48 protein-coding genes (2 of these 48 cut by a window edge) are annotated in these 57,671 nt (G+C 55.3%); 15 read left to right on the top strand and 33 right to left on the bottom strand.

Annotated features, from left to right (window positions below; all coding sequences use genetic code 11):
- From ABIE48_RS32845 to ABIE48_RS32820, 6 genes are all read right to left on the bottom strand, one after another.
- On the bottom strand, positions 1 to 670 hold the 5' portion of the coding sequence (locus tag ABIE48_RS32845) for a stalk domain-containing protein (RefSeq protein WP_192716780.1). It extends 89 nt beyond the left edge of the window; the window shows 670 of its 759 coding nt (coding positions 1–670); it begins with the start codon at positions 668 to 670; the stop codon falls past the left edge of the window.
- Between the two features lie 304 nt (positions 671 to 974).
- The gene (locus tag ABIE48_RS32840) at positions 975 to 4,103 is read right to left on the bottom strand and encodes an efflux RND transporter permease subunit (RefSeq protein WP_354520453.1); all 3,129 of its coding nucleotides are present in this window, start codon (positions 4,101 to 4,103) and stop codon (positions 975 to 977) included.
- A gap of 118 nt (positions 4,104 to 4,221) precedes the next feature.
- Positions 4,222 to 6,966, bottom strand: coding sequence for a bifunctional YncE family protein/alkaline phosphatase family protein (locus ABIE48_RS32835; protein WP_192716782.1), 2,745 nt, complete (start codon positions 6,964 to 6,966; stop codon positions 4,222 to 4,224).
- Positions 6,967 to 7,234: 268 nt separating this feature from the next.
- A complete protein-coding gene (locus ABIE48_RS32830; RefSeq protein ID WP_192716783.1) occupies positions 7,235 to 7,459 on the bottom strand; it encodes a cold-shock protein in 225 nt (74 codons plus the stop codon).
- Positions 7,460 to 7,560: 101 nt separating this feature from the next.
- On the bottom strand, positions 7,561 to 8,322 hold the full coding sequence (locus tag ABIE48_RS32825; RefSeq protein WP_483312702.1) for a glycosyltransferase: 762 nt from the start codon (positions 8,320 to 8,322) through the stop codon (positions 7,561 to 7,563).
- Positions 8,323 to 8,342: 20 nt separating this feature from the next.
- Positions 8,343 to 8,930: a TetR/AcrR family transcriptional regulator gene (locus tag ABIE48_RS32820; protein ID WP_192716785.1), complete on the bottom strand. Its 588-nt coding sequence runs from the start codon at positions 8,928 to 8,930 to the stop codon at positions 8,343 to 8,345.
- Between the two features lie 263 nt (positions 8,931 to 9,193).
- Between ABIE48_RS32820 and ABIE48_RS32815 the strand changes: the two genes are divergently transcribed.
- The gene (locus tag ABIE48_RS32815) at positions 9,194 to 10,039 is read left to right on the top strand and encodes a lipoate--protein ligase family protein (RefSeq protein WP_192716786.1); all 846 of its coding nucleotides are present in this window, start codon (positions 9,194 to 9,196) and stop codon (positions 10,037 to 10,039) included.
- 36 nt (positions 10,040 to 10,075) lie between these two features.
- On the opposite strand, the gene ABIE48_RS32810 is transcribed toward ABIE48_RS32815, so the two are convergent.
- The gene (locus ABIE48_RS32810) at positions 10,076 to 10,783 is read right to left on the bottom strand and encodes a Na-translocating system protein MpsC family protein (protein WP_192716787.1); all 708 of its coding nucleotides are present in this window, start codon (positions 10,781 to 10,783) and stop codon (positions 10,076 to 10,078) included.
- 371 nt (positions 10,784 to 11,154) lie between these two features.
- Here ABIE48_RS32810 and ABIE48_RS32805 point away from each other — a divergent pair, with 371 nt between their 5' ends.
- The 3 genes from ABIE48_RS32805 to ABIE48_RS32795 all read left to right on the top strand — a co-directional run bounded on the left by ABIE48_RS32805 (position 11,155) and on the right by ABIE48_RS32795 (position 13,793).
- A complete protein-coding gene (locus tag ABIE48_RS32805) occupies positions 11,155 to 11,682 on the top strand; it encodes a cupin domain-containing protein (RefSeq protein WP_192716788.1) in 528 nt (175 codons plus the stop codon).
- Positions 11,683 to 11,833: 151 nt separating this feature from the next.
- Entirely contained in the window at positions 11,834 to 12,520 is a 687-nt protein-coding gene (locus ABIE48_RS32800; RefSeq protein WP_192716789.1) for a response regulator transcription factor, read from the top strand.
- Positions 12,513 to 13,793: a sensor histidine kinase gene (locus tag ABIE48_RS32795; RefSeq protein WP_192716790.1), complete on the top strand. Its 1,281-nt coding sequence runs from the start codon at positions 12,513 to 12,515 to the stop codon at positions 13,791 to 13,793. Before ABIE48_RS32800 ends, ABIE48_RS32795 begins: the two co-directional genes overlap by 8 nt.
- Before the next feature lie 950 nt (positions 13,794 to 14,743).
- On the opposite strand, the gene mprF is transcribed toward ABIE48_RS32795, so the two are convergent.
- Positions 14,744 to 17,374, bottom strand: a complete 2,631-nt coding sequence (gene mprF, locus ABIE48_RS32790; protein WP_483312675.1) for a bifunctional lysylphosphatidylglycerol flippase/synthetase MprF — start codon at positions 17,372 to 17,374, stop codon at positions 14,744 to 14,746.
- Between the two features lie 296 nt (positions 17,375 to 17,670).
- Positions 17,671 to 19,830, bottom strand: a complete 2,160-nt coding sequence (locus ABIE48_RS32785) for a catalase (RefSeq protein WP_192716792.1) — start codon at positions 19,828 to 19,830, stop codon at positions 17,671 to 17,673.
- A 207-nt stretch (positions 19,831 to 20,037) separates the two neighbouring features.
- Between ABIE48_RS32785 and ABIE48_RS32780 the strand changes: the two genes are divergently transcribed.
- The gene (locus ABIE48_RS32780) at positions 20,038 to 20,349 is read left to right on the top strand and encodes an ArsR/SmtB family transcription factor (RefSeq protein ID WP_105445588.1); all 312 of its coding nucleotides are present in this window, start codon (positions 20,038 to 20,040) and stop codon (positions 20,347 to 20,349) included.
- A 125-nt stretch (positions 20,350 to 20,474) separates the two neighbouring features.
- Positions 20,475 to 21,599 (top strand): NADH:flavin oxidoreductase, encoded by a 1,125-nt coding sequence (locus tag ABIE48_RS32775; RefSeq protein WP_192716793.1) that lies wholly within the window; start codon positions 20,475 to 20,477, stop codon positions 21,597 to 21,599.
- A gap of 154 nt (positions 21,600 to 21,753) precedes the next feature.
- On the opposite strand, the gene ABIE48_RS32770 is transcribed toward ABIE48_RS32775, so the two are convergent.
- The 5 genes from ABIE48_RS32770 to thrC all read right to left on the bottom strand — a co-directional run bounded on the left by ABIE48_RS32770 (position 21,754) and on the right by thrC (position 30,240).
- Complete coding sequence (locus tag ABIE48_RS32770) at positions 21,754 to 24,876, bottom strand: MMPL family transporter (protein WP_192716794.1); 3,123 nt, start codon at positions 24,874 to 24,876, stop codon at positions 21,754 to 21,756.
- A gap of 77 nt (positions 24,877 to 24,953) precedes the next feature.
- Positions 24,954 to 25,571, bottom strand: coding sequence for a TetR/AcrR family transcriptional regulator (locus ABIE48_RS32765; RefSeq protein ID WP_145027841.1), 618 nt, complete (start codon positions 25,569 to 25,571; stop codon positions 24,954 to 24,956).
- Between the two features lie 262 nt (positions 25,572 to 25,833).
- Entirely contained in the window at positions 25,834 to 26,823 is a 990-nt protein-coding gene (bioB, locus tag ABIE48_RS32760; RefSeq protein ID WP_354520446.1) for a biotin synthase BioB, read from the bottom strand.
- A 451-nt stretch (positions 26,824 to 27,274) separates the two neighbouring features.
- Positions 27,275 to 28,786 carry an FAD-dependent oxidoreductase gene (locus tag ABIE48_RS32755; RefSeq protein WP_354520444.1) on the bottom strand — a complete coding sequence of 504 codons (1,512 nt, stop codon included), beginning with the start codon at positions 28,784 to 28,786 and terminating at the stop codon, positions 27,275 to 27,277.
- 221 nt (positions 28,787 to 29,007) lie between these two features.
- Positions 29,008 to 30,240 carry a threonine synthase gene (thrC, locus tag ABIE48_RS32750; protein WP_192716795.1) on the bottom strand — a complete coding sequence of 411 codons (1,233 nt, stop codon included), beginning with the start codon at positions 30,238 to 30,240 and terminating at the stop codon, positions 29,008 to 29,010.
- Between the two features lie 394 nt (positions 30,241 to 30,634).
- Between thrC and ABIE48_RS32745 the strand changes: the two genes are divergently transcribed.
- Positions 30,635 to 31,516: a LysR family transcriptional regulator gene (locus tag ABIE48_RS32745; RefSeq protein ID WP_145027837.1), complete on the top strand. Its 882-nt coding sequence runs from the start codon at positions 30,635 to 30,637 to the stop codon at positions 31,514 to 31,516.
- Between the two features lie 208 nt (positions 31,517 to 31,724).
- Here ABIE48_RS32745 and ABIE48_RS32740 read toward each other — a convergent pair whose 3' ends face one another.
- From ABIE48_RS32740 to ABIE48_RS32725, 4 genes are all read right to left on the bottom strand, one after another.
- Entirely contained in the window at positions 31,725 to 33,698 is a 1,974-nt protein-coding gene (locus tag ABIE48_RS32740; RefSeq protein ID WP_354520762.1) for an FUSC family protein, read from the bottom strand.
- Between the two features lie 95 nt (positions 33,699 to 33,793).
- A complete protein-coding gene (locus tag ABIE48_RS32735) occupies positions 33,794 to 34,291 on the bottom strand; it encodes a MarR family winged helix-turn-helix transcriptional regulator (RefSeq protein ID WP_145027833.1) in 498 nt (165 codons plus the stop codon).
- A 210-nt stretch (positions 34,292 to 34,501) separates the two neighbouring features.
- On the bottom strand, positions 34,502 to 35,401 hold the full coding sequence (locus ABIE48_RS32730) for an ROK family protein (protein WP_192716797.1): 900 nt from the start codon (positions 35,399 to 35,401) through the stop codon (positions 34,502 to 34,504).
- Positions 35,402 to 35,523: 122 nt separating this feature from the next.
- Positions 35,524 to 35,694 (bottom strand): hypothetical protein, encoded by a 171-nt coding sequence (locus ABIE48_RS32725; RefSeq protein ID WP_163882017.1) that lies wholly within the window; start codon positions 35,692 to 35,694, stop codon positions 35,524 to 35,526.
- A gap of 142 nt (positions 35,695 to 35,836) precedes the next feature.
- Here ABIE48_RS32725 and ABIE48_RS32720 point away from each other — a divergent pair, with 142 nt between their 5' ends.
- The 3 genes from ABIE48_RS32720 to ABIE48_RS32710 are packed head-to-tail and all read left to right on the top strand — an operon-like array spanning position 35,837 to position 39,548.
- Positions 35,837 to 37,321, top strand: a complete 1,485-nt coding sequence (locus ABIE48_RS32720; RefSeq protein WP_145027829.1) for a spore germination protein — start codon at positions 35,837 to 35,839, stop codon at positions 37,319 to 37,321.
- Between the two features lie 15 nt (positions 37,322 to 37,336).
- The gene (locus ABIE48_RS32715) at positions 37,337 to 38,434 is read left to right on the top strand and encodes a GerAB/ArcD/ProY family transporter (RefSeq protein ID WP_145027828.1); all 1,098 of its coding nucleotides are present in this window, start codon (positions 37,337 to 37,339) and stop codon (positions 38,432 to 38,434) included.
- Positions 38,424 to 39,548 carry a Ger(x)C family spore germination protein gene (locus tag ABIE48_RS32710; protein ID WP_145027826.1) on the top strand — a complete coding sequence of 375 codons (1,125 nt, stop codon included), beginning with the start codon at positions 38,424 to 38,426 and terminating at the stop codon, positions 39,546 to 39,548. Before ABIE48_RS32715 ends, ABIE48_RS32710 begins: the two co-directional genes overlap by 11 nt.
- Before the next feature lie 163 nt (positions 39,549 to 39,711).
- On the opposite strand, the gene ABIE48_RS32705 is transcribed toward ABIE48_RS32710, so the two are convergent.
- Complete coding sequence (locus ABIE48_RS32705; RefSeq protein WP_397342408.1) at positions 39,712 to 40,029, bottom strand: hypothetical protein; 318 nt, start codon at positions 40,027 to 40,029, stop codon at positions 39,712 to 39,714.
- Between the two features lie 186 nt (positions 40,030 to 40,215).
- Between ABIE48_RS32705 and yedE the strand changes: the two genes are divergently transcribed.
- A complete protein-coding gene (gene yedE, locus ABIE48_RS32700) occupies positions 40,216 to 41,424 on the top strand; it encodes a selenium metabolism membrane protein YedE/FdhT (protein WP_145027824.1) in 1,209 nt (402 codons plus the stop codon).
- Positions 41,414 to 41,641: a sulfurtransferase-like selenium metabolism protein YedF gene (gene yedF / locus ABIE48_RS32695; RefSeq protein ID WP_076172096.1), complete on the top strand. Its 228-nt coding sequence runs from the start codon at positions 41,414 to 41,416 to the stop codon at positions 41,639 to 41,641. The genes yedE and yedF overlap by 11 nt, the downstream gene beginning before the upstream one ends.
- A 210-nt stretch (positions 41,642 to 41,851) precedes the next feature.
- On the opposite strand, the gene ABIE48_RS32690 is transcribed toward yedF, so the two are convergent.
- The 8 genes from ABIE48_RS32690 to ABIE48_RS32655 form a co-directional block, all read right to left on the bottom strand.
- Positions 41,852 to 42,871, bottom strand: coding sequence for an NADP-dependent oxidoreductase (locus ABIE48_RS32690; RefSeq protein WP_260869499.1), 1,020 nt, complete (start codon positions 42,869 to 42,871; stop codon positions 41,852 to 41,854).
- 133 nt (positions 42,872 to 43,004) lie between these two features.
- On the bottom strand, positions 43,005 to 43,298 hold the full coding sequence (locus ABIE48_RS32685) for an ArsR/SmtB family transcription factor (RefSeq protein WP_145027822.1): 294 nt from the start codon (positions 43,296 to 43,298) through the stop codon (positions 43,005 to 43,007).
- A 57-nt stretch (positions 43,299 to 43,355) separates the two neighbouring features.
- Complete coding sequence (locus ABIE48_RS32680; RefSeq protein ID WP_192716798.1) at positions 43,356 to 44,282, bottom strand: M15 family metallopeptidase; 927 nt, start codon at positions 44,280 to 44,282, stop codon at positions 43,356 to 43,358.
- Between the two features lie 74 nt (positions 44,283 to 44,356).
- Complete coding sequence (locus ABIE48_RS32675; protein ID WP_192716799.1) at positions 44,357 to 45,430, bottom strand: acyltransferase; 1,074 nt, start codon at positions 45,428 to 45,430, stop codon at positions 44,357 to 44,359.
- A 149-nt stretch (positions 45,431 to 45,579) separates the two neighbouring features.
- Positions 45,580 to 46,437, bottom strand: a complete 858-nt coding sequence (sigJ, locus tag ABIE48_RS32670) for an RNA polymerase sigma factor SigJ (protein WP_192716800.1) — start codon at positions 46,435 to 46,437, stop codon at positions 45,580 to 45,582.
- 34 nt (positions 46,438 to 46,471) lie between these two features.
- Entirely contained in the window at positions 46,472 to 47,653 is a 1,182-nt protein-coding gene (locus ABIE48_RS32665) for an NAD(P)/FAD-dependent oxidoreductase (protein ID WP_192716801.1), read from the bottom strand.
- A gap of 156 nt (positions 47,654 to 47,809) precedes the next feature.
- Positions 47,810 to 49,069 (bottom strand): MFS transporter, encoded by a 1,260-nt coding sequence (locus ABIE48_RS32660; RefSeq protein ID WP_192716802.1) that lies wholly within the window; start codon positions 49,067 to 49,069, stop codon positions 47,810 to 47,812.
- Positions 49,066 to 49,917 (bottom strand): MerR family transcriptional regulator, encoded by an 852-nt coding sequence (locus tag ABIE48_RS32655; RefSeq protein WP_192716803.1) that lies wholly within the window; start codon positions 49,915 to 49,917, stop codon positions 49,066 to 49,068. The genes ABIE48_RS32660 and ABIE48_RS32655 overlap by 4 nt, the downstream gene beginning before the upstream one ends.
- Positions 49,918 to 50,132: 215 nt before the next feature.
- Here ABIE48_RS32655 and ABIE48_RS32650 point away from each other — a divergent pair, with 215 nt between their 5' ends.
- Entirely contained in the window at positions 50,133 to 51,134 is a 1,002-nt protein-coding gene (locus tag ABIE48_RS32650) for a phosphotransferase (RefSeq protein WP_192716804.1), read from the top strand.
- A gap of 16 nt (positions 51,135 to 51,150) precedes the next feature.
- Entirely contained in the window at positions 51,151 to 52,059 is a 909-nt protein-coding gene (locus ABIE48_RS32645) for a phosphotransferase (protein WP_354520437.1), read from the top strand.
- 81 nt (positions 52,060 to 52,140) lie between these two features.
- Here the strand turns inward: ABIE48_RS32645 and ABIE48_RS32640 are convergent, their stop codons facing one another.
- Together ABIE48_RS32640 and ABIE48_RS32635 are read right to left on the bottom strand one after the other, a co-directional pair.
- A complete protein-coding gene (locus ABIE48_RS32640) occupies positions 52,141 to 52,461 on the bottom strand; it encodes an MGMT family protein (RefSeq protein ID WP_192716806.1) in 321 nt (106 codons plus the stop codon).
- Positions 52,458 to 53,369, bottom strand: coding sequence for a LysR family transcriptional regulator (locus ABIE48_RS32635; RefSeq protein ID WP_192716807.1), 912 nt, complete (start codon positions 53,367 to 53,369; stop codon positions 52,458 to 52,460). Before ABIE48_RS32635 ends, ABIE48_RS32640 begins: the two co-directional genes overlap by 4 nt.
- 166 nt (positions 53,370 to 53,535) lie before the next feature.
- Between ABIE48_RS32635 and ABIE48_RS32630 the strand changes: the two genes are divergently transcribed.
- Positions 53,536 to 54,585 (top strand): 2,3-butanediol dehydrogenase, encoded by a 1,050-nt coding sequence (locus tag ABIE48_RS32630; protein WP_192716808.1) that lies wholly within the window; start codon positions 53,536 to 53,538, stop codon positions 54,583 to 54,585.
- A 101-nt stretch (positions 54,586 to 54,686) separates the two neighbouring features.
- Here ABIE48_RS32630 and ABIE48_RS32625 read toward each other — a convergent pair whose 3' ends face one another.
- From ABIE48_RS32625 to ABIE48_RS32610, 4 genes are all read right to left on the bottom strand, one after another.
- The gene (locus ABIE48_RS32625) at positions 54,687 to 55,547 is read right to left on the bottom strand and encodes an effector binding domain-containing protein (protein ID WP_192716809.1); all 861 of its coding nucleotides are present in this window, start codon (positions 55,545 to 55,547) and stop codon (positions 54,687 to 54,689) included.
- 278 nt (positions 55,548 to 55,825) lie between these two features.
- Positions 55,826 to 56,194, bottom strand: a complete 369-nt coding sequence (locus tag ABIE48_RS32620; protein WP_084203961.1) for a YuzC family spore coat inner layer protein — start codon at positions 56,192 to 56,194, stop codon at positions 55,826 to 55,828.
- A gap of 70 nt (positions 56,195 to 56,264) precedes the next feature.
- Entirely contained in the window at positions 56,265 to 57,560 is a 1,296-nt protein-coding gene (locus ABIE48_RS32615; protein ID WP_192716810.1) for a glycosyltransferase family 2 protein, read from the bottom strand.
- Positions 57,553 to 57,671: the 3' portion of a hypothetical protein gene (locus ABIE48_RS32610; protein ID WP_192716811.1), read on the bottom strand. 25 nt of this gene lie beyond the right edge of the window; the window shows 119 of its 144 coding nt (coding positions 26–144); its start codon lies beyond the right edge, outside the window — the gene reads right to left on this strand; it ends in the stop codon at positions 57,553 to 57,555. Before ABIE48_RS32610 ends, ABIE48_RS32615 begins: the two co-directional genes overlap by 8 nt.

Here is a 57,671-nt window from a genome sequence, read left to right as displayed (position 1 = left end):
ACTTCCCTGGAGGAAGGGTGCTCCATCTGGCGTCCTTCAGCATCTGGGCGGGCAATTCCTCATTCGGGTGGGCCTTCTGATAGATCGTAAAATTGTAGCTTGCAATATCAATGGATGAGTCCAGCTGATCCAGGAACACATCACAGGGTGAATATGTAATAGGGGTCAGGATCATAGGGATGTCGGCGCCCCCTCCCTCCCCCGCCTCATCGCGAATCTCAAAGTAGAACGGCTTAAAGCCTTGATTAACAACTGCCTCCTTGTCCCCCAGGTACTCCAGCTGCGCCCAGACCGGAATCGGCTTGCCGTAGGGAACCTCCGTTTCGGCTGCATAAATGGACAGCTTGAAATCCCCCAACGTCTTCGTGGCATGAGCCTTCGACTTCCCGTTCACCGGAACAGGCGTATCCACATGCACCGTGTTGAACTCCTTGTCGTAAGAAACTTTGGCTCCCATCACCGTGGAAACGTCGCGCAGGGGGACGTAAGTCGAGTCCCGGTAGGAGAACATCGGACCGGTTCCGCCTTTCGCCTCTTCCCCATTAAAAACCAGCCTCGGCTGAACCGGCTTGACCTGAAGCGAGTCGGAGGAATAGGCGGCGATGGATAAGCTCCATGCAGCGGCGGCCAGACCGGTTACCGCAGCCGCCCGTATCCATAATTTGCTCATGCTGCTGCACCCTCTTTTCCATGAATCTGTATGCCTCTCGGACTTATTGGACATTTCGAATGGTTAGCCTTATCATACCATGATCATGGAATTTTTTTGAAAAATTAGAATGCAGCACACAACCTTATCCCCTCTTGACTGCCCTGGAGATAGTAAGAAGGTCCTCGAGAGATTTCCAGGAGATTTCTCAGAAAATCCTCTACTTGTAATCAGAGGTTCTCGGAAGTTCTGAGAGGTACACGAGGTTTCACGAGGTTTCACGAGGTTTCACGAGGTTCTCACGAGTTGCTTAAAAGGATCTCACTCACGACGTTCTCAGCAGCCTCTTCGCCCCACTGTCTGCCGCCTCAGATCGGTAGCGTCGAACAAGCACCCAGTCATACAGAAGCGGGATCAGCAGCAGGCTGATCAGGGTGGAGCTGATCATGCCGCAAACGACAACGATGCCGAGCATTTTCGAGATGACCGTGTCGCTGCCGTTCGAAAAGCACAAGGGCAGCAGCGTCAATACGGTGGTCACCGCCGTCATCAATACGGGGCGTACCCTGGAGGAAGTTCCAAGAAGAATCGCTTCCCTCGGAGCCATCCCTGCGGATAGATGGCGCTCGACCCGGTCCACCAGCACGATGCCATTGGTTGCGGCAATACCGGTAATCATCAGCAGGCCGACAAGCGTGGCCAGATCCCACTCTCCCCCGGTCAGGACCATTCCAACAATGGAGCCGATAAAGGCGAAGGGAATACCGGCCAGCACGCAGAGAGGAGCCCTCCAACCCCGGAAAACCATGCTGAGAATCAAGAGGATCAGCACAACGGAAACCGATAAAGCGATCGCCATTTCTCCGATCATTTGTCCGACCTGAGCGGTGATGCCGTTCATCGAGTAATGAACGCCGGCGGGAAGCGCAAGCTCACTCAGACGTTTCTTGACCTGTCCGGCGACCTGCTCGATATTCCTGGACGTAATATTCGCGGTCACTACAGCAAAAGGCACCCCATCCCGCTCCCGAACGACCTGCGTCCCGGCAGCCCTCGTCAAGGTTGCCAGCTGTTCCAGCGGTACAGGCTTCCCGTCTTTGCCCTGGAACGTTTCGCGTCCAAGTACGGCCAGCACCTCCGTTTCCGGCAGTTCCATGCCGGAAGCGTCACCGCGGGCAGCCGGGAGCTCGGTCCGGATTTCAAGGGGAACCGCTTCCTGCTTACCGGCGTTCATCTCGATCAGCGTCCCTCCGGCCAAATAATTCCGGACCCTTTCCATCACCTGCTCCGGCTTTACCCCGGCGCGTTCCAGCTTGGCCCGGTCCAGCTCGACCCGGTAACCGGCTAGGCCGTCCTCATCGTCGGCGGCCCCCAGAACGCTCAAGTTCTCCATTCCTTCCAGGCTGCTGCGGATCGTCCCGGCGGCCTGCTCCAGCGTGGCGCCGTCGGCACCGGTTAAATCAATTTTTACTTGGGAGTCATCTCCGGAAATATTCTGGTTCGTGACGGTGACCACGGCACTGCCCGACAAAGCGGTCAGCCGCTCCTTCAGCCTGGCCGTTACCACGTCAACGTCCTCGCCCTTCTGCACGGACACGGCAATATTGGCGATATTATCGCCTTGGATCCAACCCCCGCCCGCGTCAAACACATCGTCGAATTGAGGCGTAAAAGAGGAGCCCAGGACCGAAGAATAAGCGGAAATTCCAGTGTCCGAGGCTAGAACTTGTTCCATACGCTTTACAGCAGCATCCACTTGAGACAACGTCGTCCGCTCGGGAAATTCCAGCTGGACGTTAATTTGACCCGTGGCGTTGGCAGGCAAAAAGTTTACCGGCAGCAGAAACCCTCCGGCGACGGCACCTGCCAGCAGCACCGCAAAGGCGGATATCAATCGCCCCTTCCGGGGAAAGGCCCACTGCAGGACGCGCCGGGTAACGGGTTCGAAGGCTGCGCCGGAAGCGCTTGGTCGGTTTCTTTGCCATACGTAATACAAGGCGGGAACTACCAAAGCCGCTACCAGCAATGAGGCTAGTAAGGCAATGACCACCGACCATGCGAACCCCGAAAACGCGGCACCAATCATCCCGCCGACCAAAGCGATAGGAACAAACACCGCAACGGTCGTCGCCGTCGACGATACGATGGCGGGCAGCATTTCCTTGGCCGCTTCGGATATCCGCCCGGAAGACGAAGACTTGACTTGGCTCTGCTTGCGGTGGATATTGTCGAGGATCACGATCGTGTCGTCGATCACCCGCCCCATCGCTACGACGAGTCCCGAAACGGTGAGAATATTGAGGCTGAATCCCATCACGTGAAGCAGCCCCGTGGTTACCAGAATGCAAATCGGCAGCGACAGCGCAATGAGCATCGTAGACCGGATGTTACGGAAAAAGAGAAATACGCTGACCATGGAAAATAAACATCCTAACAGCCCTTCCCGAAATAATCTGTTCAGGGAAGAGTGAACCTGCGCTCCCTGATCAAACATGACGGAAAGCTTCACATCCTCCGGCGGGTAGCCGGTCATGCCTGAGAGACGGCTGCGAATGTCATCCGATACTTCCGTGATGTTGTCCGACGGTTTTTTGATAATGTCCAGTACAACGCTCGCAGCACCTCCGGTTCTGGAGATCGTCTGCTTGTCGACCAGGGAGGGAGACAAGGCCGCAACTGAGGAAAGCGGCTCGCTCTGCCCGTTTGCTCCTTGGATAGGAAGGTCCATCCAATCTGTCGCATTCGGACTCCAGCCCGAAGCCTCAAGAGGAATGGACATGACGCTGTCCGTCAGCTTGCCTTGAACCGAAGGAAAACTCACTCCGGCCAGGGACTGCTTGACGTTATCGACCGTTAACCCCGCCTTGGCCAGATCCTCCATCCGAACCGACAGAACATAGCCGTTCTTCGCGGAGCCGGTAGCCCGGACTTCGCTTACTCCCGGTGTATGCAGCAATTCATCGGCGATCTGGGCCTGAACGGTCGTTCTAAGCGTATTTTCATCCACTTTTCCTGAAGGGCTTGTAATGGTCAGCCTCATGATCGGAAAAGAACTCGTGCTGACGCGGGTAACGGTCGGCTCTCCCGCGCCTGCCGGCAAAGCTACATCCCGTAAAGCATCGGTTACGTCCCGCTCGGCACGATCCATGGTGTAATTCAAGGGAAAATACAAACTGACCAAGAGTCCGCCGTTAAAACTGTTCATCTCCAGCGATTGCAGCTCTTCCACGCCGCGGACCGCCTGCTCGATCGGCCTCGACACGGCGTTTTTGATCTCCTCGGCCAGGAAACTGGGGGCATGAACCGTAATCATGAGCGTAGGATTGTTGATCGGCGGGAGATAATCCCGATGCATCCGGTAAGCGGATGTTCCCCCCCAGACCAGGATGATGGCCAGCAGGATCAGAATCAGCACCGTTCGTTTCATCGCTGCCTCGATGAGTCTGTTCATCATTGCTCAGCTCCTTGTGGGATAGACGGATGGGGGCAATCCCCCATGCTCCTGAAAACGGAACAATGGGGGTATATGCCGCACCTTTGGTTTTACGCTTGTCTACTGACGGTACAATCCTTTATTGAACCGCTTTGCTGTCCGGCTGACTTGCAACTTCCGCAGGAGTAAAGACCTTGTCCTCGCCCGGATACGGCGTATCAAACCCTTTGGTTGCATACCACGTCACATGGTTCAGCATATTGGCGTTCGTCTCGTCCGGAGAAGCCTGATCCCCGCTGAAATGAACCTTATTTTCGTTCGACCATGCCGTCCACGCCTTCTCGATTTCCTTGGCTTCCGTCGTCACCTCTGCCGTATTGGCAAGTGCCGCTGTGTTAGAGCCGGGCTGGCCGTTTAACGTATCGAGCGGAATCTGGTTCGGCACGAAATCATACGGTGTGAAGTCCGGCTTATCGGTAAAGAGCTCGCTCATAGGAACGGCAGCTGCATCGTTCTGATTCATCGGCGGCAGGCCCAAAATTTGCTCAATGCTCCGGACCATGTTAATCACGGTCCAATAATGGCTGTCGGTCACGCCTTTCTTGACCCAAGGGCTGATGACGTAAGCAGGCGCACGGTGGCCGTCCACATGATCCACCCCGTTCTGCGCGTCATCCTCGGTCACCAGAATTAAAGAGTCTTTCCAATACGGGCTGTGGGAGATTAAATCGACGATCTTGCCGACGGCCAAATCATTGTCGGCCACCTGGGCCTGCGGAGTCGGGAAGCCGGTGGATGTTCCTGCCGTGTGGTCGTTCATAACCCACATCTGCACGATTTGCGGCAGGTCGCCGTTTTTCACATAATCCTCGAACTTTTGCTTGAAGATTTCGTACCGGTATTGATCCGGAATGCCCGAATCGAACGTCGGGAACGGCTTATAGGTAATCGGGTCAAGCGACGGAATATCGGTCTTGGCCGTATAATCCCCGATCGGCACATGAAGCTCCCCCTGTTTTTGACCCGACAGGATCAAGTAATCGTTATACCAGTCCGTCCAAGTACCGAATGCCTGAGGACCGCTGAATGCCGTGGTGTCTTCCCCGAAGTTGACGACGGATACCCCATGCTTCAAGGCATTGTCCCACAGGTGTCCGGTCGATGCGTAAGCCAGGGAATCTCCCGCGCCCCCCGGGTAGCTCCGTACGTTGCCCACGTCCGTTTCCTTGTCTTCGTAATCGGTATTGGTTGCCTGCATGACCCACTGGTGTCCGCTAGCCGACTGAATGCCGGATACGTAGAAGTTATCGAGAAGTGGATAAGTATTGGCGATTTTGTGGAAGTTAGGGGTTACGTCTTTTCCAAATTGAGTTAAAGCGGGGTCCGAGTTGCCTTTGCCCATATCCCCATGGACCTGGTCATAGGTTCGGTTCTCTTTGACGATGTAGAAAATATGCTTGATCGGCGAGGGCTCGCCAATCCGCTCGGGCATGGCCGTCGGCTTCTTGTTGTTGCGCGGCTTGGCATTGCGCCCGGCAATTTCGAACCAATTGTTGTTGGCATAGACGTCATCCGTCCATTGGACAAGCTCTTTGTTTCCAAAGGATGCCGGAATGATGGAGAGAGATCCTTGCTGGGCATAAGAGGAATGTCCCGTTACGCTGATACCCTGTATCTTCAAATTGCGCTCCGGTCCGAGGGAACCGACCCCGTCGGCATTCGCCACGAGCAGACGATTATGGGCTTGATCCGTTGCGATATCCACTGGGAACCATGCGGTCGGTACCAGTCCGCGAAGTCTTGGTTCCTTGGACGGCCCGTTCCAGTCATAGACAGCCAGCGCGTTGTTGCGCCCTAGACTGACCGCAAGCTGGTTCCCGTTAATCATCTTTACCGCATTGGGCGCCGATCCTTTGGGTGCATCAGGGTAAGGCTTGACGTCGATCGTCTGCACGACATGGTTTGTTTGTGTATCAATGACCGACACCGTGTCGCTGTTCGTGTTGGCGACAAATACATACGACCCGGAGACATCCATCCGTGCAGGCTGCAGTCCTACTTCGACCGTTGTGCTGACCGTTTTCCCGGACAGGTCCACTACGGAAACGGTGCCGCTGGCCGAGCCTCCCGTTTGCTCCGCTACGATTGGCGTCCCGGATGAGTCCACCGTGAGGTCGCCGGGCTCGGCAGCTCTTCCGCCTGTGTTCGTTACATAAGCCGTATTGCCGCTGACCACGACGCTGGTCGGTGCGTTGCCTACGGGGATTCGGTCGGTGAGTTGGCCCGACTCCAAGTCAATGACGCCGAGGCTGTTATCACGGCTAAGTGCTACGAGGAGAGTCTTCCCGCCCGGCCCCAGCGCAATATCTTGAGGGTTAATGTTGCCGCCTACGGCTGCCAAAGGAAGGCTCACTGTTTGCAGAATCGACGGGATGCCGTCATCGGCGACCGACATGATGACGACTTTGCCCGTCGTTCCGGACGAACCTGTTGCATACAGCCGGGTGCCGTCGGCCGAATAAGCCAGGCCCCACATATGTGAAAGGCTTAACGGGATGTTATTTTTGATCAGTGCTCCCGTTTCCAAATCCACAATGTTGATACCATTGCCGCCATAATCGCTTCTTCCGATAATGGCCGCTGCCGTCTTTCCGTCCGGACGCACCTTCACCGAAATCGGGTTTCCCCCGAATTCGACTTGCTGGCCAGCCGGCGTAACGTATTGATTGACCGGTGTCAATACCGAACCGTTCGCCTGCCGTCCGACCAGGTCTTTGTCAAAAGGGTTTCCTACCGCCGCATACACGCTCCCTGCGCCGAGCAGCAAAGATGCCAGTGAAATCAAAGCCACGCCCCTTTTCTTCCCTAACTTCTTCCGTCCCATTCATTCCCTCTCCTCTGCTATCGATTTCAATCGTCCTGCAGGATAGATATTAAGAAGGGAATGTAACGCCGATGTAAAAAGAAACGACGTATCTGATTAAACGTTTGAAAATAATTCCAAACCCCTATATGTATCATTCTTCATAGGGGGTATATCCGACTAAGGGGCGCGTCCATAGACCCAAGTGCAGAACATGCGTCCACAACGAAAAAGAGGCCCCCGCAGGACCTCTTCATACTGTGTTTTTAACTGACCGATCGAGACGCCCTTAGATGAGCGTCCCTTTCTTCAGCATTTTCGTCGGATGGTCGTTGACGACCAGCGGCAGCATTCTCATGCTGCTCACCATTGGAGAGCTGCACTGAACGCAAACCGGCTCCGTTTCAAAAGCAAAGTTGTCTCTCATCCAGCCGTTGCATCCATCGTTTACGCATGACCAGATTAAAGTATCGGCCTCGGGAATTTCCTCGACCACTTTTTTTCCGAAATACATCGCGAACCCTCCCGTTATTTACCTCAGTTCATCGGTGTCCGCTTAGTATGCCCCAGAAATATATATTTATGATAAAAATCGCCTGATGATCCGTAAAGCAGCTACCGCTGGATTTCGTAGTACGTTTCGTCCGCGTGCTTACGGTCGGTTCCTTTCAGATACGCCCATATAATTTTCGGATTCTTGACGACGGCCCAATCGCCGTACTCATCAAACTTCCGGCAGGAAGTTGTCATGTTGGCCTTCGTGACGGTGCCGTACTTCTTCCCCTGCTGCTTGCCCCATTGCTTGAGCCGCTTGGCAAACTCGGCGTCTTCCGCCATCAGCATGTTTTCGTTAAAACCGCCGATCGCTTCAAAATCCTTCTTGTACCCCCAGAACAGTCCGACGGTAACCAGTCCGTATTTGAACAGAAGGGGCCCGATCAGCAGCATCCCGGAGACGATGATACCGAGCGACAGCCGTTCAAACTGGCTCCTCACCCCGCCACCGATCCATTGTCCGGTTGCCAACAGCCGGTCGATCTCCGTCAGCATGTTGTCCGTCACCCAGCTGTCGGCGTCAATCGTCACGATGATCTCTCCTCTGGCCGCCTGAATCCCGGCGTTGCGGATCTGCGACAGATTTTTGCTGTCGTTCTTCAAAATGACGGCCCCGTACGATGAAGCAACCTCCTCAGTCCGGTCGGTGCACCGGTTTAAGACGGTGATGACCTCCACCTGTCCCGGGTAAGGCTTCGCCGCGGCAGCCAGAGAATCAAGGCAGCGCCCGATATAGTTCTCTTCGTTTCTGGCCGGAATAATCACCGAAAATTTAATGTTTCCCGTGTGGTCGGTACCTGCGAACCGCTTTGTTTCCATCAGCCATCTCTCCCTAGGATTGATTACTTGCGAATCCCATCAAGCAGTAACGTGGTGGCTTTGCGGAACAGCTCTTTCATCGCTGCCTTGTCCATCAGGTGGTAGCTGTCGCTGAGACCGGAATAATAGCTGAGAATAATAAAAGACAGCTCCTGCACGCTCTCCCCTTTCCATTCCCCGCTGTCCAGTCCGGCCTGGACCAGATCCTCAAATCCCTTCATGTAGTTCTGGATGATCTCCATAAACCGCCGCCCGGCTTCCGAATCGGCACCCACCCGGATCATAAATTCCTCGCCGGCCTTGTTGAGCGGCTTCTGAAGCGTGTCGACAAAATAGTCGGCGTAAGCGTAGAGCTGCTCCGTCGCGGAACGATCTTCCCCGGACTGCTCATGCCAGATCTGCCAGGAGTTCGTAAACGCCTGCTCCGCCAAGTAGAGAAACAAATCCTCTTTGCTCTGAAAATGGTGGTAGATGCTTCCCTTGCTGCAGCCCGTGGCCTCGCAAATATCCATCATGGACGTTGCGGCATACCCTTTGGCGGCAAACAGCGCCTTAGCTCCCTCGACAATGGTCTGTTTGGTCTGTTCGGCTTCGTATTTACGCTTTTTCATGATCGGAAGGCTCCTTGTTGTTTTAAAACCGACCGTCCGGTTTGTATCCATTATATGGTATTTAAAGGCCTGGTGTATCCTGCTTCTTTGTCTGTTTTTTGACATTTTCGGGCGGCCTGCCCTGTCGGGAAGCCCATGCTCATGCAGTAGCCACGCCGGATCGGTTATGTCATAATCAGGATCAGGGAGACTGTAAAAGGTACGGAATAAACGTTTGGTAACCGGTGGTCCCGGTATCACCTGAGGAAAAGGAAGCGGTGCGCATGTTTGAAGATATTACGGAAATAGCGGGGCAGATGCTCATTTTGGACCGGACGGCACACCTGGAGGATGTGGATGCTCTGTATCCATTCGCGATGGACGAGCTGCTGTGCCGGCGCACAGGAGAAGGCGGTCCGCCGTTATGTCATATTTGGCGCCATCCCCGGTCTTTTATTATCGGTCTGAGGGACAGCCGGCTTCCCGGAGCGGAGCAGGCCCGGGCTTGGCTGGAATCGCTCGGGTACCGCACGGCCATCCGCAACTCGGGCGGCGCCGCCGTTCCGCTCGATCCGGACGTGGTCAACGTGTCGCTCATCCTGCCGAAGCGGGGCGCGGGCGATCTCCACTTCCACCGGGACTTCGAGCGGATGTACGCGCTCATCCGGCAGGCGCTGGCCGCCACCGGCCAAACGGTGGACAAAGGGGAAGTCGCCGGGGCTTACTGCCCGGGTGACTATGATCTGAGCATCGGCGGACGCAAGTTCTGCGGCATTGCGCAGCGCCGCCAGGCTCATGCCTACGTGATCCAGGCCTTTGTCATCGCAGGCGGATCCGGGCGGGAGCGCGGCCAGCTGGTCAAGTCGTTCTACGACCTGGCTGCAGCCGGGGCCAAAGACGGAGATTACCCGTCCGTTGAGCCCGGTACCATGGCTTCGCTGGACGAGCTGACCGGCATGGGCCCGGGGGCGGCCGATACGTTTGCCGCTTCCGTCAAAGAAGTGGTCCGGAGCTTGCAGACGGCTGCCGGAGTAGCCGAGGCGGCGAGCCGTCTGCACCTGCCGTCCGAGGAGGAAATCCGGGAGATGACGGTCAAGCTGACGCACCGCTACACGCCCCGGACGCCATAGGCCCGCCTCTATAAATTCAAAATCCGCCCGCGAAATTTATCGGGGCGGATTCTTGATCAGCAGAAGAATGCTCTTATCCAGCTTATCATTCCAGTCTATAAAGCAATCGGATACCGGCTGATGCAGCAGGCTGTTCAGACGCTTGCTGCGCATAATATACTCTTTTTCCAGTCCGCTCTTCACCGACTTCAGCAAGCGGCCATGGCCCAACCGGATCAGCGCCTTCTCCAGCTCCAGATACACGCCGCTTCGCACAACCAGCAGCGTTCTGGGATTGAGCTCAAAGGAATCAATCTGCTCGGGCGATTTTTGAATCCGCTGGCAAATGTGGAGTATTTCCGCTTCGACTTCGGATTTCACAGGGTACTCCCTGTTCACCGCGGCGCCCTGTCTGCCCGCCTCTGCCGATACGACCACAATCATCCCCGATCCTTTATGGAGATTCCAGTCATAATACACCTCTTCCGGTTTCGATCCGTTCATGATTTCAAGATAACTGATAATTTCGGGAATCACCGCCTGCATCAGATTGGCTCTTGTCTGCACAATCATGTCCTCCTGTTCCTGTTCCAGCAGGATGCGTTCAGACGGCGTCAGGAAGTTGCGCAAATATATCGTAATAAAGGTGTGACCGACAGAAACCACCACGGATTCAGGTCCTTTGCCAAAGTGGTCTCTTAATAGCTTGCTGGTATAGCTGGCAAAGAGCTGATGAAATGGTTGTTGGTTATGTAATTGATCCATTGAATTAGACGCGTCGTTGCGGTACGCTGCTAAACATAATCGCGGCAGGCCGCTATATCACGTGTCCGCAAAAGCGTGTCTTTATATCCCTCCTGATTACGAAATAAGCGGGTGTTTCCCTGTCCCCGGCACAACTCCCGGGTCCTCAGCAAAACAAAAAGGCCTAACTTTCCCTTTAACAGCAAGAAAAAGTTAGGCCATAAATGACTTTTATCCAAGGATATATTCATTCATTTACCCGACAATATGAAATTGACGTTTACCAGTCTTGATTATAGCATAGGTATCGTTCCAAGAACAACCGCGTTTCATAAAGTGCGAATATGTTTATTTACATTCCAAATTAAAGCAGATGAGCGGAGGTTGACGGCATGAACGGTGCGGAGATCAAAACGATATTCTTTAAGGATGACGGTGTTATTCCGGGCAACCCCAACCTGCCGGTCATCCTATACTTGGGTTCGCTTAAGGATGAACCGGAGGAAACGGAAGCTATCTTTAACCGCAACGGCTGGCTGAACAGCTGGACGAACGGCGTTTTTGATTACCATCATTATCACAGCAATGCGCATGAGGTGCTGGGGGTTATTCGCGGCTCCGCCGTGCTTCAGCTCGGCGGTGAACATGGCCAGAAGGTCGAGCTGACCGCCGGTGACGTGGCCGTCCTTCCGGCCGGAACGGGGCACAAGCGATACTCTGCCAGCAAGGATTTCAGGGTTGTCGGAGCCTATCCGGACGGCATGGATTACAATCTGTGCACCGGCAAGCCCGGGGAGCGCCCAAAGGTGCTGGAAGACATCGCCCGGGTGCCCCTTCCGAATACCGATCCGCTGTACGGTGCGGCGGGCCCGCTCATGAGTGCCTGGAAACCTCAGCAGCAGACGGGAAATCACGCTTAATCCTTCCTTTGACGAGCGCTGGTTGAACGAGCCTCGTGAAGCGGAATGCATTACAGCTCTGAACAAGTTAAGCCGCAAGCAGTCCCCCATTTGACATTCCTGACAAAATAGGTTTCGATTAGGATCAAACGTCAATTGAGGTGAACATGCCATGCGGCTTCTTGTCATTGAGGACGACAAGCATTTATCCGATACGGTATGCGAGACGACCCGGGACCTGTTTGAGGCCGATCAGGCCTTTGACGGCGAAGAGGGACTGTATCTCGCCCAGCAAAATATATACGATGTTATCATTCTGGATATTATGATGCCGGGTATGAACGGGTACGAAGTGCTGACCCATCTTCGGGAATACGGCATCTCCACGCCGGTGCTGATACTGACCGCCAAGGACAGCATCGACGACAAGATTCAGGGCTTCAAGAAGGGGGCCGACGACTATCTCGTCAAGCCGTTCCATCGCGAGGAGCTCCTGCTTCGCCTGGAGGCCATCGTCCGGCGCTCTGTCGGAGGGTTCAGGGAGCACACCCTCTCCTTCAAGGAACTGAAGCTCAATCTGAAGAGCCGTACGGTCAGCATCGGCGAGGAAGCGATCCTGCTGAACGGCAAGCAGATCGACCTGCTGGAATACCTGATGAACAACAAAAATATCATCGTCACCAAAGAGCAGATTTTCGACCGGGTCTGGGGTATGGATTCCAGCACCACCAACACGGTGATCGAGGTCTATATCAGCAACCTCCGCAAAAAGTTCAAAGCGGCCGGTTACGACAGATACATCAAGACAATCCGCGGCATGGGGTACATGCTGTCGGAGAACGGTGAAGACCATGAATAAAAACAAAGTGATCCGTCACCAGCAGCTCCGGCTGATTCTGTACAATCTGATCGCATTCACCCTGCTCTTCGGCCTGTTCGGAGCAATCGTTTTCGGCCAAATGCGAACAACGCTGTTCGCCAAACCCGACCGGGATCTGACCATGTACAAAAGCATCATCGAAGCCAGGTTCGGCGGCAGTCCGCTCAAGGATGGGTCGTCGGAGCGGTTCCGGTTTGGCAGGGTCATGCCCCCTCCAAGCCCCCGGATCATTCCCGTTCAATGGGACACCAACGGAGAAATTACCAACATCCAGCAGATCGGCATGCTGAACTACGAAAATTACGGTTTGGAAAATCTTAAATTCGACCCGTCCACGATCGGCGTCATTTCCAACCTGACCTTGAACGGCACGTACCACTTCCGCACACTGACCGTTCCCGACCCCCTTTTCAAGGGCAGTTACATCCAGCTGCTGGTTGATGTCGATACCGAGCATAATCTGCTGGGCAACTTCAAACGCATCATCATCATTTGCGCGGCCGTGTTTATCCTGCTGTCGATCACCGCCAGCATCATTTTATCCCGGAAAACGATGAAACCCGTGATCCGCTCCTGGGAGAAGCAGGTGGAGTTTGTGGAGAACGCGTCGCATGAGCTGCGGACTCCGCTCACTATCATCCAGAACAAACTGGAACTGCTGCAGACGATGCCGGATAAAAAAATCGTGGACACGTTCGAGAACATCGCCTTGTCCCTCTCTGAAACGCGCCGGCTGTCCCGGCTGACGACCGATCTGCTTACGCTCGCCAGGGCCGATTCCACCGAAACCCAGCTGGAGAAGCAGCCGGTCGACATAGACGAATTGATCCACGAAATGTGCAGCCCGTATATCGAAATCGCTGAGCTTTCGGACAAGCATATCTGGCTCCGGCTGACGAGCAAGGCCCGGATCCAGGCGGATCCCGCCCGGCTGCATCAGCTGATGGTCATTTTATTGGACAATGCCCTCAAATACACGGGAGAGCATGACAGCATCGGGATCAGCACCTTTATCAAGGAAAATCGGGTGTTTATCGAAGTCAGCGACACCGGCATCGGTATCAGCGAGGAAGGACTTCAGCGCGTCTTCGACCGGTTCTACCGGGAAGACCGGGCACGCACCAGGGAGAGCGGCGGCTCCGGTCTCGGGCTCTCGATCGCCCAGTGGATCGTGCACAGCCATCACGGCACCATCCAGGCGCTTCATAACCATCCGAAGGGCGTCATTATCCGCATCCGTCTTCCAAAATAGCCGTCTCCCTCTCCTCGGATTTCCAGGCAGCATATCATCCCCCTCACGTCTTGAACACCAAGATGCGAGGGTTTTTTTGTGTTTATGATGTTTTGGGGCGGTTGGAACTTTTGGGCTTTCGGGGCTTTCGGGGCTTTCGGGCTTTCCGGGCTTTCCGGGCTTTCCGGGATTTCGGGATTTTCGGGCTTTCCGGGATTTCGGGATTTTCGGGGTTTTTCTGAATTTTACATCGAATTTCCAGCTTAAGGTTTCGTTAAGACCGCATCATGCTTCGATAGCAAAGCAAGCTTCGCATGAACAACAAAAGAGGCAGTCTGTACCGGCAACCCTATTAGGGGCCTGGTTCGGTCTGCCTCTTTTTATATGAATAATAAAATTAAAATGTCGTTAGCCCCCCTGTAGGGGGGAATGGCTGTTTTTCATATAGGATCTCTTTGGTGAAGAGTGGATGAAGTTTTATCCCGGTTCCCTTTGATGACGATGATCATTTGCCTTTTGGCCATCCAACAGTATGAAAAACGGGGTCTGTCCTTATCCAATGGACACATTCTTATTTTGTCCTACAAAAGAAGGACAAGACATATATATCCTCCTGCACGCGGTTGGACTCAAAAAATCACTATATATAGTACCAATATTCAACAAATGCCCTATATATGGAAGCGGATGTTTGAGCAAAGATATGCTACCTCTGTCCACCATTTAAAAGACAAAATCTGAATTTGTTCATTATACGTAGACAAGATCAATTTAACCGTGAACCAGCTCTAAATCGTCTAAATCGCAAATCATTCAACTATTCTCCGGCATTCTTCAGGTTTTCCGACTGGTTTCCCAAATTTAAAGCCAGTCTGGCGCTAAGGATGTTCCACGCTGGCTCGCCAATCTCCAAACTTCACCAATATAAAATACTGAACTTTTGCCGCCATCCTGAGCAACGCCTGGCATCCTTACACCCTGCGCGATACGAGCCGTACCAGGTCGACGGTCAGCACCGGCAGGGACACGGAAGCGGGATACGCCAGGAACCGCGGCTCCCATTCGGGCGAAAACTTGCTCTTGTACTTCCGGAGGCCCTTAAATCCGTACCAATGCCCTCCGTACTGGAAAACCAGCGCGGCCAGCTTCTCCTCACGCAACGCGCTCCGGGTCTCGCCCACGCTTGCCAGCGGCGCGTTCCCGAGATTGAAGACCTTGTATCCCTGCTCCTTGGACCACTCCAAGAGCTGGACAAACAAATAATCCATCGTCCCGTTCGGAACCTGGCTGCGGTGGCGCATCAGATCGATGGATATCGTCCGTCCGCCGTCATAAGCCGGGGCAAGGGACGCAAAGGCAAAGATGCTTCCTCCGGTCTCCCGCAGCACGGCAATCGGCGCCTCCTGCAAATAGCGCTTGTCAAACCAGCCCAGGGAAAACCCTTTTTCCCGCCTGCCGTGCATCCAGTCGTCCGACACTGCCCGCAGCTCGCGAAGCAGCTCCGGTGCAAAAGGCGGATGAACCACTTCAAACACCGCCCCCTCCCGCTCAAAGCGATTGCGTACCGTGCGCAGATCGGTGTTTTTCTTGCCCGACAGCGTAAACTGATCCAGATGCACCAAGGCTTCTTCCCCAAGCTTGAAAAACCGGTAGCCGAACTCATGATACATCGGCAGATAGCCGGGGGTCGCCTGATAGAAGACCACGGACATCGCGTAGGTATCGGCCATTTGCAAAAACTCGCCCAACGCATCCGGTACCAGCTTCTCCGGACCGAGCGGATCGCCGAGCACGACCAGCTTGTCCCGCGAGCGGGCGTAAGGGATCAGCACTTCGCCATCCGCGGACCAAAAGAAGCTTTTATCCCCCGTAAACAGCATATGGGTCAGCAAATTTCCGTGATGACTCTGCAGATACTGCCGCAGCCTGTCCAGATCGGCCGGTGTCGCCGGGGCCGCCACCTTGCGGCTGGGACGGAGCACGATCAGCATGGTCAGCAGGACCCATGCCCCGGCGAGACCGATCACGGCGGATGCGGCATACGGATTGGAGCCGACCATCCAATGCATCCGTTCCGCGGTCGGCAGGTGGCGCAGCCATCCGTGATGGACATGGGCGCCGACCCAGTAATAAGCCAAGGCGATGACCGCCGAGAGCATGTACCATACGGCTGCGCTTCTCCACTCGATCAGGGCGCCCGAGCGATAAAAACGGGCCCGCGAGATCCACAGCATCAGCGCAACGATCAGCAGAAAGATCGCCTCTTCGAAATCGAACGCCTTCGTAAAGGTGAAGACCGCCCCGGCGAACAGCAGCCCGCTCGTCCACAAATACGCCCCACGGATACGGAGCGAAATGCCTCGGGAAAGGATAATCAGCATAAAGCCGATCATGACCGACAGCAGGTGGGAGATGCGCATGATCGGCATGGACAGCAGTTCCTCCGACAACCGCAACCGATACAGCAGTCCCGGCGTGGCCGCCGACAGCAGCAGAAGAAGACCGCTGACCAGCACGAGCTTGCCAAGCGCCCACACACCCAGATCGCTGAGAAAGCGCATCTGTCCCGGCCAGCGCCACAGCCGCTGCCAGGCGTTCAGCGGAATCTCGATGGCGGTCTCGACCTTCTCCAAGTTGCGTTTCGCTGGACTGCCGAATTCGAAGGCCGCCATGATCAGCCCGATCAGCCAGGGTATAACGTAGTAGAACAGCCGGAACAGCACCAGGACGGCCATCGCCCTTTCGGCGGGAAATCCCATGCGCTCAATGCCGAGAAGGACGGTCAGGTCGAACGCGCCGATGCCTCCCGGCGCCATGCTGAGGATACCGGCAATGGCGGATACAGTATACATGCCCATGACGCCCTGGAAGGTCACGTCATGCAGGACGCCGGCGGCAATCAGCCAAAACGTCACTCCGGCGCAGACCCACTCCAGCAGCGATGCGCACAGAGAGACGGCCACCGTGCTCCACGGCGTTCGGCCCTCCCCTTTGTTGAACCACCGCGCGAATAGCGATGAGCGCTGCATCAGAATAAATAAAGGCAGGTACAGCGCCATCCCCCATACGGCGAAAATCAGCCAGCGGTGCTCCCGAATCATTGTGGTTGCCGGGAACACCCCCGTTAGAACACCCCAGGACATGATGGATAGTCCCGTGATGATGACCGGTGACAAAAATACGACCGCAGACGCCATCAGTGAGGGCGCAATGCCGCTCCTTTTATACAGCAAGGTACGGAGACCGGCGCCGGTCAGTCCGGCAAAACCGATAATGTTGTTGAACGTGTTGGCGATCCAGGCATAGCGGAACGTGTTCCACCAGCCAACTTTCAGCTTGAAATGCATGCGGATCATGTAATCGTACAAGCTCATCACCCCGACGGAAAACAGGGAAAAGAGACAAATCCCCACAACGGTGCCCACCGGCAGCAGACGCAGCTCATGGAACGTACGCGCCAAGTGAATCTGCCGCAGCTCCCGCTGCCCCTCCCAATAGACGAGCGCGATCACCGCAAGCGGAATGAGCAGACGAATCGCTTTGATTTCATATATTGAAGCCAGGATACGGAAAAATTTGTACCGCTCCAGCTTTTCCTTCATGTTATGCACCCTTTCAGCAGCGAAAACCCATTGATGTTGGTCCTGACATTCTTCCTTATCCTACCATAAAGCACTCATCCCATCCAAACACGTCCAATGAACCGGGTTTCTATGGGGAGATCGCGATGAGAGACCGGCAAACAGGGCGGAGAGAAACGAAGGCACAAAGGCCAGATTCGGCTGCCAAGGATCGGAATAATGCTGTCGGAATAACGCTGTCTGAATAACGCTGAATGTTAAAAAATCCGGCCCCGCAACAAGCGGAGCCGGACCATTCCATTTTTATTCTCAATCGATCACTTCATTGGAGAAATCATCTGCATTTCCCGGCCCCAATGGCGGTGCATGGCGATGGCGTCGACCAGCTGCCGGGCAAAGATGCTGCCGTCTTCCGTCTCCTTGCGGATCACCAGTCCGGTATCCTCGCCCGGAGACGTCAGATGGCCGGAAGATGCCGAGGCGTCGGCCAAATGAATGCCTGAGCCGGACAGCAGCCCGGCCGCCAGCTCGGAGGCGCCTACGGTTTTGAAGTGGTTGTAGGCTTCCGTCACGAAATTGACCGCCTCTTTGATACCCTGAAGCTTGGCGATACTCTGCTCCCCGCCGGCCACATAGACGGCGTCAAACAGCACAGAGTCAGCCGTCAGGAAGGTATGCATGGCCTCCAGCTGGCTGCCGTCGGTTCCGGCGATCATACCCAAATTCTCGCTGACGACTTCCGGCACGACACCTGCTTCAGCGAAGGCCGCGAGGACAGCCTTCATTTCGCCCGCGTCGAATCCGTCAGCGGCCAGCACCGCCACCTTACGGGTAGCCGGAGACATGGCGGTGTGGAGCTGGCTCAGCGCCGGGGAAGCCTGGGTTTCGGCACCTCCTGCCACGGTCGTTCCAGAGGCTTCTTCTCCAGCCTTCGGCGGGTTGACACCAACGCCGAGGGCGATTTGCTCAGCCAGCATCAGATCAACGTTGCCGAACATATCGACAACCTGCTGCTGCACGCTTTTACTTTTCACCTTGCCTACTTCAAAGCGGAAAGCTTTAATAATATGCTGCTTCTCCACGTCGGACATGCTGTTCCAGAACAGCTTCGCCTGGGTATAGTGGTCCTTGAAACTGTCGCTGCGCGCCCGAACCTTACGCCCCTCCACCTTTTCCTGATAGTGGGTGTATCCGCCCTCCTGCTCCGAGACCGGACGGGGATCGTTGTTTCCAAGGGAGTTTTTATGATAGCTGGTTTGGCCCCGGTTGATCGTCATGCGGTGGTATCCGTCGCGCTGATTGTTATGGATCTCCGCCACCGGCCGATTGATCGGAATCTCATGGAAGTTCGGTCCGCCCAGACGAATCAGCTGCGTATCGGTATAAGAGAACAAGCGTCCCTGCAGCAGCGGATCGTTCGAGAAGTCAATTCCCGGCACGACGTTGCCCACGTGGAAGGCCGCCTGTTCCGTTTCGGCGAACACATTGTCCACATTGCGGTTCAGCGTCATTTTCCCGATGCGCTGAACGGGAATGAGCTCCTCCGGCCATATTTTGGTCGGGTCGAGAATATCAAATTCGAAGTTGAACTCCTCATCCTCCCGGATCATTTGCACGCCAAACTCATATTCGGGATAGTCGCCCTTTTCAATCGCTTCCCACAGGTCGCGGCGGTGAAAGTCGGGATCCTTGCCGGCGATTTTCTGCGCTTCGTCCCAGACCAGGGAATGCACGCCCAGCAGCGGCTTCCAGTGGAATTTGACGAAATGTGCTTCGCCCTTGTCATTGACGAGCCGGAAGGTATGTACGCCGAACCCCTCCATCATCCGGTAGCTGCGCGGAATCGCCCGGTCCGACATCGTCCACATGACCATGTGGGCCGATTCCGTGTTATTGGCGACAAAATCCCAATGCGTATCATGGGCCGTCGACGCCTGCGGAATCTCGTTATGGGGCTCAGGCTTAAACGCATGCACCAAATCAGGAAATTTCAGCGCATCCTGAATGAAGAAAACCGGAATGTTGTTGCCTACGAGGTCAAAATTGCCGTCCTCTGTATAGAACTTGGTGGCAAAGCCCCGGGCATCCCGTACCGTATCAGCCGAACCCCGCGAACCGGCAACGGTTGAGAAACGCACGAACACCGGCGTTTTCCTCGACGGGTCCTGCAGAAACTTCGCCTTCGTATACTGCGTCATCGGCTTGTACACCTGAAAATACCCGTGTACGCCAAAGCCCCGGGCATGAACCACACGCTCAGGAATACGCTCATGGTCAAAGTGGGTCATTTTCTCCCGAAAATGAAAATCCTCCATTAACGTCGGCCCGCGTTCGCCTGCTTTGAGCGAATGTTCGTCCTCAGAAACCCGAACGCCCTGGTTCGTAGTCATGGGTTTCCCCGCATCGCTGACGCGGAATTCCTCCAGCTGGCTGTCCTTAACATCCTTCTGTGGCTGCTGTTCATTCTTACGGTCCATCAATGCATCCCCTCCTGGTCGGTTACGGACGGTGTCCGAGTATTTACACCCGTTATTACCCGAATGAAAATCCACCCAAACGGGAATGTTAACCTGGACATTTGCGGTACATTCGTTAAAAGCTATGCTGCAGAGGCGTTTTCCGGATTTCAAACTTTTTTGCCAAACCATATTTACATTTCTATAAAAATAGATATAATAAGATCCATGGATACCTTATTAACCATTAAAGCACTATCAAACGAGACCCGGTTTAAAATTCTCGAATGGCTGAAGCATCCGGAGGAGCACTTTGATCCTCAGGAGCATATGCCGGCATCCTGTAATTTCAAAGGCGGCATTTGCGTCGGCAGCATTTCGCAGAAGACAGGGCTTGCACAGTCGGTTGTTTCAGGCTACCTGGTGAAATTGCAAAAGGCTGGTTTGCTGGAATCCCACCGGGCCGGCCAGTGGACCTACTACAGACGGAATGAGGAGGGTATCAATCGTTTTATCGAACAACTCAAGAAAGAGCTTTAGGCTAAAATGACATATGGTACACATCTGAACCTTTTGGCTTAAACGCTCTTTCTTTTCATCATATATATCTATTTTTATGTAAATGTATAAAGATATAAATCTCACATATTGGAGGAAACCGATACATGAACAGCAATCCACAGCATACCCGTTCCACCGCAGCTTTATTCGAACCGTTTACCATTGGCAATTTGACGCTGCCCACCCGCATCGTCATGGCGCCCATGACCCGCGGATTCTCCCCGAACGGAGTACCGGGCCCGGACGTAGCAGCCTATTACCGGCGCCGTGCCGAGAACAACGTCGGCCTCATCATTACCGAAGGTACGGTAATCAATCACCCGGCGTCTACTGACAGCCCGAACATTCCGAGATTTTTCGGTGAAGACGCCCTGAACGGATGGGCCGAAGTGGTCAAGCAGGTTCATGAAGCCGGAGGCAAGATCATGCCGCAAATCTGGCATATCGGCATGACCCGTCCGGTCGGCGCCGAGCCGAATCCGGAAGCGATGCCGATTGGTCCTTCGGGCCTTGATCTGAACGGCAATAAGGTTTCCGAACCGATGACCGAAGAAGAAATCGCCTACGTGATCCAGGCTTACGCCGATGCGGCTGCCAATGCCAAACGGATCGGGTTTGACGGAGTGGAAATCCATGGCGCCCACGGTTATTTGATCGACCAGTTCCTGTGGGAACAAACGAACCGCCGCACGGACCGTTACGGCGGCGACATGATGAAGCGCGCACGCTTTGCGATTGAAGTCGTGGAAGCCGTCCGCCGTGCCGTAGGACCGGATTTCCCTGTCGTGCTGCGCCTCTCCCAATGGAAGACAAACCAATACGACGCAAGGCTCGCCCCAACTCCGGAAGACCTTGGGCAGCTGCTTGGCGCCTTGTCTGACGCGGGCGTCGACGTGTTCCACTGCTCGACCCGCCGTTTCTGGGAGCCGGAGTATGAAGGCTCCGACCTGAACTTCGCCGGCTGGGCTAAGAAGCTGACGGGCAAACCGGCCATTACCGTCGGATCCGTCGGACTGGACGAAGCGTTCACGAGCCTGTTCGCCGAAGGCAAAGGCGCAGGCAGCAAGGATATCGACGATCTCCTGGAACGCCTGGAGAACGGCGAATTCGACCTGGTTGCCGTAGGCCGTGCATTGCTTGGAGACCCGGCTTGGGCCACCAAAGTGCGTGAAGGCCGCTTCGACGAGCTTGCTCCGTTCACGCCTGAAGCGCTGAAAACACTGGCTTAATGCGGTCCCGCCCCACCCCGGGACAACGCGCCGCATGAAGCCTTGATATAAATAAAGACCGGAAGAGGGCTGCAGCCTCTTCCGGTCTTTTTGCTGTGTACAGAATATTATTTTAGTATGCCTGTGCACAATGCGTTCATACTTCTACAAGTTATTAGGAGTCCAGCGTGGAGTCCTTCCCGCTGACATGGGCCATCTGCTGCTTGCGGGACCGCCCGCGCGACAGGGTTTCCGGCAGCACGATCAAGGCCGGTACCAACATCGGCAGCAGGATGAAGCAGAGCACGACGAGACCGACGATCACGGCCGCAGCCAGCTCGATCAAGAGCACGAGCCCCGAAGGCATCAGCGTTGCGAACGTTCCGCCGAGAATGACCATTGCGGAAATAATGACGCCGCCGACGCTGCGGGCTGCCTTGACGACCGCTTCTCCCGGAGACAGCTCCCCGTTTTCCTTGTAGCGCTCCATCAGGAAGATGCTGTAATCCACGCCCACCGCGACGATGACGATGAAGGAGAAGAACGGCACGAAGGACGATACCCCTTCCGCCCCGATGATATAGGTCGTTACGAACTTCGAGGCACTCATCGCCACGTAGTAGGAAGCGACAAGTGACAATACGATAAAGACCGACGGCCAGAAGGAACGGATCACGAACAGCAGAACGACGAACACGCTGACGATGACGATAATCGCCGTGCTGTTGAAGGATTTGATCTGGGCCTCATTCGTATCATACGTCGTTGAGCTTGGTCCCGCAGCTCCGAACTTGGCGTCGCCCAGCACGGTTCCCTTCAGCGTGCCGGAAACCTCGCTGTTGATTTTCTCGATCGTGTCCATGGCCGCCGGGGAATACGGATCGTCGTTGAGGATGACAATCAGCTTCGTAATCTTGCGGTCCTTGGACATAAAGGCATCCACTGCCTGCTGGAAGTCCTTGTTCTCCAGCGCTTCCCGTGGAATAAAGAAGGTCTTCGAGCTGTTCAGCTGGGTCAGGAAGTCATTGGTCTTGCCGAGACCTTCAGAGATGTCGCCCAGTCCGTTGCCGCTCTGGTCGATGCCTTCCTTCAGCTGGGACATGCCGCCCGAGAGGCTGGATAGTCCGCTCAGCAGCTGTTGCTGCCCGCTTTGGACGCTGCCCAGCGCAGCATTCAGCTTCTTCATGTTTGCGGCGATTTCCTGGCTGCCGCTGCTGCCTTGGCGCAATCCATTGGCCAATTGGTCGGCTCCTTGCTCCAGCGCTGCCAGGCCGGCAGCCATTTGCTTCTGCGCCGCGGCAATTTGGCCCAAGCCGCCGGAAGCTTGGGCGAAGGATGCGTTCAGCTTGGCATAATTCGCATTCAGTTCCTTGAGACCGCCGTCCAGCTGCGCCAAACCGGTAACGAGTCCTTCGCCGGTCTGCTTCAGCTGGATATAGTTTGGATCCTCGGCCAGCTCGCTGTGGCTCTCGCCCAGATTGCCGATCAGCGTATTCATGCCGGCAAGCCCCTGCTGAATTTGCGGAATCTGTCCGGATACCTGCTCATAACCGCCTGCGAGCGACGCATATCCTTTGGACAGCTCGGTGAGTCCTTGATTGATTTTGGACGTATTGGTGCTGACGGTGTTCATACCGGCTTCGAGCTTCGCGATGCCCTTGCTGAGCTCCGAGGCGCCGCTTGCTCCCTGCTGTATGCCGCCGGTCACGTGCGAGATCGCGTCCGTAATTTGGTCGTAGCCCTGCTTGACCTGCCCCGTCCCCGACACCAGCTGATTGGCGCTGGAGAAGTCAGGCGTCGTCAGCTTATCACCGATCTGGTCCAGGCCGTCCTTGATCTGGTCCACGCCTTTTTTGGACGCCGAAATGCCGTCCGTCACCGTCTCCGTCTGGCTGCTGATATAGAAGTCCTCCACAGGCTCCGACTGCGGCTGAGTCACGCTTGATACCGACTTGACCCCGTCGATGCCTTTTAACTTCTCGGTCAGCTTGTCAATAACCCCAAGCGTGTCGTTATTGTCCATCGTCTTGTCGTCTTCGATGACGACAGTCGTCGGCAGCGCCTGGCCGCGGCTGAAATGATCAGCGACGATGCTGAAGCCCTTGGTCGACGGATAGCCGTCCCCCAGCTCCTTCAGCTGGTCGAAGGACAGCTTCTGGCCGCTGGTCAGCAGCACCGGAATCATCAGAATGACGATGATGACCGTCACGATAACCGGATGCTTAACGGAAACTGCCGTCAGCTTCGCCCAGAAGGTGCTTTCCTTGTGGCCAGCCACCTTTTTCGACGGCCAGAACAGCTTCGGTCCGAGCGTCTTCATCAGGAACGGCGTCAGCGTCAAAATTTCAAGCACCAAGATCACCGTGCCGATCGCAACCACATTGGCCGATTTATAGATGCCGAAGTCCGAGAAGCTGAGTCCTGCAAAGGCAATAAAGACGGTAAGAATGCTGTATACGATCGTTTTGCCCGCCGTTCTGTAGGAAGCGACGATGGCTTCATCGACGGATTTGCCGTGCGACAACTCCTCTTTAAAACGGTTGAACAGCAGGATGTTATAGTCCGTCCCGATCCCGAACAGGATGAGTACCAGCAGCATCTGGGTCACGCTGGTGACCGGGAAATTCATTTTATCGATAATCTGCGCCGCAATCCCCATCGAGCAGAGGTAGGATATACCTACGGCAAGGAGTGACACGAACGGGATCACGATCGAACGGAACATGACGATGAGCACGACGAGAATAAAAATAACGGTCAGCGCCGCGCTTTTCTCCACCCCTGCCGTGGACGCCTTGATATAGTCGTTCTGGATAAAATCCTCGCCGCTTAGGTAGTATGTCGCTTTGACATCCTTCAGCGCCTGATTGAACTGATCCGTGATTTCTTCCATATCCCGCCCATTCTTGTCCAGGCTGAAGCTGACCATCACGGTCGTGCCGTCCTCCGAAATCAGCTGAGATTTAGCTTCAGGCATCGAGAACGGGTCCAGGACTTCGGTGATGCCAAGCTCGGACTGCTTCGCCTTCATGTTCATCACGCCGCTCTCGATGCTCTTCATATCCTCATCGGTCAGCTTGTTTTCTTCGTGGAACACCACGATGTCGCTGGTCCCGCTCTGGCCGGTCATTTTATTGAGCAGCGCCCCCGCAACCTTGGAAGGGCTGTCTTCGGCGAGGGGATCCTGACCTCTCTGCTGGAGAATGGCATTCACGTTGGGCTGGAACACGGTCAGCAGGACCGTCGCCACCAGCCATAACACCAGAATCGCCCAGCGCCACTTGATGATTTGCCGCATGTTGTTGATATTCCTCCTTCAACTTCCTTAGTAAACAAGCGTTCATTTTTGAGCGAAAAAAAGGGAATCCCTTGGATTCATCCCTTTTTCTTATTCCAATGATCGGTGCCAAAGTAGTACAGATACACCAGCTGGTTCACCAGCCGTTTGACCGTTTCCCCGTCTTCATGATCACGCAGAATCAGACATACGCCTTCCACCACGGTTCCGCCCAGCATCTGGGCCGTCTGTTTCTCTTCCAGCGTCAGCCCGCCGGTCTCATCCTTACCGAAGCGGATCATGCTCTCCAGAATCGATACGACCAAAGCGCAAATGCTTGCCTTCACGCCGGCGTATTTGGAACCGGTGCTGCGGTTGAGCAAAATCATCAGCTCAGCGCTGGATTCCTCGAACAGATCGAGAATAATGCTCTCGACCATCTGCAGGCAGTCGCTCGCCTCTGTCCCTTTGGCGAAGTTCTGGTCCACTTCCTCCTTAATGACCAGGATGTTGGCGATGCATCGCTCATAGACCGGCCCGACCAGCGCTTCGAACAGCTCCTCTTTATTTTTAAAATAACGATAGATATTCCCGGTGGTCATGCCGGCGGAGGCGGAAATGCGGCGCATGGAGGCATCGGCGTAGTCGTGCTGCTTGAATTCGGCCAGTGCGGCGTTCAAAATACTTTGGCGGACGTCATCTTTGAGAATTTGCATAAATAAACACCCGTTTACTGATAGATTAATGAGTTTATTATAGCGGCTCCATCGCCTGCTGGCAAATGTCGTTTTTCCGGCTTTTCATCCTATGCGGGAAATTGTCGAAACATACGTTCATTTTAGGCGGTTGCGGTCGGTCGACGTAAGTATCAAAATGCCCTCAGCTGTGCGGCATTTCTGCCTCAGCGAAATACCACCTAGAACAGATAAATAGCAGCACCTGCCCGTAGCCCTCCTCTGCGGCCCCGTATCCTCAGCTCTATACCGCCCGCTCCTCGATCTCAAAGCCGAGATCCTCGATCATCGCATGGTCCGCAAGCACGTCCTGCCCTTCGGTCGTCAAGTAGTCGCCCACGAACACCGAGTTGGCTGCGTAGAGTGCGAGCGGCTGCAGGGAACGGAGGTTCAGCTCGCGGCCGCCGGCCACGCGAATTTCCTTGGAAGGGCACACGAGGCGGAACAAAGCCAGCACCTTCAGCGCCTTCAGTGCGGGCGTACATCCGGCCTGCTCCAAAGGCGTCCCCGGGATCGAATCGGCGTCCAGTTCCCGCAAGGCGTAGGCCATGCCGACGATATCCTCGTCACTTTCGCCCATGCCGATAATGACCCCGGAGCAGGGGGACAAGCCGGAGGCTTTGGCCTTCAGCACTGTGTCCACCCGGTCGTCATAGGTGTGCGTTGTGGTAATGCGGCTATAATTCGCTTGGCTCGTGTTGAGGTTGTGGTTATACCGATGCACCCCTGCATCAGCCAGTTTCTCGGCCTGTCCGTCCTTTAGCAGCCCAAGGCAGGCACAAATTTTAAGCGGCATCGTCTCCCGGATTTCCTGAACCGCCTCCACCACTTGATCCAGTTCCCTCGGCGTCGGGCCACGGCCGGAGGCCACAATGCAGTATGTACCCGCTTTACGCGCAAGAGCCTCCCGGGCTCCGGCAAGCACCGTCTCTTTATCCAACAGGCTGTACTTCTCGATCGGCGCCGTAGATACGATGGATTGTGAGCAGTAGCCGCAGTCCTCGGGACACAGCCCGCTCTTGGCGTTTAAGATCATGTTGAGCTTTACCTTCAGGCCGTAGTAATGCTTTCTTACCGTAAAAGCAGCCTGCATCAGTCCCAAAATCTCATCGTTCGGTGCGTTTAAAACCGCCAGACCTTCTTCCATGGTAAGCCGCTGCCCATTCAGTGCCTTGTCGGCCAATGCCTGCCAGTCCTGCCGTACCGGGCTTCCCAGAACCATGTCCTTCTGCATAGGTTATCATCCCTTCGAGCTGTTATATTTTCGTTATTCGTTAAGTCGTTACATCGGTCTATTTGCTACTCGTTAATTGTCAACCAAAATAGTGTTATGTTGGTTGACAATTAATTTACCGCTATTCTAGCAGATCCATCATCCGCTGTAAATGCGCGAAAAAGGCAATCCACTGTCTCTGATTTTGCATCTCCCCTGCAGGCGACTCTACCGCACCTACCAAAGGCAGCCGCTAGACGCTGTTGTTCTCCAAGCGGCACCGGTTCCCGAAGGGATGCGGTTCCCGAAGGAATGCCTTTCACGAACGACGCAAAAAGGCAGAGAGCCCCAAGCTCCCTGCCTTTTCTGACACACTGATGATCCAGATCCATATTACAGCAGCTGGTAACGGTTTGAATGGTACTAGAACGCCCGGGACGAGGGGCAGCGCCCGAATATCCTAACGCGTTCCTTATCCGTCTACTTTAATATGGTATTCCTTTTTCAAGTACTGATGAATCCGTTTGAAGTCTTCCTGGTTCAGGTCGTGCAGGTGCTTGCCCTGCTTCAGCTCCCTGCCCAAAATTATGCCGATTGTCTGCGCCGCCAGGGCAGTGTTCGGCATGATACGCGCACTACCGTAGGCTTCGATGGACGCACCGATATTTTTGCCGGTCACCAGGACGTTGTCATAGCCCTTCAGCTCAAATGAGCGCAGCGGAATGCCATAGCGGTCCGGCTGCCCGAGATGGATGCCCTTCGGCACCGTCCGGGTTCCCTGCAGATCCAGCGCATAGCCGCCAATGCTGACGTTATCCCAGAACATCCGGCTGTTCATGACGTCCGAGAAGGTCAAAATATAATCCGTTTCGAACCGGTTATAGTCGCGGATATACAAATAATCCGGAAAGCCGTTCAGCTCGGCCCGGTCGAATCCCGGGATGTTCTTTCTCAAAAATTGCAGGATGAACGGAGCCTCTGCCTTTGCTTTATCCAGGGCGGACTGCACCGACTTCGGATCGGAAGGATTGACGTCGAAGATCAGAAGGGAGTTCATAATAGCTTCGCCGCCCTTCTGGTAAGAGGTGTTCATTCCTCTCAGCAGCAGCTGCGGATCGTGCGGCTTGTATTTGAGCGTTATGTTGCTGAACCCAGTGGCAAAATCCCAATCGACATACGTATTTCCGCCGTACTTATCCCGGACGTTGGTCAACGGGTAGTCGTCCAGCACGGCCTGATGGAGCTTGCTCCAGTTCACATGCTTGAACTTCAGCATCATCGTGGCCGCCATGTAGTCGGGATAGCCGACCTTTGAAATGCGCTCCATCCCGGGAATCCGCTTCGCCTTCAGCTTGCCGGTCAGGGCATTAAAGTCCGTATTTTCCACCCAATAGCCCGCCTCTACCGTAACGACGCTGCCTTGAGGATCCCGGTACGTCAAGGATTTCAGCAGCTTTTTACTGCCGCCGGAAGCCTCAGCCGTGACGGACTTGACCGTGATTCCGCTTTGGACCGGAATTCCCTTGATCAGCCGGTTATAGTACCGGTTAAAATCGGCCGCCTTCCGGATCTTCCCGCTGTTGTAGCCGTCAAACAAGGTTTTGATCTCGCCCTGGACCAGGCTCCGCTTCTTGGCGTCATGCGGCTCGTCCAGAAACATCATCTGCCCCTGAATCAGCTCGCCGCCCGGCTTGCTCCGCGGATCGAGAATCAGAACGCTCAGCCCCTGCTTTTGCGCTTCCCGGGCCAGCAGCACCCCTTGTATTTCACTGCCGATGACGACGACGTCGTAATACTTGCTCTGTGTGTGCATGCCCTGCGCTTGCTTGCCCTGCGTTCCCGCTGTGCCCCCCGTCCTTACGGGAGCATCCACCTGAGCCGTCGCGGCCTCATGGAACAGGGAAGCCGGCGTCAATGAAATAACCAGCCCTATAAGCAGGAGTGGAACAAGGACGAAATATACGAATTTCCTCTTATTGATCATGAAAAAGCATGCGCCCCTTATCCCTTTGTAATCGTGTCTGGAAAACGTCTAATCATGCGGGTGCCACAGCGTCTTGGTTATCATGAACCCGTGACGGATATTAGAAGGCAACGTCAGAGCAGGCGAACCTTTCCATAAAAGATGCCCCAAAAACGCTCCCCGTATGTTTGCGGTCATTTCCTCAGTCACCCTCCGCCGGCTTTAGGAGACGCGGCTTAAGTTTACCGGAGCAGCGCCTCCCAGTCCGAACCCGACAAGTCAACCGGAATGTCCTGAAAGCTTCCCTTCAGCACGTCGGTATCCTTCAGAAGGTTTCCCGTCAAAATGCAGACCGCCGTCTCATCCTTGGTAATCGTCTTCTCTGCGATCAGCTTCTGCAATCCGGCGAGTGTCGCCGCCGATGCCGGCTCGCATCCGATTCCGCTCCGGTCGATCTGCGCCTTGGCGGCGAGAATTTCCGCATCAGTGACGGAGCAGGTTACGCCGCTGCTCATCTCCAGCACGCTGCGCGCTTTTTTCCAGCTCGGCGGGTTGCCGATGTTGAGTGCCGAGGCCAGCGTATCCGGCCGGGGTTCCGGCGTCAGCACCGGGCTTCCCGAAGCCATCATGCGGTGGAAGGGACTTGCCCCTTCCGCCTGGATCAGCGCGATCCGCGGCACCGACGGGATGAACCCGAGGCTTTTCAAATCGGCCAGCCCTTTGCCAAGTGCAGATACGTTGCTGAGCGCGCCACCGGGAATGATGATCCAATCCGGCAGACTCCAGCCGAGCGTCTGGGCGATTTCATAAATGATGCTCTTCTGACCCTCGATCCGCAGCGGGTTCACCGAGTTGCAGACGTACAACCCCAACTCATCGCCCCGCTTCTCCAAGAAGCGGATTCCGTCATCATACGTGCCGTCAAAGCTGAGGACCCGGGCGCCGTAAGCCTGAGTCTGCAGCACCTTGTTCGCGGATACCTTCCGATTGGGGACGAATACATACGCCCGGCTCCTTCCCATGGCTGCATACATGGCGAGCGAAGAGGAGGTATTGCCCGTCGAGGTGCACGCAAATGCGGAGTACCCGAGAGAACGACCATGCGACACGGCCACGGTCATCCCGTTATCTTTGAATGAGCCGCTCGGATTCTCGCTCTGCGCTTTGAAGTACAGCCCGCGGATTCCCAGCGTTTCGCGAATCGGCTCCGGAGCGTACATTCCGGTATTGCCTTCATATTTAGTAACAATATATTCTTCCGGAAGTTCCGGATAAATTAATTCTTTGTACCGCCATACGCCGCTGGCATAGACCCCCATCCGTTCGGACAGGCGCTCCTGAAACCGCCGCTTCAGAAGCTCGGCATCGACCATCGCCAGATCCTGCTCCACTTCCAGCAGCCCGCCGCACCCGCATCGAACCTGAAACGGCTCCAGGGGACAACGGCTGCCGCAATCCACGCATTTCAGCCTCATTGACAAATTCCTCCTATTTTGACGTTGTGCTTCCTCAAATGGTTGCACCCGCCTGTAATTTAAGCTTAGAATATGCTCTGTTACGGTATAAATCTAATATATTGTTTTTCATAAAACATAAATTTCAATTATGAATTGATCTGAATCCCTATCCCTATGTAAAGTGCGAGTTCAAAAAGGCCGGTTTTCAGCACCGAGGTTTATGCTTCCGATGTGTGTTTTTTCAAAACACTTGAATTGGATGAAGCAAGGGACTGAGGAGCAGAGCGTACGTAGTGGGTACGTGAGCACCGGAAGGCCCGGCTGAATTCAAGATTCGATGCCGAATCAGCTTCCCGATTTACTTCGTGATCAAAAGCGGAGTTTTTGAACAACCTCGTAAAGGAGAATTTCCATGAACCTGCATGCGCTTCGCCTCTTCTACCAAGCCGCTTCCCTCGGAAGCGTAACTCTCGCAGCCGAGGTTCTGCATCTCAGCCAGCCCGCCGTGACGGCCCAAATCAAAAAGCTGGAACGCGAAATCGGCCTCCGCCTGCTGATCCCTCAGGGGCGGGGCGTCATGCTGACGGAGGCCGGCAGGCATCTGGCTGCCGAAGCCCGGCGGCTGTTCGAGCTGGAAGGCCATATCGAGGAGACCCTGGAGCAGTTGAAAGCGGGCAGCGCCGGCAAGCTTCACCTGGCGGCCACCTATCTTCCGGCCAACTTCCTGCTCCCCAAATGGATTGCCCGCTACAAACGCGCTTATCCCGGCGTCGGCGTCGAGCTCAGCACCGCCAATTCCAGCCAGGCCGCCGATCTGCTGCTGCATTACCGCGCGGAGATCGCCTTTATCGGCGGCATCCGGCTGGACCATCCGCTTCTGCTGCGCGCCCCTTGGTATGAGGACGAAATGTGCTTTATCGTTCATAAGGGGCATCCTCTGGCCGGCGCCCGGGTGACCCTGGAAGAGATGCTGCAGGAGCCGTTCATCTACCGCGAGGAGGGCAGTTTCGGCAGGGAGCAGCTGATCGCACTATGCTCCGCCCGCCATCTGCCCGCCCCGCCGGTCGGGCTGCAGATGAACGGTCTGAACGAAACGCTGCGGGTCGTGATGGAGGGTTACGGCGCGGCCTTTCTGTCGCTGCTGGAGACCCGCGAACATATCGCGGCAGGCGTCATTTCCCGGGTGGAAGTCGTCGGCGTGCATATGACGAATCCGGTCTCCATCTACACCCGGAAGGAGGAGTCCTCTCCCCCTGCACAGCGGTTCATCGATATGATTTTGGCCAAGTCATAACTTGTCGAAAAGCGTAGTCTTTTTCAGTACAACTATAGGAGGCTTTGTCGAAGTACGGCTGGTGGTGGCGGTAAAGGCTGAGAGGTTAAAGTTAAAGTTAGAAGAGAAAAGATGAGATGAGATGAGATAGACAAGATAGATAAGATAAGAAAAGAAGAGGCAAACCGCGGGACATAAAGTCCTATTACGGCTTGCCGAAGAGGGTAGATTATGATGATTTGATGGCAGGGGACTGCGCCGTGCGGTCCCGGATCTGCAGCGCTTCATGAAGCCCGGCCAGTTCATGCTGCAGCACGGGGATGGAGCTGAGCGCCGGGATGTTCGCCGGCTTAGGCGTGAGCTGCCGCTCGGCAGCCTGAGCCATCTGTTCAAAGAACTGGCCGTAGTCCGATGACGCTTCATCCGGTGCGGCATGGCTCTGGGCGTTCCCGGCTGCCGTGATCAGCGCGTAACCGATGTGCTGCACCGCATCCAGCGCAGGCCACCAGGAGCTGGCCTGATTCCGCCGGCCCACTGACTCGGCCAGCGCACCGTCATACAGCAGGCGCAGCCGGATAAGCGCAGTTTCCAGCTCGTTCGTCCATGTGGTAACCCTGCTAGAGGGGGAGGAGGACAGGATGCTCTCCAGCAATTTCCCTTCCATCCGGATGACGCCTGCAAGCGCCCGCGGCAGCTTGCTGGAAGAAGCGCGTCTCCAGAGGAGGAGCATGCCGATGATGCCGATGGCGCTCCCGATCAGAATATCGGTCAACCGGGCCGAGATGAAGAAGCTTACCGCCATATCCGGATGGCTGCTCTCTGCGATCAGCAGCGAGCTCGGCGTGATGAAGATGACGGCCAGGGCGTAATTGCGCAAGTAAATCAGTTCGATAATAAATTGAAGAACAGCCATGCTCAGCGCGATATAAATGCCCTCGGGCCGCAGCGACAGGATAAAGGCGCCGAGAAACAGCCCGACGACGGTGCCCGCCGTCCGCTGGATGGCCCGGTGAGCCGTGCCGAGCACCGTCGTACCGAGCATCACCGCCGTGCAAGAAAGCGGCACCCAGTAGGACCGGTTCAAATCCAGCGAGTAGGCGACCGCAGCAGCGACGGCAATCACGATGCCGTACCGAAGCGAGGTATGGAGCAGCGCCGAGTGCGGATTCAGAGCGCCGGACAAGAGACGGCGCAGGGAAAAAGAGGGAGGAAGGGTCACTTCCTCCGCCGTCCCGCGGCCTGCATCTTCCCCCAGGCAGATGGCGGCCGCCTCGTTCAGCAGCCGGGACAAGCGCCGGACATGCCCGTTCGGGATGTCCGCGGCCGCCTTGGGCTGTTGCATCTCCTGCTGCGGATGCTGCAAGCGATCCGCAATCGAGAGAAGGGACGCCGCCGTCCCTTCCAGCACCTTCGCCGCCTGGCGGTCCAGCGAAATTTCGACGGCGGCCATAAACATCTCATTGGCCTTCCGGGTCAATGCCATCAGGCGCAGCATCGGCCCGTAATTCCGGCGCCAGCGCAGCTCCCCGCCGGACACGGCAGCGTCGGCTGCTCGAAGCTGAACGGCCGCCTGGTATCTTTTCTCCGGGTACAAATCGGTTCCGATCGCATCCGCAAAGGCGGCCAGGCTCCGGTAAGCCCCGGCGACCGCCTTGGTCTCCGGCCCATGAGGACGAAGCAGCCAACCGCTCATTCCCACCATCCAGGCAAAGGCTCCGCCGGTCAGCACGAGCAGGGTTCGCAGCGGCAGGGCGTGAAGATCGTACGGCAGACTCGTTCCGACCGAGAAGGTCAGAATGAAGAACATGGCCGACGGTCCGGCCATTTGAAATGCGCCGAAGCCGAATACGGCAAGGGCACCGATCAAGCCAAACAGCAGCACCATCAGCCACGGGGTTGCCGCTGAGAGCGACCCAAGACCAAAGGTAAGCGACAGGCCCAGGGCCACACAGGCCAGCTTGATCGCCCGCTGCCGGTACGTTTCGCTGCCCACGTACAGGAAAGCAAAGCCCCCGATCGAGGCGCACAGCCCGTAATCGAGATGCCCGGTCAGCGCGCCGACCAGCGTAGGAACCCCTGCTGCAACGGCCGAGCCGATCCCCCGGAACCACTGCAGCGGCATCCGCCGGATGCGGAACGCGTCCCGGACGGTTCCGGGAGTCGGGCCCTTGTGAACCGCCCGTACCCCCGGATAAGTATGCATCGTATTCAATTCGCATCATCTCTTTCTCTTAGATTCCATATTTATTCGCACCCATTCAATGCGGTACGTTCTACCTTTTCATCTATACCTTTTCATCACTGCTCAGCCTCATATTCATCAACGAACGGGCCGCTCGCTCCGATATTCCGGTTGATCCGCTTCAGCATTTCACTGAACAGGGCCAGCTCCGCCTCCGGAATGCCGGCGAGCACCTCTTCCCGGTACAGCCGGTTGATCCGCCCGACCAGCTCCCCATGCAGCTGCCGACCCTCTTCCGTGATATAGATCAAGAACGACCGCCGGTCCTCTTCATTTCGGCTGCGGCGCACGAGATGCTTACGTTCCAGGATGTCGAGAATCTTCGTCAGGTTGGCCTGGTCTTTATCGGCAATCCATGCGAGATCCTTCTGCGTAATGCCGTCCTGCTCACTGAGCCGCTTAATGACCGTCCATTGTTCCGGGGTAATATCGTCATCCTTTAAATGTAACGCCATGTACCGGTTCAGCGCGCGGCTGGTTCTGGAAACAAATTGTCCGTACAGATCCTCGTAGTCTCCCTTGTTCACGGCCGGATCGTCCCTTCTCTTGTGCATGTTCTTCTTTTCACTTTACAGCCAAAAATGTTTTTTGTAAATAATATTTGCAAACATATAATTAATATACAAACTATTTATTCAATCGCTTCCCTTCCCCTACATCATGCGCAGTACAGGTGTAAGGGGATACATCCGGTTTTCAAAAAAATGAACGCCATACGCCAAAAAGCAGCCATTCTACCCGAATGACTGCCATGCTATGTATTTCTATTCTCTTTCCAGTTGGTTCAAAATCAGCCTGGCCGCCCCGATCGCTCCTGCCTGGTTGCCGAGCTGCGCCGGGCGGACATCGATCCCCGGACTTAAGTTGGAGAGACATTCATCAAGCGGCGGCCACCAGATTTCCCGTGAATCGGTCAAGCCTCCGCCAATGACGATCACACCGGGGTTTAGGCCGATATGGATATTGTGCAGAAGCACACCTAAATTTCGGACGTATTCGTTGACAACCTTCACAACAGCCGGAAGCCCTCGCTTAAAGTCCTCCAGCACCTCAACCCCTGACGGATAGGATACGCCTGCAGCCTCAGCCGCAAGGGAAACCAGCGCCGTCCCAGACAGATATTGCTCCACGCAGCCCCGCTGGCCGCAGTTGCATGGCCGGCCCCCGGGTATGAGAATGGTATGTCCCCATTCTCCGCCGTTCCAGCCAGCCCCCCTGAACAGTTCAGTGCCCACCATATTTGCCCCGCCTACGCCAGTGCCCAGGGTAAGCATGGTGATGTCGGGAATCCCCTTGCCAGCGCCCAGCCAAGCCTCTCCGACGAGGGCTGTGTTGGCGTCGTTATCGACAAAGACCGGCCGGCCGTATGCCTGCTCCAAGATCGCCTTCAGCTCCGTTCCCTGCCAGCCCGGCAAATTGTCGGTCGCATACACAATCCTTCCGGTATGGACGTCGACCCGGCCGGCGGTGCCGATACCGATGCCGGTCACATCCCCGTTTCTTTCCAGCAGCTCACGCAGAAGCGAATGCATGTTGGCCATAATCCGGTCTTTCCCCTGTTTCGCATCGGTCGCGATTTTACCGAGGTCGAGCACCTGTCCGTTCCTATCGAGTACCATGCCCTTGATGGAAGTTCCCCCAATATCCAGGCCAATTGCTTTCATGTATCGCACATCCCTTCGGTCCTGCTCAGATGCCTCCATTATAGCAATGACCAGATATTTTCTCCATAAATAGTTTCATTAAAGGAGAAATATTTCACAGCCACAATCGCACCTGCACCCCATCAACAGTACCGCTTGAAATGGATATTCTCGTATTTCATTCGCAGCCGGTCCCGGAGCGCAATCAGCTCGTCTTCAGTCATGGGTTCCAGCTTCTCCCTCGTATAATCCAGCCCATGCTCCTCCGCGATATCCAATATCCCCCGAATATATAGTTCCCGGTAATCTTTCATCCCCGGCCCGCCTCCTTTGAAGTTTATCCCCTACTTCATACACTACCCCTCTGTTCTGTGATCAAACAGCAGCCTCTGCCGCCTGCACCTGGTCGCGTATAACTGTATCACAATTGGATAGAATACCCACGAGGTGTGATTTATGGACATATTTGCAAAAATTAAGCATTTTTTTGTAGCTGGAGAACAAGAGAAAACAACAGTCAAAGAGCCGGAAAAAAACGAGCATCCTTCGCTTGAACACACGATCCGGCAGTTCGAGAATTCGATGGATTTTGTCCACCGAACCTATCCGCAGTCCCATGTGGATGTCATATACCTGGCTTACCTCATCGGAAACGACGAGCTGCTTCAAGAGATCATCCGGCCCTTTACCGATACGGATGAAGAAGAAGTCAAAACGGTCCTTAGCCGTTCCCAGTATGTCGTCGTCGTGGACAGCAAGGAGTGCATCAACGGCATTCTAAACGGCAAGGCAGCTGTTTTCTTCCGAGGCAGCACTTATTTGGTCGATATCGCCAAACCGGCCGGCCGCAGCATCGAACAATCCGAGACCGAAACGGTCATCTCCGGTCCCCATGACGGCTTCGTGGAGAATATTGGACAGAACCTCGGTGTCCTGCGCCAAAGGCTGAAGAGCTCCCATTTAAAGTTCATTAAGCTGGAGGTCGGGGAGGTCGCCAAAAACGTCGTTGTCATCGCTTATATAGAAGGGCTCGCCAATCAGGAAATTGTCGACGAGCTGATCAGGCGGATCCAAAGGATTGAATATAACGCCGTTACCGATTCCAATATGCTGATACAGTTCATCGATGAGAATCCCAACTCCATCTTTCCGCAATTTATGACGACCGAGCGTCCGGATGCAATCGTGTCCAAGCTGGTCGCCGGGCGGGTCGCCGGATTTGTGGATGGCAGTCCATCGGGCTTTACCTGCCCGACCGCCTTCTTCGATTTCTTCTCATCGCCGGACGACTATTATCAGCGGTGGCTGATCGGCACGGCACTGCGTGTTTTACGGTTTATCGGATTCCTGATTACGATTTCCTTTACCGCATTCTATGTATCGGTCACGACCTACCATTACGAAATGATTCCGCACACGATGCTGCTCAATTTGACAGAATCCCGGGCCAAAGTCCCGTTTCCTCCACTGCTCGAAGCACTGCTCATGGAAACGACGATCGAGCTGCTGCGGGAAGCCGGCGCCCGGCTGCCGACGAAGGTCGGACAGACCATCGGCATCGTCGGCGGTATCGTCATCGGGCAGGCCGCGGTTCAGGCAGGATTTACGAGCAATATCCTGATCATTGCCGTGGCGACATCAGCGATCGCTTCCTTCGTCATCCCGAGTTACATCATGAGTGCATCGATCCGTCTCATCCGGTTCGGGCTGATCATCATGGCCGGTATTCTGGGGAATCTTGGTCTGCTAATGGCCATCGGCATGGTCGTGATCCATTTGGCGGGAGTCACGAACATGGGGACCTCTTATCTCACACCCCTGGCCCCAATCAACTTTAAGGACATGCTGGACACTTATATCCGGGGGCCGTTTTGGGCTTTGCGCAGTCGGCCGACGATAGTGAGAACACCCAACAAGAAAATCAACAAAATGCGGAAATAGCGGCGGTGATGGACTGTGAACGAGAAATTAAGCGCTTTTCATATTGCGACCTTGATCTATATGATCGAGAACAACATCGTCCTGTTCGCCCTGCCGCGGCTGGTAGCGGAGAACATGGGAACCAACGGCTGGGTGGGATACATCTTTCTTGCCTTGGTATCCACCGGCAATATTTTGCTGTATTTGGTCGTCTATCGCATGGGGAAGGGACGGTCCATGTTCGACATTCTAGAGAAATCCCTGTCCAAATGGATTCTCTACCCGGTATATGCAGGATTGGCCGTCTTTTATATCATGATCGCTTCCTTTGTCGGAAAAAACTTCTTTCTGATCTTCCAGATGATTTCGTTCCAGACATCCAATGTAATGTTTATCTTTTTGCTGTTCTGTATTATGGTGTATTTCCTGCTCATCAAGCCTGTTTACAGCATCGGCAAAGCAGCCACGGTGTTTGCATTTATGACTTGGTGGACCTTATTGCTGACGTCCTACCAGGCGCGCGAGTGGAAGCTGGTCCGCCTCACGTCTTATTTTTTTGAGGATCCTGCCGGGGGGCAGGTTCTTCACAATTGGGCCGAGGTGTATACCTCCTTTATTGGCTATGAGCTGTGCATCTTTCTATTCCCTTATGTCAACAAAAAGAGCAAATTGTTCAAGGGGGTTCTGTACGGTCATCTGCTGACTGCACTGGCTCAGGTGATCGTCCTGCTGACGGCGTTTGGCTTCTTCAGCTTTCAGCAGCTTCAATCCCTGCTGTACCCGATCATCGATATGCTGGATTTTATTGAGATGCCGTTTATTAACCGGGTGGAAAACCTGGTGTTTGTCATTTTCGTATTCGGCAATCTGATATCGACCACGATGTTTTCGTTTGCGTCCCTGTCTATGGTCAAGCGGATCTTTCCCAAGACCCGCCCCAAGCGCCTCGAGTTTTTGATCGTGCTCGGGGTATTTATCGTCGGGTTGTATTCCAAGTATTTGTCCCAGTCGGAATATCAGCTCCGGCGCGTGCTTTTTACGGAGATCGGGATTGCCTTCATCCTGCCTATGCTGTTAATCCTGGTGCTCCTCTTTCAAAAGCTTCGGGAAAGGATGAACAGTCATGAACATTAACAAGCGCCTGCTGATGATGCTGACTGCCATTACCATGCTGCTTACGGGATGTACCGACCAGCATATTATCGAACGGGCGGGTTTCGTCCGCACGATCGCCTACGACTTATCCGGTGAAGGTGAGAACACGAAATTAAGGGTAACCGCCAGCATTCCGAAATCCAACCACGAGGACGCGATTGTCTACTCCAGCTTGGCCGAGTCAGGAAAAAAAGCCAAGATGATCTTTGACCGGCAGAACAACCGCCGCTTGGTCAACGGGCAGCTGCGGCAGGTCGTTTTCGGCGAGAGGCTCGCGAGAAGAGGCGTTTGGAGCAACATGGACACGCTGACCCGGGACCCGTCCATCGGCTCGCGCCTGCATATTATCGTGGCGGAATCCGACCCGCATCACATCCTGATCCGCAACGATTATCCCCAGGGCCCCACTGCAGGGGAATATATCGACACGCTGATCCGGACCGAGGCCAAAGCCGGTGAAATTCCCGACACCTCCTTGTATACATTCACCAGAGACTACTATGACGACGGCATTGACCCGGTCGCCACGATCTTAAAGGAAGAGAAAGATTCTCTGTCCATTGACGGCATCGCCCTGTTCAAAAACGATCAGTATGTCGGGAAAATCGATGCGGATGACCGGATGTTCTTCGCCCTGCTCCATCACGGGGTCCGTGCCGGCGATTTAAACGTCGGCATTCAAACGGATCGGAAAGCGGAAGAGCAGGCGACGCTGGAGTACCTGTCCAGCAAGCGGAGGATCAAGGTGCTCTCGACCCGGGACATCCGCGAGGGCAGGCCGATTCAGGTCGCCCTCCATATCAGGCTGTCGGGCTCGCTGCTGGAGTATATCGGAGCGCTCGACATGAAGAAGCGGACCGATCAGCGAAAGCTGGAGGCGGAGCTGGAAAAAACCATTAACCGGAAGTGCCAGAAGCTGATTGACCACATGCAGGAGAAAAAATCCGACCCTATGGGTATCGGACAGTATGTCCGTAACTCGATTCCCCACAGCGTATGGAAGCAGCTGAAGTGGGAAGAAGTGTTTTCCAAAGCGGATATCAGCGTGCACGTCGACGTCAAAATCCGGGATTACGGCAAAATGCTGCACTAATAGGGGCTGCTGGTTCCGCAGTGGCTTGTGTCGGATCCTGAGAACACACCAAAAAAACCGCCCGAACGGGACGGCACCCCCACCCTCAGATACAATCTACCATTGGGGGATGCCGTACAAACGCTCGGAGCGGTTTTTCCGTCTGTCTGCATGGTCCGACTGCCTAGTCCTCGTAGCTGGCCAATCCCTGGTCCATCAAAAAGTCCATCTCCGCCTCCAAAATGGCTTCTACAGTCATCTCGTCCAGCTTGATATCGCGGCGGCTCAGCACATAATCGACCAAATCGTCCATGTCGATCTCCACCTCGCCTTGCACATCGGCCTTGGCGTTGTTAATATAGGCTTCCTCATGCTTCAGGACGAGCGTAATGCTGTCCCTGTCGGCTTGGGTTTCCTCGGCAATATATGAAATCAGCTCTTGTTGTTTGAGCGGCTTGTTCATGGGCGAAATCATCTCCAATCTTTGTTTGACTAGAGCCATTGTACCACAACTTCCTCCGAACTCCATGGGCATCGCCCGGTGCGAAAAATCCTCTTCTCATTTCGTCCTGTTGTTGTAGAATAGAATGGCATCCTTATGGAATGCAAGGAAACCATTGGGAGAGCGAAACGACGAATTCAACAGCCCCCTCATCAGGGCTGTGCGGAAAGGAAATGTTGGACGAGAATGAAGCAGGTATACGACAAGGTATTTAACCGATACTGGAGCCCTTATTTGGCCATGGCGCTGGCCGGTATTTTAAGCGCTGTGTATTTTGGTATCACCGGCACGGTCTGGGCCGTTACCGGGGAGTTTACCCGTCTGGGCGGTCATCTTCTGGAATGGTGCGGCGTGGATATTTCGGATTGGGCCTACTTTCAGCTGATCCATATGAACGGAACGACGTTCACCCGGACCGACGGATGGATCGTGTGGGGCATGTTCATCGGTGCGCTGATCATGATTCTGCTCAGCAACAGCTTCAAAATCAGGGTGCCGCGGCAGAAACGCCGGCTGCTTCAGGGGCTGGCCGGAGGTTTTGTCGCCGGCTTCGGGGCACGGCTTGCCCTCGGCTGCAATCTGGCGGCGTTTTTCACGGGCGTGCCGCAGTTTTCCCTCCATTCCTGGATTTTTATTGCAGCTACCGCAATCGGTACATACCTCGGGACCAAGCTGGTGAATACCTCCTGGTGGAAGGGGAAGCCCACCCTTCTGAAGGGTAATGCCGCCGCGCCTTCCGCGGCCCGCAAGAAGATCCAGCCCTACGTCGGTGCCGTTCTGGCGCTCGCGTATGCGGTTCTGATCGTCTATTTCTATGCAGCAGGCAAAACGATGCTGGGCACGGCCGCTTTGTTCGGGGCCGCCTTCGGCATTCTGATTGAACGGGGACAGATTTGCTTTACGTCCGCATTCCGCGATCTCTGGATTAGCGGACGGGCAGCCATGACGAAGGCGATCTTCGTCGGAATGGCCGTCAGCTCCGTCGCCACGCTGATCATTATTCTGGTCAACGGAATGGATCCGATTACGAAGATCGCCGCGCCGAGCACGCTGATCGGCGGCATCCTGTTCGGCATCGGCATCGTCATGGCCGGCGGCTGCGAAACCGGCATGATGTACCGTCTGATGGAAGGCCAGGTAGTATTCCTGCCTGTATTCATCGGCAACATTGCGGGAGCCACCGCTTTGGCATACGCCTGGGACCACCTCGGCATTTTCAATGCCATCGTGAAGCCAGGCAAACCGATCAACCTTATTACGGCAATGGGACCGGCCGGTGCGATCATTCTGACGCTGGCTTTGCTGGCGGTCGGCTTTGGTATCGCCGTGTACTGGCAAAAAAACTACCGGTTTGGCATCGGCTTTAAGAAAGGGGAAACAAAACATGTCCATTGATTTTACGCTCGATCTCCGCGGAGAATCCTGCCCGTATCCGGTCATTTACACGCTCGAAACGCTGCGTGACTTGAAGAAAGGCCAGCTGCTGCAGGTCATTACCGACTGTCCTTCTTCCTTCCGCAACGTACCGGAGGAAGTCGTGAAGCACGGGTATACGCTGGAACAGGATCCCGTCCGGAACGGGCAGGAGTTTTTGTTCTATATCCGCGCGTAAGCAGCGGCATACGTTGAAGACCAAAAAAAGGATTAGAGCGATAACCGCTCTAATCCTTTTTTACATAACAGACAAGGAACAGCGCCAAGAGAGTCCCCGTCACGCCCGCGATGACCGCAGTAACGCCGGCGGCCTCCGGCCGTTCCCTGACTTGATCATAACGTATGAAATGCATACCAGATCAAGATGTTTTTTTCGTCGCGCCCATTTTTAGGCTTGCGGATCGCTGACTTTTACTAACATTTTACCGAGATTCGTACCCTGGAACAGCTGCAGGAATGCGTCGATCACATGGTCAAAGCCCTCGACGATCGTTTCTTCGTATTTCAGCTTGCCTTCGGCCAGCCACTGTCCCAGCTGCTGCATGCCCTCAGCTTGGCGGGAGGCATAATCGCTCAGCACAAAACCTTTGATCATTGAGCGGGTCTTGATCAGCTTGGACAAAATTCTCGGACCCACATCCTCCGTGCTGTTGTAGGACGAAATCGCGCCGCACAGCGGAATCCGCGCATAGTCGTTCAGCAGGTTCATGACTGCATCGGATACACTGCCGCCGACATTGTCAAAATACACGTCGACCCCGTTCGGACATGCCGCTGCCAGCTCTTCTTGGAAATTGTCGGCTTTATAGTTCACCGCCGCATCAAAGCCGAGCTCGCGGGTCAGGTACTCGCATTTCTCATCCGTACCTGCGATGCCGACGACGCGGGTGCCCTGGATCTTGGCGATCTGGCCCACGAACATGCCGACGGAACCGGCGGCTCCCGAGACGACGACGGTTTCCCCTGCCTTCGGCTTGCCGATATCCAGCAGACCGAAATAGGCCGTCAATCCGGTCAGGCCCAGCACGCTCAAGTAAGCGGACAACGGCGCGATCGACGGATCGAGCTTGCGGACGCTGCCGGCATCGACCGTGTTATACAGCCGCCAGCCCAGCATGCCGATGACCTTGTCCCCTGGCTGCAGGTCACCGGACTTCGATTCCACCACTTCGCCGACGATCCCGCCGGAAATGACCTCATTCAGCTTGAACGGCTCCACATACGACTTCGCGTCGCTCATTCTTCCCCGCATATAAGGGTCCACCGACAGATACAGTGTGCGGATGACGGCTTGTCCTTCTTGCGGCTCCTGGACGTTCCCTTCGCGGAACTCAAAGTTTTCGGGTCCCGGCATACCTACCGGGCGCGATTGTAACAGAATCGAACGGTTCATCAATGGTTGTACCATACAATATTCACATCTCCATCGTTTAGAATTGGATCAAAAGGCGATGACTACACGGCCTCAAAACCACCTGGTATTAATCTGATAGTTTTAAAACTTTCAAATTACAGAGAATAAAGAGGGGTTTCCCGCCCAATCATAGACTGTCCAGGAAACCCGGTAAAAATGCGCTAAACGTATCCTCTCTAAGCTGTCCGTATTTATTCTGGCCCCTCCGGTAAATGTGGATCAAATCGGCCTCATACAAAATCTTGAGATGATAAGACACGTTGGATTTGTCCATCCCAAGCGATTCGCCGACCTCACCGCATGTTTTGTGTTCCGGATGCCGAACCAGATACCGGATCATTTCGATCCGTTTCACTTCCGACAGCGCCTTGAAAATTTTGGCCCGCTTCTCATCGTCTTTTGACGTTAGTTTGATAGTCATGCAACTATCCTACTCCTTTGCCTTCGGCAGAGTCAAGCAGCCAAATTGTTACATCCCCTATTCCGCTGCCTGCTCTTTCTCGGTCGTAACAATGACCCCATCGATATTATCCCCGGAAATTTCATAGTTTGCAGAAGCCGGCTTATCAATTTTTCCCATATCGACCGACGGGTAATAAGCGATCTCGTAGGTCTTGCCCTCCACCGTCTCCGTGATCTTCCCCTGCTGCTTTAGATAGTCCAGATATTCTTCCAGCGCCATATTCTTCTCATACATCACGGCGCTGTGCGGCAGGCCGACATACCGGAAGTGCCACGGTTCATATTGGATGCCGGTAATGCTGATTTTGTCTTCGGGATAACGCAAAATAAAGCCGTACTTCCAGGCGTTCTCCTTCAGCCATTTGCCTTCCGGCGCCTTATCCATCTCCTTCAAACTGGAACCGATATCCATAGAGAGCCCTAAATTATGCTCGCTGGCACCGGCCGGAAGGGCGTACTCGGAGCCTTTTTCCTTATACAGCTCCTCCTGCTTGTCAAAATCGCGGTAGCCGCTGCTGATGAGAAAATGATCCACGCCGTCCTTCCTGGCCGCGTCCACCATAGTCATAAAATGGCGTGCCAAATCCTCGGACAGCATAATATGCGCGTCCAGCAGGCTGTATCCTTCCATCAGGTCTTTATGATCAAACAGATTGACAACATCTTTCTTTACCGCATCCCCGGAAACGGGATGATCCTTGTTGACCAGCAGCAGGTTGCCCAGATGCACCTGATTCGAGCTGACGTCCAAATACGGACTTTCTTCCTTGGAAGGGGATCCATCTTCCGGCTTCGACGAAGCTCCGCCCTGCTTGGCGGCTTCCTGTTCCGTTTCTGTCTTAACATGCTTTGTGCCCGAGCCGCCGATCTGATGCTGTACGCTTCTAAAGCCCACCAGCACCAGGATGACGATGACTGCGAGCATGAAAAACCACTTTCTCATTTCATCGTGTCCTCCTTCAATGCCTGTGTAATATAATAGAGGATCGCTTGGGAAATGAATAGGGGAAATTATGACTATTTCGCGGATTCGCCAACAATGTAAGGTGCCAGGGGCGTTCGGGAGACCGCCTTAACGATCGCCCAGGACAGCAGGATAGACAGCGCCCCGCCGGCCCATACAAGCAAATGATAAGTGAACGGTCCGGTCTGCTGCACATATTCCCGCCACAGGAGCAGGAAGAATGGATGCAGCAGGTAAATGCCGTAGGAATACGTCCCGAGCGAAAACAGTGTCTTGTACAGCGGGCTTCCTTGACGGAATTTCCGCGCCAGCTGCAGCAGGAATAAGCAGGCCAGTGAGAAATACAAGCCTTCGGACAGCTTGTTCATGTACGATAGATAAGGCTGTGGAACCCAGTGCGGAGCGGCAGTCTGCAGCCATTTCTGCCCAATATACACGGCTGCAGCCGCTATAAACGCTGCCGACATCCAGCCCGCGCCTGAGCCAAACGCTTGTCGGACGCCCTTCTCCCTCATCTTTTTGGCAGCATAAGCCCCCAGGTATAAATACAGCATATACGATCCGATAAACGTACCGATTTCGTCCATATGCCATACATAATAGTTCAGCAAATAGATGGCCAGCTGGACGGCGATCCCGAAGACGAGCGGATGGCGTTTCAGCACCGGAATTTTCTGCAGCAGCATAAACAGCGGAAACAGCAGGTAGAACTGCGCGATAATGATCATGAAGTACAAATGCTCGTAATTATTCCCCAGCGGCAGGTTGCTCCAGAATCGATGCCAGCCCTGCTCCAGCGAGAGCCCGTGAGCGTACGTGTAATAGGCCGCATATAAAAAGGACCAGAACAGATACGGAACCACGACTTTCTTGATCCGCTTTTTATAAAATGAAAGCCAGCTCAGCTGCCTCCCGTCGTAATGATAGAACAGCAGGAGCGCGCTCAGGAACAGAAATCCCGGAACGGCGAAATTACAGCCGACGTTTACGATATAGTACAGCGGGTATAACGTTGAACCGGTCGTTAGCTTCGTGACCGAAAACGAAGTTGTATGAATGGCAACCACCGCGATGATCAGTATACCTCTCAGCAGCTCCAGATAGGTTATCCTCTCTCTTTTTCCCACAATGTCCACCCCAGATGTCAGGATTCAGCCTTATAGAGGTCATTACCCATAAGGTGGGGGCGGTTACCAAGGTATTTTCTAGGGGGCGAAAAGCAAAAGGCCCGCGGGATGATTCCCGGGGCCTTTAACTGCTGCGTTAACCCACCGTTCTATAGATGCTGAAGCTTATCGGGGTTTCTGACGACAAACAGATCACGAATCCGGTCACCTTCCACATGGAGAAGCATGGCGCCTTCGACCCCCTCCTGAGACCGGAACACAATCCCAGGCTGGCCGTTCAGTGAGACATGCTCAATCTGGATGTCTCCGTCAGCGGCCGAAAACTTGCGATACACGCTCAGCGCAAAGCGGGCGACGAAGATCGGCGACACGATCGGATGAACCGCCGCGGACGCCTTGCCGCCCCCGTCGGAGGTGATGACGACGTCCTTCGAGAGCAGAGACAGCACGGAATCCATGCTGCCCTGCTCCAGAGCCGACAGAAACCGGTGGACCCACTCTTCGTCCGCAGCTTCCGGCTGAATCGGCATCTCGGGATCGAACCCCATTTTGGCACGGGCCCGGCTGAACAGCTTGCGGCAGTATACCTCCGTTTTCTCGACGAGTTCCGCAATGTCCGGATATTCAAAGCCCAGCGCCTCCCGAAGGATAAAGACGGCGCGCTCCAGCGGGGACAGCCGCTCCAGAAGCACCAGCATCGCGTAGGACAGCAGCTCCCCGCGTACCACGGTTTCGGCGGTATCCTCCGCCGACGTCTCGATCGGCTCGGGCAGCCATGGCCCGAAGTACTGCTCCCGCTGCCTCTGGGTGGATTTCAGCATATCCAGGCAGCGGTTCGAAACCATTTTGCACAGGTAGGATTTCGGTTCTTTCAGCTGTGCCAGGTCCCGGTCCGCCAGCTTCACGAAAACGTCCTGCACCGCATCCTCCGCATCGGACACGGAGCCCATCATTTGATAAGCGATCGAAAACAGCAGCGGACGGTAATTCTCATACAGTTCCCTCATGGATTGCTCACCTTTCCTACTGGCATGGCGTTGCTCACTTGAGCAGACTCGCATGATCCCAGGTGAATTTCCGAATATTCCAGCCGAGTCTCCCTTGTATGATCATATCGAGTCCCCACTGCCGGGTCCAGACCATTCCTTTGGCCGGACCAAGGCCGAAGCAGAAGACATCCATGTACCCTTTATGGACAGGTGCAGGACGGCCCTCGACATCCGCCGCCACGACCTGGCCGAGCCTGACTGCCTGAGCGCCGGCTTCCTTGCAGGTCATGCCGTCCGCCCGGCCCGTCTCCGGATCAACGATCTGTGCGCAATCTCCAATGCTGTAGACGCCAGGTTTGCCTTCCACCCGATAGCTCGCATCGACAACCACTTTTCCTTCCGCAGTAACCGGGAAGCCCATGCTGGAAAGCCTTGGATTCGGCACGATGCCAAGCGTCCATACGCAAAGCCCTGCGGAAATTTCGCTCCCGTCCGAAAGGGCGATCACCCCGCCGCGTTCCCGGATGACCTTGCGTCCGTGCAGTGTAGTGACCCCCTCATCGGCTAGCAGCCGCTCCAGTTTGCGGGACACCTTCGCCGGCCCCTGCGCAAACAACCGCTCCTCGGCATTGACCAGGTACACCCGGATGTCTGCGGGATTGAGACCCATACCTTCGGCATCGGCACGAATGGCATGAGCCAGTTCGGCCGAGGTTTCAATGCCGCTGATGCCCCCTCCGGCCACGGCAAACGTCAGCAGCTTGGCGCGTTCCTCCGCACTGGCGCCGGCCGCCTCGCGTAGATTCTGCTTCCACATCCGGCGGATCTGCTCAGCCGCTTCCGGCGAGGTCAGCGCGATACCGCCCTGATCCGGCTGTGGGCGCCGGACCATGCTCCCCGCCGCCATCACCAGGATGTCATATCCAAGGCGTGCGTCCCCGCCCTCACTGCGGCTGTAGATCAGCTGCCTGGCTTCAAAATCCACACGCGTGACCTCCCCCTGAACGAGGTCTACGCCTTCCCCTTCCGGGAACAAGCGTCTCAAGGGGACGGCAATGTCCTCCTGCAGAGCCGCCGGCTTGAACAGCAGCACCTTGCGAAGGTGATAAGGATCCTTGTTGATCAGGATGAGCCTGAGTTCCCGGCCAGCCCCTTTAAGCGATTTTTGCAAAGCCTTGACCGCATTGATTCCGGCGTAGCCGCCGCCGACCACGACGCATGTTAACTTTTCCATAACGTCCACTCCCCGCTTTGGTTTTGCATATATCACGAGGAAGGGGAAGCATTTGTGACACTGAAAGCAGAAAAAAAGAAAAAAGCGGCACATGCCAAAAAAAACCTCCCGCCTTCGGGAGGTCTCACCGGCTTCTATGATCCGGCTTCCTGCAATCTATGACTGGGCGCCGGGATTCATTCCGCAAGACGCCTCGCCTGCAGTATTCACGCATTCCGCCTGTCCCGCTGCCCCTGCGCTTCCTGGCTTCGAGCGATCCAGCATCACGCTGCCCGCGGCTAAGGCGATGCCAATGGCCACAATCACGGCCGAAGCCAGCGGCAGTCCGGACAGCCCCAGCCTGCTCTCCGCCACATACCCGCCGATAAAGGCGCCAAGCGCATTGCCGAGATTAAAGGCAGAGATGTTCAGGGTGGAGGCCAAATCCTGCGCCGAGCCGGATCGCCGCAGCACCTGGACGTTCAGCGGAGTGACCATCGCGTACGCGGCCGCTCCCCACACAAACACTGTAATGAGCGCGGGAACGATCGAAGTGCTCGTGAAATAAAAGGCGATCATCACTGCCAGCAGCAGGCCCATACTGCCCAAGAGAGCCGTATGGAGATGCCGGTCGGCCAGCTTGCCTCCAGCGGCATTCCCGATCACCGACGCCAGCCCAAACAGCAGCAGCACGATTGAAATGCGCTCCTCCGGCAGCCCCGTGATCTCCTGCAGGATCGGGGAGATATACGTAAAGGCCAAAAAGACGCCGCCAAATCCGAATACCGTCGTGAAAAGGGCCAGTACCGGGCCCGTACGCGCGACCTGCCCGAGCTGCCGGCGGATCTGAGGCCGTGTCACCTGCGGCATGTCTGGAATCTTCCACAGGATGCCCGCTCCGACGAGCAGCGTAATGATGACCAGCATCCAAAACGGAAAGCGCCAGCCGAACTGCTGTCCGAGCAGCGTGCCCAGCGGCCCGCCGATGACCGTCGCAATCGTCAGCCCCGACCCGGCCAGAGATATGGCCGTGCCTTCCCGTCCCGGAGCCGCCAGCTGGCCTGCCATGACGACGGCGGCACCGAAGAAGGCCCCCTGGGCCACGGCGCTGACGACGCGGGAGGCGATCAGCAGTCCGAAGGAAGGCGCGACAGCGCTGAGCAGGCTCCCTGCCCCGAACAGGGCCAGCATGTATAGGAGCAGACGTTTGCGGGGGACCCCGACTGTGGCAACCGTCAGCAGCGGTCCTCCCGCGACAACCCCGAGCGCATAGGCGGTGACGAGCCAGCCTGCCGTCTGAACGGTGACCTCGTACTGCCGTCCGATGTCCGGCAGCAGACCCATCGGGAGCAGCTCTGACGTACTGATCACAAAAATGCCCACCGCCAGCAGGAGGACCTGCAGGATACCGGACGGAACCCGTTTTCTTTCCCTCATGCCTGTCCCCCCTTTGCCCCGGGAGCTCCGCCCGGTCTGTCCACGATCGGCATCTGCAGCTCGGACAACACCGGGCTGGCCGGCTGGTCCGGCAGTTCCCAGTAAATCTCCCGGCTCGGTTCCTGCTCCGAAATGCCGTATCCCTGTTCCTCAAGCCAACCGGCCAGCTTGGCCGTGACCTCATAGGAACCCGCTAGGCCTGCGGAATGGGCTATACAAGCAAGCTTGGCGCCTTTCAGCTCCCTAACCCGGATCCGGCCTTGGTCCGGGAGGGGGCCCGCAACCGGAACGCCTACCTCCAGGTCCACGGCGTCTTCGCATTCGGCGCAGCTGTGCCACAGAACGATCACCCTTTGGTCCAGATTGCCCTTGTACAGCGTCTTGACGGCCTGCCGCAGCTCCCGGATCAGCCCCGGAACCTTCGATTTGGAGGTGACTTCCCGAATGGAGGCGATCCATTCAGGGCCGGTCTGTCTCACGACGACATCCAGGGGCGGCTCTCCATCCCCACTCCGGTCCAGCTCATCCAGCCGGGCCTCGATCCGGTTCAGGCGGGCCTGCTCCTCCCTCAGCATCTCGGCAATTTCGGCCGATTTATGAAGAAGCATCGCCCGCATCGGTTCCGTGCCCAAGGCTCCGTCCAGCAGCGGAATCATCTGCTCCAAGGTGAACCCCAGGTCCTTAAACACCAGAATCCGGTGAACCCGCTTCAGCTGGTCTGCCGTATAGAATCGGTATCCCGTATCCGGATCGGTATAAGACGGCTTCAACAGCCCGATCTGGTCGTAATAGCGAAGCGCTTTGGCCGATACCTGGCTAATTTTCGAAAATTCCGTAATTTTGAACATTTCCCAGCCTCCTCTCCGCTCCAGTATAAAGCTTTCCCTTAAGTGGAAAGTCAACCCCTGTGCCAGCGTCCATCGTCCCAAGAAACCATAAGCTTTTACGAAATCCAAGGCGAATGTCCATACCTTTCATGACATAAAGAATACGATAAAAAATCAACGGTCACCACACCATGCGCTGCTGTCTAAGTTACTTTCTAACGGAGGGAGACCCATCCATGTCACATCTACTGAGTCAAAGGGAAATCCGCAGCATTTCCCGGCGTTTCCGTCTGCAAACCCTTCGCTCCACGCCTATCTCATCGTTTTACCGGAAAAACGCCGTGATCCAGATCCAGACGAACCTGGGCACGTTTGCATTAAAGCCGTATAACCGGAAACCCCACCTTCGCTCAGGTCTGGCTGCCCAAATCAAAACAGCCGCAAAGTATGTTCGTCTGTTAATGAACAACGACTATGGCTTTATGCCGGACTGGCTTCCTGCCGACTCGGGAAAGCTGTGGGTCATGCGCCAGGGGCAGCCATATTATATGACGGAGTGGATTCATGGACGGCCAATGGGGACGGAGCAGGATTGTGAGCAGCTGGGCCATGCCTTGGCAAAGCTTCACACCCTCCGCTGCGGGCTGCCGCCCACACCGAAATCGGCTACGTTGGAGCAAGTTCGGCTGTGGAAAGTCAAGGATCGTTATCTGCGGAAAAACTTGGTTCAAGCAACTTCCGCGAATCCGGCGCTCCGAAGAGCCGTCGGGAAATACGGCGCGGCTTGGAAACGCTTCTCTGATGAGGCATGGTCCGAAATCCGCCATCCGGATATTTCGCGGCTTTGCGCCCAGGAAAAGGCTAATCCGGCCTTAATTCACGGCGATATCACGCCGCCGAATGTCATTATCGCAAATGACGAGCGTCTTCATATTATAGACTGGGATTTTATCAGAGTCGGCTCCACCTATGCGGATACGGCCAAGACGATCATGAATACGACCGGGTTTAATACCACATTCATGGAGGCTTTTCTTAGAGGATACGAAGGGATCCGGCCCTTAAGCCCACCGGAGCGAAGATTGGTCACGGCATTATACGGCTTGCCGAGAGAAGCCTGGTATGCCGTCCGGTTCCCACGGAGCAACAGAAGCGCCGAGATGCTGAAGACCATGGACCAGACCTGGGTGCTCAGGCGTCAGGCGATGGAATACATGAGCAGGTGGGCAAATCTATAACCAAGGGGTGATGTTTGTGACGGACTTCAGGACCGGCATTGAAGAAACCTACGGCATGAGAATCCGTGAAATCAGACGGGTGAAGGACGTGTTCCGAATTCGGACTCCTCTGGGTACTTACTGCTTGAAGGGCTACGATGTTCAAGTGGAAGAAGTCTTCTATATAGCCCGGGTCTTTGCCTGCCTGGACGAAAGGGGATTTACCCGCAGTCCAAAAGTATACCCTACAACCGCGCTTTCACCGGTCATGATCCATCAGGGCTCGGTGTACATGCTGACGAATTGGGTGCACGGAAGGCAGCCGGATTTTGGGTCAGCAGCGGATTTGAGGAAAGGTCTGCGTGCGCTGGCCAGGTTTCACGCTGCCGCCGAAGGCTTTCCTGCAGGGGAGGCTCCCGCCTCTAGGATACGTTATTTCGACTTGGAGAAAGATGTCTCGGATTATAAGGTCCTGCTTGGGTACTACGAAAATACACGCCACTTAGTCCCTCCTTGCGAAGAAGTGATCAGCCGGCTGCGAGAGCCCGCCGTTCTTGCGGCGATTACAGCGGAGCAGCAGGCATCTGCTTTTATCCATGGAGATTATAATTATCCCAACTTGATTAAAGACAAGCGGGGAAAGCTGCATCTGATTGACTTTGAAAACAGCTCACAGCATGTGCGAATGAAGGACTTAGCCCACATTCTCCACCGCAATTTCACCTGGAACGCGGGCGGAATGCTGCGCGCCGTCGAATACTACCAGCGGCACCGGCAGCTTAGCGCTCCGGATCTCTCCCTACTGCATGCACTGCTGTCTGCACCGTATCCCGTCGTCCGAAGCATCAAAATCGGCGGGATCCAGTCTGCCGCACGGGTCATCCCCTCTGCAGACCGATTCATGCAATATCAAAAAGAGCTGGGCGCATTGCTCACTTCCTCCTGAGTTCCCCGGCCATGCTCATCCTTCATCGAGATGGTGTTCCCGCCGCCGTTCAACGGAACGAAGGGAGTCTGTGGTCAGGCCTCAGTCCACCCCAGGCTCCGGATGATAGCGGTAAACCTCCAAGTCAATCCGTCCCTCGGCATCGACCTCTACCCCCTCGCCCTTCAAATACAGAATTTGCAGCATGCGCGGCTCCTCCTCCACAAGGGCGATCTCGCCTTTCGCGTTGACGACCCGGTGCCAGGGAAGACGGTGCTTCCTGCCCAAGGAATGAAGAATGCGCACGACCTGCCTTGCCGCTCTCCGGCTCCCCGCCAGCTCGGCGATTTGCCCGTAGGTCATCACGCGGCCCTCCGGTATATTTTGAATAATGTGGATGACGTTCATCGTAAAAGGCGTCATTGGCTTCTCCAACCTCCAAAACGGGATTCATGCTTAAAGCGGTCGATAATATACTTATACGCCGGCCGCTTCCGGCTCTCCGACCAAATCCAGCCAAAGTGGACCGGCTCCTGGACGAAGCCTTCGACATCCAGCATGACGAGGTTGTCGCGGAGCGGTCCGCCCAAGCTGTAAAAGGAATAATCATGCCCCACCGTCACGGCAAGACCCTCTTGCAATGCGCTCTGCACGGCTCCGCCGTTATTGGTCTTGAACAGGACCTGCACCGGTCCGAACTGGCGGGTAAATTCCTTGATGTATGCTTCGACATAATCGTCCTTATACAGCGCAAACCACTGCCCGCGGACTTCCGCAGGCGTCAGCGATTTGCGGGCGGCAAGCGGAGAGATACGAGGTACAGCAATCATCAATTTGCCTGTATACACCGCTTCGAACGCAAGACCCTCCTGACGCAGCATGCTTTCCGGCAGACCTACAAAGCCAAGGTCCACCAGATCATGCCGGATATCGCTGATAATCTCCTTGGAACCCTTCTCCGATATTTCAAATTGAAGCCCGGGATGCTCACTGCGCAGCAGGGAAATAACCTTGACCAGCGCGGCCATTTCAGCGGGCATCGTGGCCAGCCGCAGCTCGCCGTTCAGCATTTGCGTCCGGTGCTCCGCTTCCAGCCGAATCTCCTGGATCATTTTGGCCGCTTCCGTCATCTTCTTGATGAGGCTCTGGCCTTCGGCCGTCGGAAACGTGCCCAGCCGGGAGCGCTTGAACAGTTTCAGACCCAGCTCATGCTCCAGGCTCGTGATCGCCTGGCTGATCGCCGATTGGGTAATATGCAGATTTCCCGCTGCCTCGGCAAGCGAGTTCACGCGGGCAACCTCCACCACATAAGACAGCTGATCGATATTCAACGAGCATATCTCCTTCTTCATATAAGTCTAGCTTAAGTTAAGGTAACCACAATTAAATTTATTTAAACATAATCCGAGAGTACAATAAAGAGGTAAGATCCCCTTGTCCGGCTTATGGCAAGGGAGAATCCCATCATCCACTTCTTGGACAAGGAGAGATATAGATATGAAAGCAGCCGTTTGGCATGGAACGAAAGACGTACGAATCGAAAACGTCGAGGAACCCGTCGTGAATCCCGGACAAGTGAAGGTCAAGGTGGAATGGACAGGCATCTGCGGCAGCGACCTGCATGCGTACCATCACGGTATCGGCGTACAGACCGGAGTGCCGCATCCGATCTCCGGAGAAATGGCACCGCTTACGCTGGGGCATGAATTCGCGGGTACGGTTGCCGAGGTCGGCGATGGCGTGACGAACGTCAGCGTGGGCGACCGGGTCACGATTGAGCCGCTGATCTACTGCGGCGAATGCGAATACTGCCGCCAGGGCCGGTATAACCAGTGCGAACGCTTCGGGTTCATCGGCCTGAACGCTAACGGCGGCTTTGCCGAATACGCCATCGTGCAGCCGTATATGGTGCATAAGCTGCCCGATCACGTGTCGCTGGAGGAAGGCGCGCTGGTGGAGCCTACCGCTGTTGCCTTCCACGCCGTGCGCAGCAGCCACATGAAGGTCGGCGACAAGGTGGCCGTGTTCGGTGTCGGGCCGATTGGTCTCCTTACCATTTTGTCCGCCAAGGCCGCCGGCGCAGCCCAAATCATCGCGGTGGACGTCTCGGATGAGCGGCTGGCAAAGGCTCAGGAGATCGGTGCGACGGCGATCATTAACGGGGCCCGCCAGAACACCGAGGAGGAAATCCTCGCATTGACCGGCACCGGCGTGGACGTGGCCTTTGAAGCGGCTGGCGCCCAGCCGACGTTCACCAACGCCGTGAACACGGTCAAGAAGGGCGGCGAGGTTGTCGTGATCGCAGCGTTCGCCAAACCGGCCAGCATTGATCTGATGCAGCTGATGGTGAAGGAAGCGAGCGTTACCGCCATCCTGGCCTACCGCCACATTTTCCCTGAGATTATTTCATTGATCGCAAACGGTACACTGGACGTCAAGCAGGTGATCACGAAGAAAATTGCGCTGGACAACCTCATTGAGGAAGGCTTCGAGCTACTGATCCAGGACAAAAGCCAGGCTAAAATTTTGACCAAAATCCAGCCGTAACAGCAGGCCGGAAATCAACGATTGCTTTTCACAAGCACAACATCAACAAGGCCGCCTCTAAAGAGGCGGCCTTGTTTGGGCTGGAGCGATTATACAAATCGTTACTTCACCGGAATCCAAATTTCCGAATACAGGTCCGGACTGGAAGGATCCTCGTCTGTATAAACCTCAAGCTCGGCGGTGCCGGTATACTCGTACCCGCTGGACGGAAACCATTCGGAGAAAATCCGCTTCCAGGCGCTCTGCATCGCGTCCGGCATCGGGCCGAGCACTTCGAACACGACCCATTTGGATGCCGGGATGTCCAGCTTCTCCAAGCCTTCCGGCACCTCCTGATCGCATTCGGTCGCAATCCAGTAGTCCATCTCCTTCGATCTCACCGCGCTTTGATCAACGCATACGCCGAGCACACCCTTGATCTGCCCGCTGTTCGCGCGGAACAACAGATCGTTGACCCCGTTCTGGTGGACCTCCTGCCACATCTTCGGAATCCCCTCGAGGTTCTGGCCATTTTCATAGGAGAAGGCCCGCTTGACTCCAACAACCTGGAAAGCTTCTCTCTCCACGATATGATATTTCACCGGTTCGGCTCCTTTCAGACTCACCTGAATGACCAGGCGGTTATAAAATTTCAGCTTCCCGATCCCTTTCCGCGCCTCCGTCGGGGTAACGCCGTGCTGCTTGCGAAAAGCTTTCGAGAACGCCTCGGGAGTGTCGTACCCGTATTTGCAGGCAAGGTCGATAATTTTGGTATCCGTTCCCGTCAGCTCCTTTGCCGCGAGAGACAGCCGCCTGCGCCGAAGATAATCGCCGATCGTAATATCCGTTAGCAGCGTAAAGGTCCGCTGAAAGTGAAACGGCGACGAATGCGCCTGCTTCGCGATCTCCTCGATGGTAATGTCCTCGGAGAGGTGGTCCTCCATATAATCGATTGCCCGCTGCAGCGATTCTACCCATGCCATATATCCGATCACTCCTCGTATGTCATCATAACCCCGTCATTCGCCAAAATCCTGTCATTCCGTGCTATTGCCGAACAGGTTGTCCGTTACATCCATCCGTTAAACTTAAGTATACAACAGGAACACGGGGGTACAGCACTCCGTTTGGCGAAGACAGCACAAATCAAGAAGGCCGGCTGTTTGGGAACTCCGCATAGAACGTTAAATAAGCCCGAAACGCGAAGGTTCCGGGCTGCCAGTGGAAATGGAATGATCCTTACTTATGCCGTGCAGCGTGTTTATTTTCCCCATTTTAGGAACATGGCCAGTTTGCAGCAAGGGTCGGTCTCCACTAACGGGTCGACGGTAATCCCGATTCCGCTCGGAGAAAACTCGGACGAAATCTTCGACCTGCTGCTGATCGACTTCATCAGCCGGTCTACCTCCTGCTTGTTGCCGGCTTGGGCCGCTGTCATCACCTGAACGGCAAAGGCATGGTCCGACAGCCTGTTGAGAATTTTGTAGCCCTCCTCCATCAGCGAATAATATCCCTGAATGGACTGGTTGAGGGTATCGGTCTTGATCTGGGGGTATTCACGAATCCATGAATAGTAATAGGGCCGCGGGTAATAATGGGGGCACCATCCACCGTACGAGGGATAACTCATGGCGTGATCTCCTTTCTGTAGGCACCGGTCGGTCCATTATATGCCGCGGCTGGGCAATGGTGAGAGGCGCCTAACCAAAGCGCTTGGTTTTATACCATTTGCTCTGCCTGCCCGTCACTTTATCGACGATCATCGACCAGAAGGCCAGCAGCGAAATGACCAGAAACAGCTGGGCATACGTAAAGTAAGACACACAGGACAGGATGAAGTTCCTAACGTTGCTCTGTCCGATATCGGTGGCCAGTGCCAGGTTGATCTGAAGAACATAAATGTAGTACATCAGAGCCCAGGCGATGACCAGATACACATACAGGTCACTGCTGAATTGGAACGGAGATACCGTGTCCGGGTGAAAGAGCGCAATGATCTGGTACACGAGGTTAACGATAAAAATGAGGTCGGAAACGATAATCGCCACCATGAACCAAAAATAACTTGCGGCATAATAAAGCACGTGCAGCTTGATCCGCCAACTGCTCCGATTAAACAGCTGGTGGATATTGTCCACGACCACCCTGTAATTGCCTTTGGCCCAGCGCTGGCGCTGCTTCATGTAGACGTCGAGCCTTTCCGGCTCCTGCTGATAAGCTTCAGCCTGCGGTGCGAGCGCGATCAGCTGGCCGCGGCCCAAAATTTCGAAGGACACCGCCGTGTCTTCCGTGATGGCGTGCTCATCCCATCCTCCGATATTCTCCATAAGCGAACGTTTGACGATAAAATTGGTCCCGGGGATCGTTCCCAGACCGAACAGCTCCCACAGACCGGTATGATGCACCCGTTGAATCGTGATCAGCTCCAGGTTGACGAATTGCGACAGCAGGTTCTGCCCGCGGTTACGCGCTTTGTTGCGTCCGAACACCGCACCGTAGCGCTCTGGCTGCTCCATGGCTTTCTGGATCAGAAAGTAGAGGGCGTTGTGCTCGGGTGCGGCATCGGCGTCATAAACGCAAATCCAATCGCCGGTGGCTTCCTTCAGCGCATCATTCAGAGCTCCGGATTTCCCGCCGGTGCCGGTTCTTTCCAAAATGAGCAGGTCCCTGTCTTTATAGCTGGTTCTGGCCTTCAGTGCCTTCAGCTTGTCCGCGGTGCGGTCGGTGCAGTTATCGGCGATCACGATGATCTGGACCTTGTCCGGGGGATAGTACAGCTGCAGAATATGCTCCACCGTCGCGGTAATGACCAACTCTTCATTATGGGCGGGGACCATCACCGTCACGGTCGGAAAATCGTCCAATTGCCCGCTACGCACCAGAGCCCTCCGGTTCTGCCTGTACACAAACCGGATCGCCCCGGACATGATGACAATCGACTCCAGCACGGCGATCCAGATCGATACGATCGACAGGAGCAGGATGACGTCAGCCACTGAAATTCCCCCGATCGTATTTTTTCTTGACTTTGGCCCGGAACATCAGCGTAGCGATTGTCAGCACCAGCACCACTGCGGCAAAAAGGATGCTGACGCCGATACATACAG

The sequence above is a fragment of the Paenibacillus sp. OAE614 genome (assembly GCF_040546645.1).
In the GTDB taxonomy this organism is placed as follows: domain Bacteria; phylum Bacillota; class Bacilli; order Paenibacillales; family Paenibacillaceae; genus Paenibacillus_AQ; species Paenibacillus_AQ favisporus.
The sequence above is the reverse complement of the archived record's forward strand: the minus strand, read 5'-3'. Positions and strand labels throughout refer to the sequence as shown.

Excerpts from the sequence above, each read along its gene's own strand:
- ABIE48_RS32665 (WP_192716801.1), bottom strand. The coding sequence starts at position 47,653 with ATGGAAAAGTTAACATGCGTCGTGGTCGGCGGCGGCTACGCCGGAATC.
- sigJ (WP_192716800.1), bottom strand. The coding sequence starts at position 46,437 with ATGAGGGAACTGTATGAGAATTACCGTCCGCTGCTGTTTTCGATCGCT.
- ABIE48_RS32680 (WP_192716798.1), bottom strand. The coding sequence starts at position 44,282 with ATGAGAAAGTGGTTTTTCATGCTCGCAGTCATCGTCATCCTGGTGCTG.
- ABIE48_RS32765 (WP_145027841.1), bottom strand. The coding sequence starts at position 25,571 with ATGCAAATTCTCAAAGATGACGTCCGCCAAAGTATTTTGAACGCCGCA.
- thrC (WP_192716795.1), bottom strand. The coding sequence starts at position 30,240 with ATGAGGCTGAAATGCGTGGATTGCGGCAGCCGTTGTCCCCTGGAGCCG.
- ABIE48_RS32775 (WP_192716793.1), top strand. The coding sequence starts at position 20,475 with ATGAACAGCAATCCACAGCATACCCGTTCCACCGCAGCTTTATTCGAA.
- ABIE48_RS32800 (WP_192716789.1), top strand. The coding sequence starts at position 11,834 with ATGCGGCTTCTTGTCATTGAGGACGACAAGCATTTATCCGATACGGTA.
- ABIE48_RS32735 (WP_145027833.1), bottom strand. The coding sequence starts at position 34,291 with ATGCACAAGAGAAGGGACGATCCGGCCGTGAACAAGGGAGACTACGAG.
- ABIE48_RS32725 (WP_163882017.1), bottom strand. The coding sequence starts at position 35,694 with ATGAAAGATTACCGGGAACTATATATTCGGGGGATATTGGATATCGCG.
- ABIE48_RS32655 (WP_192716803.1), bottom strand. The coding sequence starts at position 49,917 with ATGTTCAAAATTACGGAATTTTCGAAAATTAGCCAGGTATCGGCCAAA.
- ABIE48_RS32785 (WP_192716792.1), bottom strand. The coding sequence starts at position 19,830 with ATGGACCGTAAGAATGAACAGCAGCCACAGAAGGATGTTAAGGACAGC.
- ABIE48_RS32690 (WP_260869499.1), bottom strand. The coding sequence starts at position 42,871 with ATGGTACAACCATTGATGAACCGTTCGATTCTGTTACAATCGCGCCCG.
- ABIE48_RS32740 (WP_354520762.1), bottom strand. The coding sequence starts at position 33,698 with ATGCATACTTATCCGGGGGTACGGGCGGTTCACAAGGGCCCGACTCCC.
- bioB (WP_354520446.1), bottom strand. The coding sequence starts at position 26,823 with ATGCAGAAGGACATGGTTCTGGGAAGCCCGGTACGGCAGGACTGGCAG.
- ABIE48_RS32810 (WP_192716787.1), bottom strand. The coding sequence starts at position 10,783 with ATGGATCAATTACATAACCAACAACCATTTCATCAGCTCTTTGCCAGC.
- ABIE48_RS32805 (WP_192716788.1), top strand. The coding sequence starts at position 11,155 with ATGAACGGTGCGGAGATCAAAACGATATTCTTTAAGGATGACGGTGTT.
- ABIE48_RS32640 (WP_192716806.1), bottom strand. The coding sequence starts at position 52,461 with ATGACGCCTTTTACGATGAACGTCATCCACATTATTCAAAATATACCG.
- ABIE48_RS32795 (WP_192716790.1), top strand. The coding sequence starts at position 12,513 with ATGAATAAAAACAAAGTGATCCGTCACCAGCAGCTCCGGCTGATTCTG.
- ABIE48_RS32730 (WP_192716797.1), bottom strand. The coding sequence starts at position 35,401 with ATGAAAGCAATTGGCCTGGATATTGGGGGAACTTCCATCAAGGGCATG.
- ABIE48_RS32620 (WP_084203961.1), bottom strand. The coding sequence starts at position 56,194 with ATGAGTTATCCCTCGTACGGTGGATGGTGCCCCCATTATTACCCGCGG.
- ABIE48_RS32720 (WP_145027829.1), top strand. The coding sequence starts at position 35,837 with ATGGACATATTTGCAAAAATTAAGCATTTTTTTGTAGCTGGAGAACAA.
- ABIE48_RS32705 (WP_397342408.1), bottom strand. The coding sequence starts at position 40,029 with ATGGCTCTAGTCAAACAAAGATTGGAGATGATTTCGCCCATGAACAAG.
- ABIE48_RS32770 (WP_192716794.1), bottom strand. The coding sequence starts at position 24,876 with ATGCGGCAAATCATCAAGTGGCGCTGGGCGATTCTGGTGTTATGGCTG.
- ABIE48_RS32815 (WP_192716786.1), top strand. The coding sequence starts at position 9,194 with ATGTTTGAAGATATTACGGAAATAGCGGGGCAGATGCTCATTTTGGAC.
- yedE (WP_145027824.1), top strand. The coding sequence starts at position 40,216 with ATGAAGCAGGTATACGACAAGGTATTTAACCGATACTGGAGCCCTTAT.
- ABIE48_RS32660 (WP_192716802.1), bottom strand. The coding sequence starts at position 49,069 with ATGAGGGAAAGAAAACGGGTTCCGTCCGGTATCCTGCAGGTCCTCCTG.
- ABIE48_RS32650 (WP_192716804.1), top strand. The coding sequence starts at position 50,133 with ATGTCACATCTACTGAGTCAAAGGGAAATCCGCAGCATTTCCCGGCGT.
- ABIE48_RS32830 (WP_192716783.1), bottom strand. The coding sequence starts at position 7,459 with ATGTATTTCGGAAAAAAAGTGGTCGAGGAAATTCCCGAGGCCGATACT.
- ABIE48_RS32835 (WP_192716782.1), bottom strand. The coding sequence starts at position 6,966 with ATGGGACGGAAGAAGTTAGGGAAGAAAAGGGGCGTGGCTTTGATTTCA.
- mprF (WP_483312675.1), bottom strand. The coding sequence starts at position 17,374 with ATGAAGGAAAAGCTGGAGCGGTACAAATTTTTCCGTATCCTGGCTTCA.
- ABIE48_RS32685 (WP_145027822.1), bottom strand. The coding sequence starts at position 43,298 with ATGACTATCAAACTAACGTCAAAAGACGATGAGAAGCGGGCCAAAATT.
- yedF (WP_076172096.1), top strand. The coding sequence starts at position 41,414 with ATGTCCATTGATTTTACGCTCGATCTCCGCGGAGAATCCTGCCCGTAT.
- ABIE48_RS32755 (WP_354520444.1), bottom strand. The coding sequence starts at position 28,786 with ATGATCAATAAGAGGAAATTCGTATATTTCGTCCTTGTTCCACTCCTG.
- ABIE48_RS32840 (WP_354520453.1), bottom strand. The coding sequence starts at position 4,103 with ATGATGAACAGACTCATCGAGGCAGCGATGAAACGAACGGTGCTGATT.
- ABIE48_RS32745 (WP_145027837.1), top strand. The coding sequence starts at position 30,635 with ATGAACCTGCATGCGCTTCGCCTCTTCTACCAAGCCGCTTCCCTCGGA.
- ABIE48_RS32630 (WP_192716808.1), top strand. The coding sequence starts at position 53,536 with ATGAAAGCAGCCGTTTGGCATGGAACGAAAGACGTACGAATCGAAAAC.
- ABIE48_RS32820 (WP_192716785.1), bottom strand. The coding sequence starts at position 8,930 with ATGAAAAAGCGTAAATACGAAGCCGAACAGACCAAACAGACCATTGTC.
- ABIE48_RS32625 (WP_192716809.1), bottom strand. The coding sequence starts at position 55,547 with ATGGCATGGGTAGAATCGCTGCAGCGGGCAATCGATTATATGGAGGAC.
- ABIE48_RS32780 (WP_105445588.1), top strand. The coding sequence starts at position 20,038 with ATGGATACCTTATTAACCATTAAAGCACTATCAAACGAGACCCGGTTT.
- ABIE48_RS32710 (WP_145027826.1), top strand. The coding sequence starts at position 38,424 with ATGAACATTAACAAGCGCCTGCTGATGATGCTGACTGCCATTACCATG.